Consider the following 55714-nt stretch of genomic DNA (forward strand, 5'->3'; position numbering starts at 1 on the left):
CCATACGGGCGTCACGCTGAACGTCGACATGCTCACGCTCGACAACGAGCACGAGTCCGACTACGGTGACGCGAAGGACTGGGCGAAGCAGACCAGCGGCCGCCGCGACGACCGCACGCTGCGCGCACTGTTCTCCGAAGAGCTGGGCGCCGTGGTTCAGGTGCCGGCGCAGCAGCGCGACGCTGTGTTTGCAGTGCTGCGTCAACACGGTCTCTCGGCGTGCTCGCACGTGATCGGCTCGCTGAACAACCGCGACTCGATCGAAATCTATCGCGACGCCAAGCGCATCTACGAAGCGCCGCGTTCGGAACTCCAACGCGTGTGGGGCGAAGTGAGCTGGCGCATCGCGCGCCTGCGCGACAACCCCGCGTGCGCCGACGCCGAATACGACGCGCTGCTCGACGCCGCCGATCCGGGCATGCAGCCGCATCTCACGTTCGATCCGGCTGAGGACGTGGCCGCGCCGTTCATCGGCAAGGGCGTGCGTCCGCGCGTGGCGGTCCTGCGCGAGCAGGGCGTGAATTCGCACCTCGAAACGGCTTATGCGTTCGACCGCGCGGGCTTCGATGCACACGACGTGCATATGAGCGACCTGCTCGAAGGCCGCGCCACGCTCGCCGACTTCGCGGGCGCGGTGGCCTGCGGCGGCTTCTCGTATGGCGACGTGCTGGGTGCGGGCGAAGGCTGGGCCAAGACGATCCGCTTCAACGCGAAGCTCGCGGACATGTTCGCGGCGTTCTTCGCTCGCGAGGATACCTTCGCGCTTGGTATCTGCAACGGCTGCCAGATGCTGTCGAGCCTCGCTTCGATGATCCCGGGCGCGCAAGCCTGGCCGAAGTTCACGCGCAACAAGTCGGAGCAGTTCGAAGCGCGCTTCTCGCTCGTGGAAGTGCAGAGCTCGCCGTCGATCTTCTTCAACGGCATGGAAGGCTCGCGCATTCCGGTCGCGGTCGCGCATGGCGAAGGGTTCGCGGACTTCTCGCAGCAGGGCGACCTCTCGAAGGTGGCCGTGGCGATGCGCTACGTCGACCATCACGGTCAGGCAACCGAAGGCTATCCGTTCAACCCGAACGGCTCGCCGCAGGGCATCACCTCGGTCACGACGCCCGATGGCCGCTTCACCGTGCTGATGCCGCATACCGAGCGCGTGCAGCGCACGGTGACGATGAGCTGGCACCCCGAAGGTTGGGGCGAAGCGAGCCCGTGGCTGCGTGCGTTCCAGAACGCGCGCAAGTGGCTGGGTTAAGCCGAAGCCGCGCTGCCGGTCGGCTGAAGCGCTGACGGCACGGTCGAGGTCCAGAGGCCCCGGCCACGCTCAGAAGTTGAGTGTGGCCGGGGCCTTTGTGTTTGGGTTGCCTCAGGTGTTGGCTTGCAGCGAATAGCGCAAACGTGCCGCGAGCACCGGCAACAAAAAAACCCGCGCCTTCGCAGGTCGCGGGGTTTTTCTTTTTCGCAGCAAGAAAGCCGCGCAACGGCCCTTACTGAATCTTCGCCTTGTCGCGCAGTTGCTTCTCGAACGCGAGCAGCTTTTGCTGCTGCAATTGCTGCACGATTTGCGGGCGCACCTGCTCGAGCGGCGGCGGGGCGATGTCGCGAATGTCGTCCACGCGGATGATGTGCCAGCCGAACTGCGTGTGCACCGGCGTATCGGTGATCTGGCCTTTCTGCAGATGCGTTGCGGCATCGGCGAATTCCGGCACGTAGGCCTTCGGGTCCGACCAGTCGAGATCGCCGCCGTTCTTTGCCGAACCCGGGTCCTTCGAGTACTGCTTCGCGAGGTCTTCGAAGCTCGCGCCGCCCTTGATCTTCGCGATCAGGTCCTTCGCCTGCTGCTCGTTGTCCACGAGGATGTGATGCAGGTGATACTCCTTGCCGGCCGCGGCTTGCGTGAGCTTGTCGTACATGGCCTTGACTTCGGCGTCGCTGGGCGGGTTGCTCTTGAGGAAGTCCTCGATCCACGCATGCAGGACGACCTGCTGCTGAGCCATCGCCAGTTGGGCCTTCACGGCCGGGCGGTTCGGAATCCCGACGCGCGCCGCTTCCTGCATCAGCACCTGGCGATTGATGAGTTCCTCACGCACGGCCTTGTCCAGGTCCGGCGTGTCTTGCTGGCCCTGGGCCACGACCTGGGCGATCAGCGCATCGGCCTGCGACTTCGGAATCGGCGTGCCATTCACCACGGCAACGTTCTGCGCAAAGGCGGGAGCCGCCGCGAACGCAGCCAGCAACACCCAGAGGCGGGTTTTCTTCAAGGTCATCGAAAAGTCCTGATGGGGCGAACTAAAAAGAGTGGGGGTTAGCGGGGTGCGCCTAGCGGGGCTGCGCTGCGGCCTCTTCGGGCGTGAGCGCGGTGATTGCGAGCGCGTGAATGCCGCGCTGCATGGCTTCGGCCAGCGCATCATACACCATGCGATGCCTTGCCACGCGGGCTTTCCCGGCGAATGCGGCCGCCACGATCGTGACGTGATAGTGGCCGCCCGCCGATGCGCCGGCATGGCCGGCATGCTGTGCGCTGTCGTCGCGCACGGCGATCGATTCGATGGGGGCTAGCGCGGCCGAAAGGCGCGTTTCGATCAGCGCCATGCGCTCCGCAGGGCTGGCATGGAGAAAAACGTCGCTCATTCTTCTTCCTTCATGTAACGCGAGAGCCACAGGCTCTGGCCAACGATGAACACGACAAGAATGCCGGTCGCGCCAAAGAGCTTGAAGTCGACCCACGCATCGGTGGAGAAGTGGTACGCGACGAACAGGTTCAGGATGCCGAGCAGCGCGAAGAAGATCGACCAGATGAAGTTCAGTTGCGTCCAGATGCGCGGGGGCAGGGTGATCTGCTTGCCCATCATCGCTTCGATGAGGTTCTTGCCGAACACGACCTGCGAGACCAGCAGCACGACCGAGAACGCCCAGTAGAGGACCGTGGGTTTCCACTTGATGAAGGTCTCGTCGTGCAGCATGAGCGTGGCGCCGCCGAAGACGACGACGATGCCCAGACTCAGCCACAGCATGGGGTCGACCTTGCGATGGCGGAAGGCGACCCACGCGATCTGCGCGAGCGTTGCGACGATCGCAACGGCTGTGGCCGTGAAGATGCCCCACATCTTGAAAGCGACAAAGAACAGGATGATCGGGAACAGATCAAACAGAAATTTCATATCGGCCTGGAAGTTGACGAAATGAGCCGCAAAAAGAGGGCGCGACGCACTCGATCGTGCGTCACACCCCACGCGAGCGTGCCTCGCTCGCGTTCACTTGGGCTCGAATTGTAGCGCAGCCGAATTGATGCAATACCGAAGGCCGGTCGGGGCCGGGCCGTCCTCGAACACATGCCCGAGATGCGCGCCGCAGTTCTTGCAGCGCACTTCGATGCGCAGCATGCCGTGCGCGCGGTCGGTGCGCTCCTCGATCACTTCGCCGTCGATCGGGCGGAAGTAGCTGGGCCAGCCGCAGCCCGCGTCGAATTTCGTGTCCGACTCGAAGAGCGGCGTGCCGCAGCACACGCAGTCGTACACGCCGCGCTCGGTGTGGTCCCAGTACTTGCCCGTGAAGGGGCGTTCGGTGGCCGCGTGGCGCGTAACCTGGTATTGCGTGTCCGAGAGCTGCTTGCGCCATTCGGCGTCGCTCTTGTGACCGGGGTACGCGTCGGAGTTGTGATCGTCCTGGCTCATGTCGGTTTCCTGTGAGAGCAAATGCGCGGGGTATGCAATGTGCGGGCCATATATGAGGGCTCGCTCACGAAGAGCAACTGACTTCGAGCGAGCTCGCCCAATCGGGCGGCAATGCGGCGTAGGCTTCATGCTCAGGCTGCTCGTCGAACGGGCGCTTGAGCACGTTCGCAAGCCGTTCGACTTCGCTGAAGTCTTTCTGCGCGGCGCGCTCGATCGCGGTTTGCGCGAGGTGGTTGCGCAGTACGTATTTCGGGTTCACGCGATTCATCGCCGTGGCGCGCGCGGCGTCGTCGCGCGCTTCGTGTGCGAGGCGCGCGCGATAGTCGAGCGCCCACGCATCGAAGGCGGCGCGATCGAGGAACAGATCGCGCACCGACGTGTCGCCTTGCGCATCGTGCTTCGAAACGCGCGCAAGGTGGCGGAACGTCTGCGTGAAGTCGGCGCGGTTCGCATGCATGATTTCGAAGAGGCGGTCCGCGAGTGCGTCGTCGCCTTCGTGCGCGTGTTCGAGGCCGAGCTTCGCGCGCATGCGCGCCTCGAACGCGGGTGCGAAATGCCCCTTGAAGCGCTCGAGCACCGCTTGCGCATCAGCTACGCAGCGCTCGCCGCGCGCCTTTTCGTCGGCGATGTCGTAGTGCGCGCCAAACAGCGGCAGCAGCGCTTGCGCGAGGCAGAACAGATTCCAGTACCCGATCTGCGGCTGCATGCGGTAGGCGTAGCGGCCCTGCGAGTCGGAGTGGTTGCAGATGTGATTCGCGTTAAAGCCGTCGATGAAGCCGAACGGGCCGTAGTCGATCGTGAGGCCGAGAATCGACATGTTGTCGGTGTTCATTACGCCATGGCAGAAGCCCACGGCCTGCCACTCGACCATCAGCGCCGCCGTGCTGCGCACCGCTTCGTCGAGCAGCGCGAGATACGGATCATCGGCTTCGCGCAGATGCGGATAGAAGCGACCGATCACGTGGTCCGCGAGCGCGCGCAGCGCCTCGACATTGTCGTTCGAATAGAAATGCTCGAAGTGGCCGAAGCGCACGAAACTTGGCGACACGCGCGTGACAACGGCCGCGGTTTCAAGTTCTTCGCGCCGCACCGGCTGATCGGAGCCGGTCACGGTCAGCGCGCGCGTGGTGGGAATGCCGAGGTGGTGCATGGCCTCGGAGCACAGGAATTCGCGGATCGACGAGCGCAGCACCGCGCGGCCGTCGCCCATGCGCGAATAGGGCGTGCGTCCCGCGCCCTTGAGCTGCACTTCGAGGCGCTTGCCCGCGTGCTCGATCTCGCCGAGCATGAGCGCGCGGCCGTCGCCTAGCTGGCCGGCCCAGACGCCGAACTGGTGTCCCGAGTAGACGCTCGCATACGACATCGTCGAAGGCGTGCGCTCGCGCGTGAAGTTGCCGCTGAAATACTCGGCGAATGCCGGATCGGCAACCACCGATGCATCGAGTCCGAGCAGCGCCGCCGTTTCTGTCGAGAAACCGACTACGTAAGGCGCAGGCAGCGGCGCACCGGGCAGCCGTGTATGGAAGGTCGCGCCGAGGGCCGCGAACGTGTCGTCGCGCGGCACGCCGAGCGCGCGTTCGAAGTCGGCGAGCGGGCCAGTGGCCGGCGCGCGCGGGGCGGTCGAGCCGCCGTTTGAGTCAGTTTGGCCTGGTGAAAACGACATGTTGAGCGCCTGTTGAATAGCCGATATTGTAAGTCCGCGCCGGCAGGCGTGCAGGAGGCAGCGCCGAAGCCGCCGGGCACCGCGCCATCCCATACAAGAAAGATGCTGGCATTCGAGTCGAGGAGACCGCTGACCATGACCGCGACGACCGCGCCGCTGTTGGGACAAATGATGGACGTGCCGCTCCTCGTGTCGTCGTTGATCGCGCACGCGGCGCGCCATCACGGCAGCACGCAGATCGTGTCGCGGCGCATCGAAGGCGACGTGCATCGCTATACGTACCGCGAATGCGAGGTGCGTTCGAAGCAGCTCGCGCAGGCGCTCATCGCGCTGGATGTCGAGCCCGGCGAGCGCGTCGGCACGCTGGCGTGGAACGGCTATCGGCACCTCGAAGCCTACTACGGCGTGGCCGGTTTTGGCGCGGTGTGCCACACCATCAACCCGCGCCTCTTTCCCGAACAGATCGCCTGGATCGTCAATCACGCGGACGATCGCTACGTGCTGTTCGACATTACCTTCGCCGCGCTCGTCGACACGCTCGCGACGCAATGCCCACAGGTGCGCGGCTGGATCGCGCTATGCGACGAGGCGCACTTGCCGACGATGCAAACGCCGGTGCTCAGCTACGAAACGCTGCTCGCGGCGCAGGATGGCCGCTTCGAATGGCCCTTGCTCGACGAGCGCAGCGCGTCGAATCTCTGCTACACCTCGGGCACCACCGGCAACCCGAAGGGGGCGCTCTATACGCATCGCTCGGCCGTGCTGCATGCCTATGGCGCGTCGATGCCCGATGCGATGGGTTTTTCCGCGCGCGACGCCATGCTGCCCGTCGTGCCGATGTTCCATGTGAACGCGTGGGGCGTTCCACACGCGGCGCCGCTCGCCGGCACGAAACTCGTGCTGCCCGGCAAGGATCTCGACGGCAAGTCGCTCTACGAACTCATGGAAGCCGAGGGCGTGACATGCTCGGCTGGCGTGCCGACGGTATGGCTCGGCCTGCTCGCGTACATGCGCGAGGCGGGCGTGAAATTCTCCACGCTCAATCGCACGGTGATCGGCGGATCGGCGTGCCCGCCGGCCATGCTGCGCAGCTTCGAGGACGACTACGGCGTGCAGGTGATCCACGCGTGGGGCATGACCGAGATGTCGCCGCTCGGCACGCTTTCGAAGCTGAACTGGGAGCAGTCGCAGCGTCCGCTCGAGGCGCGGCGCGCGCTGCTCGAAAAGCAGGGACGCGTGATTTTCGGCGTCGACATGAAAATCGTCGGAGACGATGGACGCGAGCTGCCCTGGGACGGCGTGGCGTTCGGTGATCTGTATGTGCGCGGGCCCTGGGTCATCGACCGGTATTTCAAGCAGGAAAACGGCACGCCGCTCGTGGACGGCTGGTTCCCGACCGGCGATGTCGCGACCATCGACCCCGATGGCTTCCTGCAAATCACCGACCGCAGCAAGGACGTGATCAAGTCGGGCGGCGAGTGGATCAGCTCGATCGAGCTCGAGAACATCGCGGTCGCGCACCCGGCCATCGCGGAGGCCGCCTGTATTGCCTGCGCGCACCCGCGCTGGACCGAGCGGCCGTTGATCGTCGCGGTGAAGAAGCCGGGCGCCGAAGTCACGCGCGAGCAATTGCTGGCGTTCTTCGAAGGCAAGGTGGTGAAGTGGTGGCTGCCCGATGACGCGGTATTCGTCGACGAGCTGCCGCACACGGCCACTGGCAAGCTGCAGAAGCTCAAGCTGCGCGAGCGGTTTCGCGATCACGTGCTGCCGAGTGCGCTGGAGGCGGGCGATCAGTGCCCGCTCTAGCCAATCTGGCGCGGCAGGATGCATTTGAACGAAGCGCAGCCCCCGGGCTGCGTTTTTTTTGGGGGCTGGCTGGCTTTCGCGCTTGGGCAGGGGGATCGGTACAAACCCCGATGCCTTGTGCGCAGCAAAAAAATTGAACGAACGTTCTTTTTTCGGTATTCTGCGTGTGAACCGGGAATGCCGGACAATGAAGCGGCCGGCGCGTGTCCGCGCGAGTCAGGCGACTCCCGCGAGGCACAACGCGGTCCGCAAGCACGGAGGCAGGCAAATGGCAGTGGATTACACGACTCGCGACGGCGTCGCCGTCATTACGCTCAACAATCCGCCCGTCAACGGGTTGGGGCATTCGACCCGGGCCGGCATCGTCGAGGGACTGGCGCGCGCCAACAGCGATCCGGCCGTCTCGGCCATCGTGATCACGGGCGCCGGCAAGGCCTTCTCGGGCGGCGCAGACATCACCGAGTTCAACACCCCCAAGGCGACTCAGGAACCCACGCTCCACACCGTCATCAAGGAAGTCGAGAAGAGCGCGAAGCCCATCATCGCCGCGATCCATGGCGTTGCGATGGGCGGCGGGCTCGAGCTCGCGCTCGGCGCGCACTATCGCATCGCGGCACCCGGCGCGCAGATCGCGCTGCCCGAGGTGAAGCTTGGCATTCTGCCCGGCGCGGGCGGCACGCAGCGCCTGCCGCGCGCGATCGGCCTTGAAGCCGCGCTCAACATGATCGTGACCGGTACGCCCGTGCTCTCCGAAAAGCTCGCGAATGCAGGCCTTTTCGATGCCATGGCGCAAGGCGATCTGCTCGACGAGGCCATCGCGTTCGCGCGCCAGGCCGCCGGCAAGCCAGGCCCGCATCCGCTCGTGCGCAACCGCAAGATCGAGCACGCGAATGCCGAAGGCTTCCTGCAGTTCTCGCGCAATACCGTTGCGGCGATGTCGAAGAACTATCCGGCGCCGCTGAAGTGCGTGGACGCCATTGCCGCTGGCGTGAAGCAGGGTTTCGATAAAGGCCTCGCGTTCGAACGCGAATGCTTCGTCGAACTCGTGCAGACGCCCGAGAGCCAGGCGCTGCGCCACGCGTTCTTTGGCGAGCGCGCCGCAAGCAAGATCCCTGACGTGCCGTCGAGCACGCCCACGCGTGCGATCCAGCAAGTGGCGGTGATCGGCGCGGGCACGATGGGCGGCGGCATCACCATGAATTTCCTCAACGCGGGCGTGCCGGTCACGCTGCTCGAAACGAAGCAGGAAGCGCTCGATCGCGGCCTGGCAACGATTCGCAAGAACTACGAAGCGCAGGTCAAGAAGGGCAAGCTCACGGCGGAAAAGCTCGAAGCGCGCATGGCGCTGATTCGCCCGACGCTGACCTATGACGACCTCAAGCAAGCCGACCTCATCATTGAAGCCGTGTTCGAAGAACTCGGCGTGAAGGAGCAGGTGTTCACGCGCCTCGATGAAGTCGCTAAGGCGGGCGCCATTCTCGCGTCGAACACCTCGACGCTCGACGTGGACAAGATCGCGGCGTTCACGAAGCGTCCGCAGGACGTAGTAGGTCTGCACTTCTTTAGTCCTGCCAACGTCATGAAGCTGCTCGAAGTCGTGCGCGGCAAGGAAACGGCCAAGGACGTGCTGGCCACGGTCATGCAGGTCGCGAAGAAGATTCGCAAGACGGCCGTGGTGTCGGGCGTGTGCGACGGCTTCATCGGCAACCGCATGATCGAGCAATACATCCGCCAGGCGCTCTACATGCTCGAAGAAGGCGCGCTGCCCGCGCAGGTCGATCGTGCGATAGAAAAGTTCGGCTTCGCGATGGGTCCGTTCCGCATGAGCGATCTCGCGGGCAACGACATCGGCTGGGCGATCCGCAAGCGCCGCTATCAGGAAACGCCGGAAATCAAGTATTCGAAGGTCGCTGACCGCCTGTGCGAACAGGGCCGCTTCGGCCAGAAGACCGGCGCGGGCTGGTACGACTACAAGGCGGGCGAGCGCAACGCGCTGCCTTCGAAGCTCGTGGACGAGATGATCGTCGCGTACTCGAAGGAAGTGGGCGTCCAGCGCCGCAAGATCAGTGACGAGGAAATCGTCGAACGCCTCGTGTACGCGCTGGTGAACGAAGGCGCGATGATCCTCGAAGAGGGCATTGCGTCGAAGGCGTCGGACATCGACATGGTCTATCTCACGGGCTACGGCTTCCCGCTGTGGCGCGGCGGCCCGATGCTCTACGCAGACGCGGCCGGCCTCTACAACGTGGCGCGCGCGATCCGCCGCTATGCGCAGCAGCCGAACGGCGACGCATGGCAGATCGCCTCGTCGGTTGCCGAACTGGCGGAAAGCGGCGGTACGTTCAACTAAGCACTTTCGGACGAACATCATGAGAAGCGCTGAAGACGTGCTCCTGCTGATCGACCTGCAAAACGACTTCATGCCGGGCGGGGCGCTTGCCGTCGCGCACGGCGACGAAGTCGTGCCGCTTGCGAACCGGCTCGCGCAAGACTTTCAGCATGTGGTGCTCACGCAGGACTGGCACCCGGCGCAGCACGTGTCGTTCGCGGCCGGCCACTCGGGGCGCGAGCCCTTCGAGACAATCGCGCTGCCTTATGGCGAGCAAGTGCTGTGGCCGACGCATTGCGTGCAGGGCACCGAAGGCGCCGCGCTGCATCGCGATCTCGCGGTGCCGCACGCACGCGCGGTCATCCGCAAGGGGCATCACGCAAACGTCGACAGCTATTCGGCGTTTCTCGAAGCCGATCGCACGACGCCAACCGGGCTCGCGGGCTATCTGCGCGATACGGGCGTGAAGCGCGTCTACTGCTGCGGCCTTGCGACCGATTATTGCGTCGCGTGGTCCGCGCTCGATGCGCGTGCGGCTGGCTTCGAGACCGTGCTGATCGAAGACGCCTCGCGCGCCATCGACCTGAACGGCTCGCTCGCCGCCGCATGGCAGCAGTTGAGTTCGGCAGGCGTGAAGCGCGCGCAAATGGCCGACGTGCTGAACGGCGCGGTCTGATGAACGTTCGAAATTAACCTGATTCGCAGGATCAACACATTCGCAAGGGATCGGACCAAGTCGCTCCGATCAACTGGAGACATCCATGACTGATGCCGTAATCGTTTCTACCGCCCGCACGGGCCTCGCCAAATCGTGGAAGGGCGCGTTCAACATGACCCACGGCGCCACGCTTGGCGGCCACGTCACGCAGGCCGCCGTCGAGCGCGCGAAGATCGACCCCGCACGCGTCGAAGACGTGATCATGGGCTGCGCGAACCCCGAGGGCGCCACGGGCACCAACATCGCGCGCCAGATCGCGCTGCGCGCGGGCCTGCCGGTCTCGGTGCCGGGCATGACCGTGAACCGTTTCTGTTCGTCTGGACTCCAGACGATTGCGCTTGCCGCGCAGCGCGTGATCGCGGGCGAGGGCGAGGTGTTCGTCGCCGGCGGCGTGGAATCCATTTCGTGCGTACAGAACGAGATGAACCGCCACATGGTGGTCGAAGGCTGGCTCGGCCAGCACAAGCCCGAAATCTACTGGAGCATGCTGCAGACGGCCGAAAACGTCGCAAAGCGCTATGAGATTTCGCGGGAGCGCCAGGACGAGTACGGCGTGCAGTCGCAACTGCGCGCGGCAGCGGCTCAGGCCGCGGGCCTCTTCAACGACGAAATCGTGCCGATGACGGTGCTCGCCGGCGTGGCCGACAAGGCCTCGGGCCAGCTCGTCACGAAGGAAGTGACGATTGCCGCCGACGAAGGCATCCGCGCCGACACCACGCTCGAAGGCGTGTCGAAGATCCGCACGGCGATGCCGGGCGGCGTGATCACGGCGGGCAACGCGAGTCAGTTCTCGGACGGCGCGAGCGCCTGCGTGGTGATGAACGCGAAAGTTGCCGAACGCGAAGGGCTGCAGCCGCTCGGCATTTTCCGCGGCTTCGCCGTGGCCGGCTGCGAGCCGGACGAGATGGGCATCGGCCCCGTGTTCGCCGTGCCCAAGCTGCTCAAGCAAGCCGGCCTCAAGGTCGAGGATATCGGCCTGTGGGAACTGAACGAAGCGTTCGCGGTGCAGGTGCTCTACTGCCGCGACAAGCTCGGCATTCCTGCCGACCGCCTGAACGTGAACGGCGGCGCGATCGCGGTCGGCCATCCGTACGGCGTCTCGGGCGCGCGCCTCACGGGCCATGCGCTCATCGAAGGCAAGCGTCGCGGTGCGAAGTTCGTGGTGGTGACGATGTGTATCGGCGGCGGGCAGGGCGCGGCGGGGTTGTTCGAAATCGCCTGATCGCGCTGTGGACGCCGGTCCGGGCAGGTATCATGACGGCTGGATTGCGCCCGCGTGGCGCGTCCGCCGTTCAAGACTGACTGAAAAGGTGAACACGTGATTCGTCATATCGTGATGTGGAAGTTCAAGGACTCAGCGGAGGGCGCGACGCGCGCCGAAAATCTCGCCAAGTTCAAGACGATGCTCGAAGGCTGCCGCAATCTCGTGCCGGGCACTCTGCATCTCGAAGCGGGTCTCGCCGAGCCTGGTCTCGCTTCGACGTTCGATATCGCGCTGGTCTCCGACTTCGTCGACCAGGTCGCGCTTGACGCCTACCAGGATCACCCCGACCACCAGATCGTGAAGGACTTCGCCAAGCGCGTGGTCGAGGCGCGCCAGTGCGTCGATTACGTGCTCTGAAGACCGTGGAGAATTCGAGCGCAACCATGACCGGCACCACAGACACAACGCAGGGCGATGCATCGAGCCAGCAGCCCATCATCGAAAGCCCGTTCGTCGATCATCTCGGCGCGCAGCTCGTGAGCGCGCGCGACGGCGCGAGCGAAGTGCTGCTTGCGCTGGCCGAACGCCATATGAATACGTGGGACGTCGCGCACGGCGGCGTGACCATGACGCTCGCCGACATCGCGCTCGCGATGGCCGCGCGCAGCGTCGCCGCCGACGGTGTGGGCGTCGTCACCGTCGAAATGAAAGTGAATTTCATGCAGCCCGGCCGCGGCGAGTTGCGCGCGTATGGCCGCGTGCTGCACCGCTCGACCACGATGGCCTATTGCGAGGGCGAGATTCGCGACAGCGAAGGGCACTTCGTGGCGAAGGCGCTCGGCACCTTCAAATACATGCGCCGCCTCGCGGTGGGCCGCGACGTGACGCGTCAACGCCTGCGCAGCGATCCCAACGCAAAACCCGGTCCGAGCGACGGCTGAACGCCGCGCCCAATGTATTCCGGGCACGCAAGCCGCATGCGTGTTGTCTTTTCATGTGCGTGTGCGATTCCGTTTTAAACCCGCGCGGCGCAAGCCGCGTTTCAAGACGACACACCCGAACGCCATGACTCAATCCAATCGTCAGATCTTGCTCGTCTCGCGCCCGGAAGGCGCGGCCAGCGTCGATAACTTCCGCCTCGTCGAAACGCCGCTCGCGCCACTCGCTGAGGGGCAGGTGCGCGTGCGCAATCACTGGCTTTCGCTCGATCCGTATATGCGCGGCCGCATGAACGACAGCAAGTCGTATGCGGCGCCACAGCCGCTCGATGCGGTGATGATCGGCGGCACGGCGGGCGAAGTGGTCGAATCGCTCAACCGCAAGTTCAAGGTCGGCGACAGGGTGGTCGGCATGGCCGGGTGGCAGGAATACGGCACCTCGGATGGCAGCGACCTCCATGTCGTCGAGACGAAGCACGTGCCGCTGGCCGCGTATCTCGGGCCTGTGGGCATGCCGGGCGCGACCGCCTGGTACGGACTGAACCGCATCATCGCGCCGCAGGCTGGCCAGACCGTGGTGGTGAGCGCGGCAAGCGGCGCGGTGGGCAGCGTCGTGGGCCAGCTCGCGAAACGGGCGGGCTGCCACGCGGTGGGTATCGCGGGCGGCGCGGAAAAGTGCCGCTATGTCGTGGAGACGCTCGGCTTCGACGCATGTGTCGATTACAAGGCAGGCGATCTCTATCAGCAGCTTAAGGCCGCAACCCCGCAAGGCGTGGACGGCTACTTCGAGAACGTGGGCGGCGACGTGCTCAACGCCACGCTCGCGCGCATGAATGCCGGCGGGCGCATCGCGGTGTGCGGCATGATCGCGGGCTATGACGGCGAGCCGATCCCGCTCAAGCACCCGCAATTGTTGCTCACGCAACGTCTGCTGGTGCAGGGCTTCATCGTGACCGAGCATCTGGACGTCTGGCCGAAAGCGCTTTCCGAACTCGGCGCGCTGGTCGCCAAGAAACAACTGGTCTATCGCGAAAGCATTGCAGAAGGCCTCGAAAACGCGCCCACGGCGTTCCTTGGCATGCTCAAGGGGCAAAACTTCGGCAAACAGCTCGTCAAGCTCGCTTGACGCCTTTGCAGTACTAACGACCAGGTGGGGGAGCGCAATGTCTGAACCGTTTCAGTTCGAAGGCCGAGTGGCCGTCATTACCGGCGCGGCGAGTGGCTTCGGCCGTGCGTTCGCGCAGCAGGCCGCATCGCTCGGCATGAAGCTCGTGCTGGCAGACGTGGACGCGCTCGCGCTCGACGAAACCGTTCAGGCGCTGCGCGCCCAGGGTGCACAGGCGATCGGCTTGCGCACCGACGTGCGCGACCCGGCGCAGGTGGACGCGCTCGCGCAGGCGGCGCTCGACGCCTATGGCAAGGTCCATCTGCTCTTCAACAATGCCGGCGTGGGCAGCGGCGGCTTCGTGTGGGAAAGCAGCGCGCGGGACTGGGACTGGGTGTTCGGCGTGAACGTGATGGGCGTCGCGAACGGCTTGCGCAGCTTCACACCCATCATGCTCAAGCAGGGCGAGCGCGCGCATATCGTCAACACGGCGTCGGTGGCGGGGCTGCTCGCGCCGCCCGCGATGGCCGTCTACAACGCATCCAAGCATGCGGTGGTCGCGCTTACCGAGACGCTTTACCACGACCTCCGAAATGTGAGCACTCAGTCGGGTGCGCAGGTGGGCTGCTCGCTCCTGTGCCCCGCGTTTGTGCCGACGGGCATCGCCAACGCGGAGCGCAACCGCCCCGACGATATGCGCAACGAGGTCCCCCCCACGCGCTCGCAGCAGGCCGCCGATCTGCAATTGCAGCGCGCGGTGCGCTCGGGCCGACTCACGGCTGACGATGTCGCGAAAGTCACTTTCGACGCGGTGCGCGAAGGGCGCTTCTACATCCTCACGCATCCGGGCATACTCCCTTCCGTGAAGCTGCGTCACGAAGACATCGAGACGTTGCGCAATCCCACCGATCCGCTCTCGCTCAAACCCGAAGTAAAGAACGCGCAGGCCTGACCGGCGCGTGCTGACCGGCGTTCGAGCGGAACCTAATTCGACAGACTCATGCCGCTCAACGCGAAGATCGCTTTAGTGCTCGACATGGTGGCCCGCGCGGGCCGCGCGCCTTACCACGAGATGACGCCGCAGCAAGCGCGCGCGTCGTATGAAAAGAGCGCTTCGGTGCTGGAGATCGCGGCCGCGCCAATGCACTCGGTCGAAGACTTGCAAGTGCCCACGCGTGACGGCGCGACGATCCGCGCGCGGCTCTATCTGCCTGTCGAGCCGCAATGGTCCGAACCATTGCCCGCGCTCGTTTATTTCCACGGTGGCGGCTTCACCGTGGGCAGCGTCGACACGCACGACGCCTTGTGCCGCATGTTCGCGCGCGACGCGCGTTGCGCGGTACTCTCGGTCGATTACCGGCTTGCGCCCGAGCACAAATTCCCGACCGCCGTGAACGACGCGTTCGACGCCTATGCATGGCTGCACGCGCACGCGGCCGAATTCGCGATCGACGCGGCGCGGCTCGCCGTGGGCGGCGACAGCGCGGGCGGCACGCTCGCGACAGTATGCGCGGTGCTCGCGCGAGACGCGGGCATACCCGCAGTGCTGCAAATGCTGATTTATCCGGGTACGGGCTCGCATCAGCAAACGGCGTCGCACAAGCGCCTCGCCAACGGCTACCTGCTCACGGAGCCCACCGTGCAATGGTTCTTCAATCACTACGTGCGTGATGCGTCCGATCGCGACGACTGGCGTTTCGCGCCGCTCGACGGCGCGCATGGCGCGCCCGATTTTCACGGCGTGGCGCCGGCGTGGATTGCGGTGGCGGAGTTCGATCCGCTCGTCGACGAGGGCGAGGCCTATGCGGAGAAACTGCTCGCTGCGGGCAACGAAGTCACGCTCGTGCGCTTTCCCGGCATGATCCACGAGTTCTTCAAGATGGGCGGTTTCGTGGACGATGCGCGGCGCGCGCAGGCGCAAGCCGCACAGGCGTTGCGCGCGGCGTTCGGTATCGAAGATTGATGAGGCGGGTGGGGCGGCAAGGCAGAAGGCCGCCCGGCCCGCCAAGCGTTAGCGCGCCGCGCCTGCCGTGAAGCGTTCGTGGCGCTCGAATGCGCCAGGTCGCGCGATGCGGTGCGAGCCGTCGTCGTCGCTGCGCTCGCGCGCTTCCACGCTCAACTGGCCGCCATCCACGCGCACGCGCAGCGCTGTCGTGCCACGCGTGCCGTACTCGGGCGTCTCGATGAACGCCGCCGAAAGCGCGCGCTCGCGCTCCAGCGGGATGCCGGTCGCGGGCAACTCGCCATCGAGCGCGACGCGCGGGTCGCGCATCAACTCGATCAGGCGTTCGAGCGGCACGTCGGGGCCGTCCGCCGCGAGTTCGGCAAGCCCCGCGCGCTTGCGTACGAGCTTTGGCCACGGCGTGTCGAGCACCGCGTTGGAGATGCCGTGGGTGCCCTCCGGCAACAGTGCCGGCATGCGATCGCCACGGTTGCAGTACCACGCAAGCTCGCGCCGGTTCCAGTCGCCGATGACCAGATTGAAGCCGTTATACATTTCGCCGTCGCGCGCGACTTCGGCGAGATAGGCCAGCGGCGTATCGGGGACATCAGTCCCGGCGCCTTTGGAACCAGCCATCAGCCAGCGGGACACGAGCGTGCCGCGTGTGGGCGCATCAGGACGCATCTCGTGCGGCGCGCGGTAGTTGGTGAGCGCCGCGAAACGGCCGCCGCGCGTCATGCCAAGCCAGGTGCCGCCGCCCACCAGATCGCGGCCTGCGAGCACGTCCGGCGCGTCTTGCCACCAGTGCATGGGATCGGCGGTGCGGCGCAGGAATTCGTCGCGGTTCGCGGCGAGCGTGAAGAGCGCGCCATCTACAGCATGCGGCCGCCAGTCGAAGACGATCAGGCACATCGCGCGCGGCCTCCGCTACGAATAGCAGAAGCCAGCCTCGGCACGGAGTGTGTCACACAGCGTGTCGCCACCGGACTTGTCACCAAGGCTTCAGCCCTCGGTGGGCAGCGCGTAAGGCAGCGGCAGGGTGCGCAGCGCGGGGCCGTCGGCGGCGCCCAGATGCACGCTGCCCGATTCGAGCGCCGCAAGCTTGATCTCCGCGAGCAGATCGACGCCGCCTTCGGGCGCCGGCGCTGCGTTCACGATCATGCCGCACGGCTGGCTCGGGTCGTCGGAGTGAAAGAGTTCTGCGCCGGCGCGTGCGGCGTCGGTCCCGGCCGCGACGCTCGCGAGCGCGGTGCGGCGCTTGATCGTGCCGCGATACTGGCTGCGCGCCACGATTTCCTGGCCCGGATAGCAGCCCTTCTTGAAGTTCACGCCGCCGAGCACGTCGTAGTTGACCATCTGCGGGACGAATTGCTCGCTCACGGCCTGGGTGATGCGCGGCTCGCCCGCGCGAATGTCGAGCCAGTCCCAAACCGCGGGCGAGACCGGCTTGAGCAGATCCTGGAGCGAGGCGAGCTTAGCCTCCACGGCGTCCTTCGGCCCAACCCACAGATAGCGCAGGCGCCCGAGCGCATCGGGCACGCGAATCAGCGTCCCGGCGGGATCGTCCACCTTCACGTGCACGCCGTCGGGCAGCGCGTCGAATACTCGGGAGAGCGCGCCGCGCACGTCGCCCGCGAGGCCCACCACGAGCAGCTTGTCGCTGTCGTCGGTGAGCTTGGCCTTGGCGCGCAGCACGAACATCGACAGGCGTTTTTGCACGCTCGCCTGAACGTCCTTCGACAGCAGCAGGCGGATGGTGTCGCCCGTCTTCCACGTGAGGAACGAGGCGAGCAGGCGGCCTTTGGGCGAGCAATATCCCGCGAGGCGCGCGCCGGTCACATCCAGATGCTGGATGTCGTTCGTGAGCTGGCTGTGCAGGAAGCTGGCAGCGTCGTCGCCATTGGCGTCGATCACGCCGAATTGCGGCAGGATCGCCCAGGCGCCGCCCTTGAGGACGGCGTCGAACTCATCGGCGGCAGGCGCTGCGGCGGATTGCGTGTCGGGGGAAGGCGTGGCGTTGGAAGCGAGCGGAGCGTTCATGGATTCGGGGAACAGTCAATCCTGACTTTGGCGAGGGCAAGCAGTTATTATATGAGGTCCGCCTGAGTCACGTTACGCATGTCCCTCCTCAAGAAATGCCTTGTTGCCGGCGCCGGCCTCGTCGTGCTTGGCGCCGTCGCAGTGGGTGGCGTCTGGCGCTGGGCGAACTCGCCCGTGGCGCTCGCCGTCCCGCAACTCGATGTCACCATCAAACCGCACAGTTCCGTGCGCAGTGTTACCGCCCAGTTGCGCCGTGGCGGCGTGCCTGTCCAGACCGATTTGTTTGTGTTGATGACGCGCGTGCTCGGCCTGCAAAGCCAGCTCAAGTCCGGCAACTACGAGTTCAAGGCCGGCGTCACGCCCTACGAGGTGCTGCAGAAAATGGCGCTCGGCGACGTCAACGAGTCCGTCGCGACCATCATCGAAGGCTGGACCTTCAAGCGCATGCGCGACGAACTCGACGCCAATCCGGCGCTGCGCCACGACACCGCCGGCATGAGCGACGCTCAACTGCTCGCCGCGATCGGCGCGCCGGCCGCGCCGCAGGGCAGCGGCGAAGGGCTGTTCTTCCCGGACACCTATCTGTTCGACAAGGGTTCGAGCGATCTGGACGTCTATCGCCGCGCCTACAAACTCATGCAGACGCATCTGAACGAGGCATGGGCCGCGCGCGCGCAGGGCTTGCCGCTGAAGTCGCCCTACGAGGCGCTCACGCTTGCCTCGCTGGTCGAGAAGGAGACCGGCAAGGCCGGCGACCGTCCGCTCGTGGCGGCCGTGTTCGCGAACCGGCTCAAGGCGGGCATGCCATTGCAGACCGATCCGACGGTGATCTACGGGCTCGGAGCGAACTACACGGGACGGCTGCACAAGAGCGATTTGCAGACCAACACTATCTACAATACCTACCTGCGTTCCGGGTTGCCGCCGACGCCAATTGCACTGCCGGGCGTTGCCGCCCTGCAAGCGGCGCTCAATCCCGCCTCGACCACCGCGCTGTATTTCGTGGCGCGTGGCGACGGCAGCAGCGTTTTTTCTGACAATCTCGTCGACCATAACAAGGCCGTCGACAAGTACATCCGGGGTAACTAAATGGCGCGGGGCCGATTCATCACGTTCGAGGGTATCGACGGCGCGGGCAAGACCACGCATCTGGCGTGGTTTCGCGAGCAACTCGAACAGAAACTGGGCGCCTCGGGCCGCTCGGTGGTCATGACGCGCGAGCCCGGCGGCACGCCGCTGGGGGAAAAGCTGCGCGAGATCCTGCTGCACGAGTCGATGGATCTCGAAACCGAGGCGTTGCTGATGTTCGCCGCCCGCCGCGAGCACCTCGCACGCGTGATCGAGCCGGCGCTCGTGCGCGGCGACTGGGTGCTCTCGGACCGCTTCACCGATGCCACATTCGCCTACCAGGGCGGCGGCCGGGGCCTGCCGCGCGACAAGCTTGAAGCGCTCGAGCGCTGGGTCCAGGGCGGCTTCCAGCCCGATTTGACCGTGCTGTTCGACATCGCACCCGATACCGCGAGCGAGCGCCGGGGCGCCGCGCGCGAGCCGGACCGCTTCGAAAGCGAAACCGATGCCTTCTTCACGCGCACCCGCGCCGAATATCTGCGCCGCGCGGAAGAGGCGCCGTATCGCTTCGCGATCGTCGATTCGTCGCAGGGCATCGACGAGATTCGCGGAAAACTCGAGAAAATCGTTGCAACACTTTGATTAAAAAGCGTTATTTGCTGCGTTAATGATGCTCGATAAAATTCGCGCAAATCCTCAGAAGTGCCGCTTAAGAGATTGATTTAAAACATGATTTATCCTTGGCAATCGGGCGACTGGGAGCGCCTTCAGCAGTTGCGCAGCCATTGGCCGCATGCGCTGCTGCTGCATGGCCAGGCGGGCATCGGCAAGCTCCAGTTCGCGCAGCATCTGGCGAAGGGACTGTTGTGCGAGTCGCCGCAGGCCGACGGCCAGCCGTGCGGCGCATGCCCCGCATGCAACTGGTTCGCGCAGGGCAATCATCCCGACTACCGTATCGTGCTGCCCGAGGCGCTGGCCGGTCTCGCAGGCCAGACGGGCGCCGAGGACAAGGACGACGCGAAGGCCGATAAAGGCGACGCGGACGAGGGCAAGAAGACTCGCGCGCCCAGCAAGGAAATCCGTATCGAGCAGGTGCGCGCGCTGCTCGATTTCACCGGCGTCGGTTCGCATCGCGGCGGCCTGCGCGTGGTCGTGCTGTATCCGGCCGAGGCGCTCAATGTCGCTGCCGCGAATGCGCTGCTGAAAACGCTCGAAGAGCCACCCGCGGGCGTCGTGTTCCTGCTGGTTTCGGCGCGCATCGACCGGTTGCTGCCCACCATCATCAGCCGTTGCCGCCAGTGGCCGATGAGCACGCCCGCACCGGACGAGGCACAGGCATGGCTTGCGAAGCAGGGCGTGGCCGACCCGGCCGGTCTGCTCGCCGAAGCGGGAGGCGCGCCGCTTGCGGCGCTCGCGCTCTCGCAGGACGACAATCGCGCGCTGCGCGACTGGACACTCGGGCAGCTCGCGGCCGGCGCGGCATGCGACGCCTTCGCCTGCGGCGAGACCCTGCAGAAGCTGCCGGTGCCGCTCGTGCTCGGCTGGCTGCAGCGTTGGGTCTACGACCTGCTGGCCGAGCGCACGGCGGGCCGGCCGCGCTACTACCCGCAGTCGGCGGCGGCGCTCACGCGCTGCGCGGCGAAGCTGGATGCACCGGCGCTCGCACGCTATCTGAAGTCGGTGACGCGCCAGCGTGCCGTGGAAAACCATCCGCTGAATGCGCGACTCGTGTTCGAGGAGCTGTTTCTCGGCTATCGTGAAATGTTTGCCTGAGACGTGTTCTTGAGCGCGCCCGGCCGCCACGCGCCGCTCCCGCCTTATCCGAAAACTCGCCGCTGATCCGCACCATGAGCGTTATTTACCGGGATGCCACCCTCGACGATCTGCCCGCGATCGTCGCCATTTACAACTCGACCGTGCCGTCACGGCAGGTCACCGCCGATCTCGAGCCCGTGAGCGTAGAAAGCCGGCTGCCGTGGTTTCACGCGCACGGCCCGGCACGGCGGCCGCTGTGGGTTGTCGAAGAGGGCGGCCGGGTGATTGCCTGGCTGAGCTTTTCGGACTTCTATGGGCGGCCGGCCTACGGCCACACCTCGGAAGTCAGCATCTACCTGGACGAAGCCGCGCGCGGCAAAGGGCTCGGGCGCCAGCTGCTGGCTGCCGCGCTCGATGCCGCGCCGGGGCTGGACGTCCACACGGTGCTCGGCTTCGTGTTCGGCCACAATGAGCCAAGCGTGCGGCTCTTTCACGGCTTTGGCTTCGAGGCGTGGGGAACGTTGCCGCGCGTGGCCGTGCTCGACGGCGTCGAGCGCGATCTCGTGATCCTCGGCAAGCGGCTTGCAGCCTGAGTTGCAGGCCTGAATTTTTCGTTGCGCATTTTCGTAGATCTCGCGCAGTCAGCCTGACCCGTAACCCCATCGCAGGACCGCCATGTTTGTCGATTCACATTGCCACATCAACTTCGAAGGTCTCGCCGACCGGCTGCCCGAGGTGCTCGAAAACATGCGCGCGCAGGCCGTCACGCATGCGCTGTGCGTCTCGGTCGACCTGGAGACGCTGCCCTCGGTGCTCGACATCGCGAGCCGCTACGAGAACGTCTACGCTTCGGTGGGTGTGCATCCCGATCACGAAGACGTCCAGGAGCCCAGCGTCGCGGACCTCGTCGAATTGGCGCAGCACCCGAAGGTCGTGGCGATCGGTGAAACGGGGCTCGATTACTACCGCCTCGGCGAGCGCACGATCGAAGACATGGAGTGGCAGCGCGAGCGTTTTCGCGTCCATATCCGCGCGGCGCACGCCACGGGCAAGCCGCTCATCGTCCATACGCGCGCGGCGTCGGACGACACGCTGCGCATCATGGAAGAAGAGCGTGCCGGCGAGCCCGGCGGCGTAATGCATTGCTTCACGGAGCCCTGGGCGATCGCCGAGCGTGCCCTCGCGCAGAACTTCTACATCTCGCTTTCGGGCATCGTGACGTTCAAGAGCGCAACCGATGTTCAGGAGGTGGCGCGCCGCGTGCCGCTCGAGCGTTTGCTGATCGAAACGGATTCGCCCTATCTTGCGCCAGTGCCATATCGCGGCAAACCTAATGAACCTGCGTACGTTAGTCATGTCGGAAGATTCATCGCGCAGCAACGCGGATTGCCGGACGCCGAACTCGGCGCTGCCACCACGCAGAATTTTTTCCAGCTCTTCAAGATTCCGGCCTCGGCCTGAATCGTGATCCGCTAGCAGTCGATTTGGATTTATCGTTTTTTATCAATTAGATATCGAATAACATTAAGGTCTGACATGAACTCGAATCTGCTTACGCCCACCGTCCAAGCCACGCGCGCCACCGGGATGCGTCGCATTGCCGCTGCGCTCGCCATCGGCATGAGCGCCGCCTTCCTCGCGAGCGCGCCGGTCCAGGCCGCGTCGATCGATTCGCTCGTGAAGGACGTGAAATTCGACGACGCCAAGGGCGTCGCCAAGGACCTCGCCGACGGCATGGACCCGAACGCCACGGATAGCCAGGGCATGCCGCTGCTCGTGCTGGCCGCGCGCGAGAAGTCGGACAAGGTCGCGGCATTGCTGCTCGACAATCCGAAGACCAACATCGCCGCCGAAGACAAGTCGGGCGAGAACGCGCTGATGCTGGCCTCGCTCAACGGCGACATGGATCTCGTGAAGCTGCTCATCACCAAGGGCGCCGAGGTGAACAAGCAGGGCTGGACGCCGCTGCACTATGCCGCCGCGAACGGCCACGACGACGTGGTGAAGCTGCTGGTCGGCTATTCGGCCGACGTCAACGCGCAGTCGCCCAATGGCACGACGCCGCTCATGATGGCCGCGCGCGGCGACCATATGAGCACCGCGAAGCTGCTTCTCGACCACGGCGCCAATCTCAATGCGAAGAACCAGATCGGCATGACCGCACTCGATTTCGCCAAGCAGTACAAGGCGCCTGACGCGATCAAGGATCTCTCGGCGCGCATGGGCCAGGCGGCGCAGTAACGCCGCTGCGGGCGCGGGCGGGCCGTCGGTGCGTCCTGGCCGGCTGTTTCGCTGAAGAGCCGCACGACGCGCCCCGAAAACAGTGCACAATACCGGGATTGCCGCGGGCCGCCGCCGAGCGGCCCGCGGCGCGGCGAACACCGCCCCCGACGACGAACCAAGCGACGAATCAAGGAGAATCATGCTGCGGGCTCTGATCTGCGCCGGCGCGCTCGCTGTGCCGATTTCGGCTTTTGCCTTCACTGCCTCCGATCTGAACCGGTTGTGTTCGAAGACCGACGTGGCGTCGCGCAGCGCATGCGCGGCCTATATCGAAGGGGCTGCCGATGGCATTTTCAACACCATCGACGCCATTGGCGGCACGACCGGCCCGCGAGTCGGCCAGTATTTCTGCCTGCCGCAGGAAGCCCGCTCGGCGCAACTCACCGACGCCGTGCGCAAGTACATCGCCGACAATCCCAACGTCGCCGGCTACAACGCCAGTACGGCTATCTCGCTTGGGCTCGGCAAGGCGTTTCCTTGCAAGACCAGTAATTGACGGGGCTGGGCACACTGAGCCCGCACTGAACCGGCGGCCAAGTCGGCATCGAGCCCGCCCAGCCCTTCGCCCGAAAGCCTTTCCAGCGCGGCCGCGCGGGCGGCAAATTGCGCAGCCTGATCCGGCCGCCCGCATTCTTTAGCGCATTTTTACGCGCATTCACGTAGCGTGACGTCAGGCGCCATTGCATTGGGCCGAGCCGCGCTCACGACCTTCCCGAACGCTAGCCAGATCGGCGAGCCCGCAGGCCTCGGCCAATACCGTGGCACGCCCCTTGCTGGGGATCCGCTTGCCGGAGCAAAACGGAGGAGGAAATATCTCGATGGCCAGACTGATAGTCGTCTCGAACCGGGTGGCGACGCCCACGGAGACCAAAGGGTCCGCAGGGGGACTCGCCGTCGGCGTGTTTGGGGCGCTCAAAGACGCAGGCGGAGTGTGGTTTGGCTGGAGTGGCGACGTCGTGAGCGAGACGGTGGCGAACGCAGGGCCGACGCTAGCGGAGGAGGGCCATGTCACGTTCGCGACAGCCGGGCTCACGAGGAAGGACTACGACCAGTATTACCGCGGTTTCTCGAACGCCACGCTGTGGCCGGTGTTCCACTATCGCAACGATCTCGCGCGCTACGAGCGCGACGAATACGCCGGCTACCGGCGCGTGAACGCGTGGCTCGCGCACAAGCTCATCAAGCTGATCCAGCCCGACGACATGATCTGGGTTCACGACTACCATCTGATTCCGTTCGCCGAGGCGCTGCGCTCCGAGGGCGTGCGCAATCGCATCGGCTTTTTCCTCCATATCCCGTTTCCTTCGCCCCAGGTGCTGCAGACGATTCCGCCGCACGATGAGCTCGTGAGATCGCTGTGCTGCTACGACTTGCTCGGCTTCCAGACGCGCAACGACCAGCAGGCGTTTCACGATTACATCGTGCGCACCGCCCACGGCATGGTGCGCGAGCATGGCGAAAACAAGGAAGCGGGCGAGGTCGAGGCCTACGGGCGCACGCTGCGCACGGGCGTCTATCGCATCGGCGTGTTTCCCGACGAGATCGCGGCGCTGGCAGCGGGCTATGAAAGCCGCCAGCACGTGCTCGACCTCAAGCAGAGCCTCGAAGGGCGCAAGCTCGTGATGAGCGTGGACCGGCTCGATTACTCGAAAGGGCTCGTCGAACGCTTTCACGCATTCGAGCAATTGCTCGAGCATTCGCCCGAATGGCGCGGCAAGGTTACGCTCGTGCAGATCGCGCCGCCTACGCGCTCCGACGTGGCGAGCTACAAGGTCATCCGCGAAGAGCTGGAGCGCGAGGCTGGCCGCATCAACGGGCGCTATTCGGGCCTCGACTACACGCCGATCCGCTACCTGAGCCAGCAATACGACCGCTGGAAGCTGATGTCGCTGTTTCGCGAGTCGCAGGTGGGCTATGTCACGCCGCTGCACGATGGCATGAACCTCGTCGCGAAGGAGTACGTGGCCGCGCAGAATCCCGAGGATCCCGGCGTACTCGTGCTCTCGATTTTCGCGGGCGCGGCCGCCGAACTCACGGGCGCGCTGCTCGTGAATCCACACGATGCGGCAGGCATGTCGGAGGCGCTCGGGCGCGCGCTGTCTATGCCGCTCGAAGAGCGCAAGACGCGTTATCTGACCAATATGGAAGCGCTGCGCCGCAACGATCTGGGCGTCTGGCGTGATCGCTTTCTCTCCGATCTCGCAGCCGTGCCGCAGCCGCGCTGAGTGGCTAAGTGTGGACGAGTGGGGAGATAGCGCGAGCCAGCGCCCGATTGCGTATCATCGGGCGCTCGCTCAATCTGCGCACACGCGCTTGCTACGGCTCATGCTCTCGACCCTCGCCATCGCCAACTATCGCTCGCTGCGCGAACTCATCGTGCCGCTCGGGCCGCTGAACGTCATCACCGGACCGAACGGCAGCGGCAAGTCCAATCTCTACCGGGCGCTGCGCCTGCTCGCGTTGACCGCGCGCGGCGGCGTGATTCCCTCGCTCGCGCGCGAGGGCGGCTTGCAATCGACGCTATGGGCCGGCCCCGAACGTTTTTCGCGCGCGGTCGCCAAGGGCGATTACGCTGTGCAGGGCACGGTGCGCAAAGACCCCGTGAGCCTCAAGCTCGGCTTCGCGGGCGAGACCTTCGGTTATGCGATCGACCTGGGCTTGCCGCCGCCCGCTTCGACCTCGCAGTTCTCGCTCGACCCGGTCATCAAGCGCGAATGCATCTGGGGCGGACCGTTGCTGCGTCCATCGACTTTGCTTGTGGACCGCCAGGGGCCGATGATCCGCATTCGCGACGAAGAAGCGGAGGGCGGATGGGCGACGCTCGCGCAACCCGTGGCGAGCTTCGACAGCATGATGACGGAGTTCGCCGACCCGCGCAGCGCGCCGGAGATGATCGCGGTGCGCGAGCAAATCCGCTCGTGGCGCTTTTACGATCATTTCCGCACCGACGAGCACGCCCCCGCGCGCCAGGTGCAGATCGGCACGCATTCGCCGGTGCTGTCCGACGATGGCGCCAATCTGGCCGCCGCGCTGCAGACGATTCGCGAGATTGGCGACGCGAGTGCGCTCGATACGGCAATTGGCGATGCGTTTCCGGGCGCGCGCGTCGAGATCGTCAATCACGAAGGGCGCTTCGAAGTCGGGCTGCGTCAGGAGGGGCTGCTGCGGCCGTTGCGTGGCGCCGAGCTTTCGGACGGCACGCTGCGCTATCTATTGCTCGCCGCCGCGCTGCTGAGCCCGCGGCCGCCCGCGCTGCTCGTGCTCGACGAGCCGGAGACCAGCCTGCACCCGGACTTGCTGCCGTCGCTTGCGCGGCTTATCGCGCGCGCCTCGACGCATTCGCAGGTACTGGTGGTCTCGCACGCGGCGCGGTTGGTCGCCGCGCTCGAGCGCGAGGCCGGCAGCCAGTCGATCGTGCTGGAGCGGCGCCTCGGTGCGACTGCGCTCGCCGATGCCGATTCGCTCGATGTTCCGGGGTGGAAATGGCCGTCGCGCTGAACCGCATCGGACGCTCCGCCCAAGGCGCCCCCATGATGTTTCGACGTGTAAGTCCATATAGCAATTGAAAGACTCGCAGCGCAGGCGCCGCGCAAGGCGAATAATCGAGGAATGCGCCGTGCTGCGAGCGGCCTGATCGCGTCTGCCACGAGTCTGTCCCTTCGATATTTGAGGGGCGCGATGGCGATATTGGGCTTCCTTTAAAATGGCTCGAACCGCCTGGTGGATTTTCCCGCGTGTGCGCGGAACATGAAGGAGACACACAATGAGAATTGCGCAGATCGCCCCGCTGACCGAATCGGTGCCGCCCAAGCTTTACGGCGGCACCGAGCGCGCCGTGTCGTACATCACCGAGGCGCTGGTCGAACTCGGGCACGACGTGACGCTGTTTGCAAGCGGCGATTCGCAAACGCGTGCGAAGCTCGAACCCGTGTGGCCGCGCGCGCTGCGACTCGACCCCGGGATTCGCGACCGCATCGCGCCGCACATGCTGCTCATGGAAATGGTGCGCCGACAGGCCGACCAGTTCGACGTGCTGCACTTCCATATGGATTACTACTCGTTTTCGGTGTTCAAGCGCCAGGAAACGCCATTCGTGACCACGCTGCACGGCCGCCTCGACTTGCCCGAGCAGCAGCCGGTGTTCGACACGTTCAACACGGCTCCGGTCATCTCGATCTCGAACGCGCAGCGCCAGCCGATACCGCAGGCCAAATGGCTCCGCACGGTCTATCACGGCCTGCCGGAGGCGCTCTATACGCCGCAACCCGTCGAACAGCGCTATCTTGCGTTTCTCGGCCGCATCTCACCCGAGAAGCGCGTGGACACTGCGATCCGCATTGCCCAGCGCTGCGGCTTGCCGATCCGCATCGCCGCGAAAGTCGACGAGGCCGACCGCGAGTATTTCGAACGCGAGATCAAGCCATTGTTCGCACTCCCGAATGTGGAATTCGTCGGCGAGATCAATGACAGCCAGAAGGCCGAGTTTCTCTCCGGTGCGCATGCGCTGCTGTTCCCGATCGACTGGCCCGAGCCGTTCGGGCTCGTGATGATCGAGGCGATGGCGTGCGGCACGCCCGTGATCGCGTTCAATCGCGGCTCGGTGCCGGAAGTGGTGGATGAGGGTGTTTCGGGATTTATCGTCGAGGACGAGATTGGCGCCGTTGCGGCCGTGAACCGGCTTTCACGCGTGCCGCGTGCCGGTGTGCGGCGACGCTTCGAAGAGCGCTTCACGTCGCACCGCATGGCGGAGCAATATATCGAGGCGTATCAGGCGGTGATACGCGCGAACCGGCGTTCGCGCTTCAAGGTGATCGACACGTCCGCGAGCTGAGCGGCGAGATGTGACGCTAGCCGCCCGGGCCGACAGGGCCCGGGCGCCCAACCTGCTCGCGAACGCGTGAAACTTACAGCTTCAGCGGGGAGATCTTGGTCGTGCCGAGCGAGAGGTCGCCGATCAGGCCGCTGTTGGTGAGCACGAAGACTTCCACGGGCTTGGTGGCCGTGGTGGTGTCGATCGTACCGTTCGCGCCGACCTTCGCGATTGCGACCGAAGCGTCGCCGCCTGCCGACCAACCGCTCGAATTGCGGAATTTGTCGAGTGCTTCCTGCGTCATGAACAGGTAGACGACCGACTTCGACTGCATGCCGAGCGTTGCACCCACCGATGCGCCCGTGGTGCTGTAGTAGCCAACCGTGCTGCCGCCGACGCGCAACGCGCCGTCGCCGTGCTCGCCACCAATGCCGATGCCTGCCTGGGTCACTTGCGGGAACACCAGCACGCCGCGCGCCTTGCCTACGAGCTCGCGCGAACCGGGCACGGTCTGGAAGAGGCGCGACATCGTGCCGTCGACGCTCGCGTCGATCGACTGGCGCTTCGCGTCATTGGTTTGTGCCGTCGGGGGCGTGTTGCCGGTGGTCGAGCAGCCTGCGAGCGCCGCGCTGGCAAGCGCGATGGCAACCGAAGCCTTAAGGATGAAACGGCGTCCTTGCATGTTGTTCTCCGTTCTGTGTTCCGGGTATCCGAAATTGCCTGAAGCCGTGCCGTCATGGCGTTTTGCCAATGATGGGATCAGCTTTCGCTCTTATAACACAGGGTCCGGATTTGCCCGTTCGAGACGGTGCATCGGAAAGGGCACGTCAGTGTTCCGGCACGGGCTTCGCAGCGGGAGGGCGTCGCAGCGCGCGGCGCACGGCGCCAAGGACAATGCCAATGGCGAGCAAGGTTGCAGCCGGCACGATCCAGTAGCCGACGAATGCGTGCCACAGATAGCTCACGAGCGTGGCGCGCCGCGTGGCGTATTCGTCGAGCGCCGCCTGGTGAGCCGCGGCGTTTTCCGCGAGCACGGCGGCAGGGCAGCCCAGCGCGCGTGCCCGTTCAGGCGTCCCCTGGCAATGCAGCGGCGCTCCGGCAGCCCGCTCGGCGTCGGTGAAAGTCCAGTTGGCGAGAGCGCGCTGCAAATCCGCGTGGTTATAGGCCATCTCGTCCTGGGCCTCGCGCACCGCAATGATCATCACCGGCACGAGCCAGAAAACGATCACCACCAGCCAGCGGCGAAACCAGCGGTTCTTGTGCTTCCATGCCATCCGCGCCTCCGTACGATGCGACAGGCATCACTCCGGCTTCAACCTTCGTTCGGCAGCCCGATGGGGCCTGTGCGATTGCGTATCAGGGAAAGGGCGCCGCTGCCGCCATCATAGAAGAAAAATCGCGCTCAGGCGCAACGCCGAAGAGGCGCGGGCACGCGCGCGGGATGCCGGTGAACAGCCTGCCAGGCAAGGTGCGCCGCACCATGAAAAACGACGCGCCGCAGCATGAGCTACGGCGCGTCGCGAAAGGGGTAGTGCGAGGTCGAAGCGCAGGCCGGGATAAACCCGGTGCTTCGATGCATTTCGATCAAGACTCGGCCGTGTGGCCAATCAGCTCTTGGTCGTGAGGCACTGCTTCATGAAGGCCTTGCGGTCGTCGCCCTTCTTGTCGCCGGCCTGCGTGTTGCACGCCTTCATGCGCTCCTGCTGCGACATCGTGGGGGTCACGCCGGCTGCGGAGAGGCACTGTTTCATGAAGGCCTTGCGCTCGTCGCCTTTCTTGTCTCCGGCCTGCGTGTTGCACGCTTTCATCTTGTTCTGCTGGCTATTCGGGCTCGTGGCCGCGGAAGCCGCTGCCGCGGGCGCCGCGGTCTGTGCGAACGCCGGTGAGGCCAGTGCGCCGCCCAACACGATTGCAGCAATGAGGGATTGCATCTTCATCGTTCACTCCCATGGGGTATCGACGTTGTCGTTAGTCGTGCGAGCAGGCGGCCCATCCGGTCCTTCGTTGCCTGTCGCCGCAACCATTATGGCAAAGCCAACCTGAAAACGAGCCGTGAGTGGGTTCGGTTGACGCACGCTCAGGCACAATGATCGGCATGCACACCGCATGAGACTGGAGATAGACCATGCATTACCTCTTGATGTACGAACTCGTCGACGATTATCTCGGGCGGCGCGCCGAACATCGCGATGCACACCTGGCGCTTGCATGGGCGGCGGCGGAGCGTGGCGAACTGCTGCTCGCGGGGGCGATTGCGGAACCCGTGGACGAAGCATTGCTGCTCTTCCAGGGCGAGAGCCCAGCGGCAGCCGAAGCGTTCGCGCGCGCCGATCCCTATGTGAAGGCCGGCCTCGTCAAGGCGTGGCGCGTGCGCCCGTGGCAGACGGTGGTGGGGGAACAAGCAGCCAATCCAGTGCGCTGAACGCGGGCATGCTGGATGCTTCGATCGCTACGGCCCAGTTGCGCGGTCGAGCAAGTCGCGCACGGTGTCGTCGTCGACCTGCTCGAAGTCGAAATAGAACTGGCCGACGCTCATGAACGACAAGGGCGTCTGCACGCAGACGAAATCATCGACGGCGCCCGCGAGCCGTGCGCGCGCGCCGGCCGGCGCAACCGGCAACGCCGCGATGATGCGCGCCGGCCCGAGCGAGGCGAGCGCCCGCGCGGCGGCCTTGAGCGAGGCGCCGGTGGCCATGCCGTCGTCGACCAGTAGCACCACGCGTCCCGCCACCGGCACAGCCGTGCGCGCACCGCGGTAACGCGTCTCGCGCCGGCCCAGTTCAATACGGGCGAGCGCGAGCACGCCCTGCAATTGCGCCTCGCTCACGCCGGCCTCGCGGATCAACGCTTCGTTGACGTATTGCGCTCCGTTCGAGGAGATCGCGCCCATGGCGAGCTCCGGCTGCCACGGCGTGCCGAGCTTGCACACGGGCAGCACGTCGAGCGGCGCGCGCAGCGCCTCGGCCACTTCGAACGCGACCGGCACGCCCCCGCGCGGCAGCGCGAGCACGACGATGTCGCGGCGCCCTGCGTAGGGCGCGAGTTGCGCGGCGAGCATTTGCCCGGCCTCGCGGCGATCGGTGAAGGGACGTTCCATGAGCGACTCCTGTGCGAGGCAAAGTTGAAGCGGAACGGTTCGTTCAGTGTGCCACGCGCAGTCGTCGCGCGTGTGTCTGCACATGTGTCTGCGCGTGTGTCCGTTTTGCGGCCCCGCCGCGTTCGGGGCCGGCGCGGCACAAAGCGTGGCAATGCCCGCCAAAGCGTGCCTCGCGAAATCGTCTCCCGCCGCCGGGTCATTTGCATACGCCGATTTGTCGTTTGGCGCGGCGCATCGGCATGGATACGATGACCCCGAACCTTTCACCAACGAGGTCCGTGCCATGTCCGAATCCGCTTGTCTTTCATCCCGCTCTTCAACAGTTTTCCCGGCCAGTTTCGCGCCACGGGTTGTCGAGCCTGCCCAAGCCGATGCGCCCGACGGCTTCGGGCTCGCGCTGGAGCTTGCGCTCGCACGGCCCATCGACGGCATCGCGGGTCGCACGCTGCGGATTCATTTGCTGCGCGGCGCGCGCATGGAGCAGGCGGAGACGCTGCGCGACCTGCTGCACGAGGTGGGGGCGGACATCGTCGTGTCCTGATGGTGTTTTGACCGCGCAGCCGCTCAATCGAGCGGCGTGGCAAAGAGCGCGTCGAGCAAATTCGACGACGAAGGCTCGGCGAGCCGCACCAGCGTCTCCACCATGCGCACCTGGCAATCCACGAGAGCAATCGCGCGAATCCGCCGCGATTCGCCGAACTCCGCGCCCGCGATGACCCCCGCGCCCACGCCCTGGGCAATCGCGGTCTGGAGGGCCTCGCGGCCATCCACGTAAAGCACGGGCTCCGCTTGGAGCCCCTTGCGCACCAGCTCCGCTTCGAGCAACTGCTGCGTGACCGAATGCGCCTCGCGAAAGATCATCGGCTCGCGCACCAGTTCTTCATAAGTGATGCGACGCTTCTTCGCTGCCGGGCTCTCGGCGGGCACGACCGCGACCAGCGGATCCTCGCGCAGCACGCGCGATTGCAGACGGCTGTGCACCTGGGGCGCCGCCGTGATGGCGGCGTCCACTTCGCTCGACAGCACGCGCCGCATGCACTCGGTGGCGTTCGCGATGGCGAGCTTCACCACCACACCCGGATAGCGGCGGCGGAACGCGCCGATTAGCTTGACGGCGAGGTCCGGCGCGTCGGCGACCAGCGCGAGCTCGCCCGACTCCAGCGCACCGGCCGCTTCCAGCAGGCGCCGCGCGTCGCGCTCGCAGCCCACCATCTGACGCGTCACCGCGTAGAGCCGCCGCCCGAGATCGGTGAGCTCGACGCCGCGCGGCGCGCGCTCGAAAAGCTTCACGCCGTAATCGGTTTCGAGCCGGCGCACGTGGTCGGAAATGGCCGGCTGGGTGAGTGAGAGCGCTTGTGCGGCACGCGAGAAGCCACCGTGCTCGGCAACGGCGTGAAAGGCTCGCAACTGGGCGTACTGCATGATCGTGGGTTCCGGAGGGGGTGTTCGGCAAATGCGGCCGATGGGATCGATTGCGTGGATCCGCAGACACATAAGTTTTATCGATATCAACATCGATTATATCGATTTTACCTATGTGCTGCACTGCAGTAATGTATGTGCCTACTTGCTGAACATTGCTGAATACCGACTGGAGCAGCCGCATGACCACCGCCGCAGACCCGTACCTGCTGACCCCCGGCCCGTTGACCACGGCCGCAACGACTAAAGCCGCGATGCTGCGCGACTGGGGTTCGTGGGACGCCGACTTCCGCGCCATGACGGCGCACCTGCGCCGCGCGCTGCTGGAGATCGCCGGCTGCGACGGCGACGACGCAAACGGCGAATACGATTGCGTACCGCTGCAGGGCAGCGGCAGCTACTGCGTCGAAGCGATGCTCGGCAGCTTCGTGCCGCGCGACGGCCACGCGCTCGTGCTCGCCAACGGCGCCTACGGCAAGCGCATTGCCACCACGCTGCGCTATCTGGGCCGCCGCCACACCGTTCACGACACGGGCGATTATCTGCCAGCGCGCGCCGCCGACGTCGAGCGCCTGCTCGTCGAGCGCGCCGACATCACGCACGTCGTCGTTGTGCACTGCGAAACGAGCTCCGGCATTCTCAATCCGGTCGAGGAAATCGCCGCGGTCACGGCGCGCCATGGCCGGCGTCTGCTGATCGACTCGATGAGCGCTTTCGGCGCCGTGCCGCTCGATGTGCGCACGCTGCCGTGCGAGGCGTTCGTCTCGTCGGCGAACAAGTGCATCGAGGGCGTGCCGGGCTTTGGCTTCGTCGTCGCGAAGAAAGCCGCGCTCGCGGCCGCGAAGGGCAACAGCCATTCGCTCGCGCTCGATCTGCACGACCAGTGGGACGCCATGAACCGCACCGGCCAGTGGCGCTTCACGCCGCCCACCCACGCCGTGGCCGCGTTTATCGAAGCGCTGCGCCTTTACAAGGCCGAGGGCGGTCAGCCTGGGCGTCTTGCGCGCTATACGCGCAACCGCGACGTGATGGTCGACGGCATGCGCGCGCTCGGTTTCGAGCCGCTGCTGACCGAAGCATGGCGCTCGCCCATCATCGTCACGTTCTTTTCGCCCGATCATCCAGGCTTCAGCTTCGAGCGCTTTTACGAACTGATGAAGGAGCAGGGTTTCATCATCTATCCGGGCAAGCTCACGAGCGTCGAGAGTTTTCGCATCGGCTGTATCGGCGCGCTCGACGAGGCGGTCATGCGGCGTGTCGTACAGGCATGCGGCGCGGCCTTGAGCACGCTCGGCGTGCCGAGCGGTGCGCCCGCGCATGTCGCGCTCGAGGCCCGCGAGGCGCTCGCGGCCTGAAGCTCGTATCGGGAGCAAATCGAGCCAATCAAGCATTCAGAAACACGAAGTTATTTGCAGTACATCATCAGCGCATTATCAGGATTTACGGAAATGAAATACGTCAAGGCAGTGATCTTCGACTGGGCCGGCACTGTGGTCGACTATGGCTCGCGTGCGCCGATGGGCGCGTTCGTCGAAACGTTCGAGGAGTTCGGCGTGCCGATCACGATCGAAGAAGCGCGCGGCCCGATGGGCATGGCCAAGCGTCCGCACATCGCGGCGCTGATGGCGTTGCCGCGCGTCGCCAAGGCATGGGAAGCCCGCCACGGCCACGCGCCCGGCGACGCCGATATCGACGCGGTTTATGACGTGTTCGTGCCGAAGAACGTGGCCGTGGCCGCGCAATACAGCGACGTGATTCCGGGCGTGGCGGCAGTAACCGCGCAACTGCGCGCGGACGGCGTGCGCATTGGCTCGACCACGGGCTACACGCGCGAGATCATCGACCAGATCGTGCCTGGCGCCGCCGAGCAGGGCTTTGCCGCGGACAGCATCGTGTGCACCGGCGACACGCCCGAAGGCCGTCCCTCGCCGTACATGATTTACCGCACGCTGCCGCAGCTCGGCGTGTGGCGCGCGCGCGAAGCGATCAAGGTCGACGACACCGAGGTGGGCATCGAAGAGGGTATCAACGGCGGCACGTGGACCGTAGGCGTGGCCGTCAGCGGAAACGCGTTCGGCCTCACCGAAGACGAGGTTCGCGCGCTTGCGCCCGAAGAATTCGCGCAGCGCCGCGATGCCGCCACGAAACGCCTGCGCGATGCCGGTGCGCATTACGTGATCGACAGCGTGGCCGATCTGCTGCCCGTGGTCACCGAAATCGAAACGCGCCTCGCGCGCGGCGAGCGCCCCTGAGTTGTCTTGAGGTTCAGGCGCGGGCGGCTTGCAGCCGCCCGTTCGCGTCATCGAAGCGGATCATGCCCGATCAAACCGCGCCGCTCACCACGTCGCTGCGAACGCTTTCTGCACCTGCGCGGGCGAAGTAATCCCGTTGGCGATCAGCAATTGCGTGAGTACGCGCGCCTTCTGCGGATTCAAGTCGAGCGAGACGACGAAGCCGCTCGTGTCGTCGTTCACTTCGACATTGCGGTTCACGAATCCCGACCCTACGCGCGATGCGCGTACCACCACGATTCCTTGCTTCGCGGCGCGCTGGAGCGCCTCGATCGCCGGCTTCGAGGTGTTGCCGTCGCCCACGCCCGCCAGCACGATGCCCTTTGCCTTGTTGGCGATGGCGTTGTCGATCTGCACGCTATCCATGTTCGCGTGCGCGTAGACGATCTCGACACGCGGCAGTTGCTCGCCCGAGGGCAGCGCGTATTTGTGGCTGTCGAACTGAACCGCGGGCGCGAGAAAGCGCACGCTTGCGGGATCGACGTAGCCGATCGGCCCGCTGTTCGGCGAAACGAAGGTTTGCACGCTCGTGGTGTTGGTCTTGGTGGTTGCGCGCGCCGACTGGATCGTGTCGTTGAGCACTACCATCACGCCGCGCCCGCGCGCTGCGGGGCTGGCCGCCACTTCGACGGCTTCGTACAGATTGCTCGGGCCGTCGGCGCTGGTGGCCGTGGAGGGGCGCATGGAGCCCACCAGCACGACGGGCTTGTCGGTGCGCAGCACGTTGTCGAGGAAGAAGGCCGTTTCTTCGAGCGTGTCCGTGCCGTGCGTGATGACGACGGCGTCGGCTTCGTTGCGGTCGAAGATTTCCTGGATGCGGCGCGCGAGCGTGAACCAGACCTTGTCGTTCATGTCCTGCGAACCGATGGACGCCACCTGCTCGGTGCTCAGGTGGGCGAGCTTCTCAATGCCGGGCACGGCCTGCACGAGCTGCTGCGCGCCCACCGCTCCCGCGTTGTAGGCGTTGGCCGCGCGTGTGTCCGCCTGGCCCGCGATCGTGCCGCCGGTGGCGAGCACGGCCACGCGCGGCAACGCAGCCGACGCGGTGGTGGACGTAGCGGGAGTGACGGTTTCGCCAGCGGCTAGAGCGATACTCGCGGGCAGGGCAGTGGCGGCAAGCACGAGTGCGACGGCAAGGCATTTTGCATGGATGGCGGTTTTCATGTTTTCCTTGGCGGTTAATAATCATTTTTAAACGGCGCTTCGGAAAATAATTATTCACCAATTGCAGATAAACTCAATCCTGCATTGCGGATTAATTGATTAGCGCCGCATATATGATGCACGCTGCATGTATATGCTAATTTATCCAATCGCGATTGCATCGGGTTTTGGCACAATTGTTTGCAGTATTTTTAGCAATGAATCAATGAATTCAAAAACCGCGAGTCCGTGGTGACAATGCCCGTGTCACACGTTCAATAATTTAAAACGAAGATAATTGCCGGGCGCGGACCGGTATTCGCTGCTTTTACGGCTTATTGCCCGCGTGCGCTACCATGAGCCCCCTCGATCCCCCCGCAGCATTTGTGCCATCCATGAAGACGTTTCTGCTGTTCGTTGCCACCGCGCTTGCCGAAATCGTCGGCTGCTATCTGCCGTATCGCTGGCTGCGCGAGGGCGCGAGCGCCTGGCTGCTCGTGCCGGCCGCCGTATCGCTTGCGCTGTTTGCGTGGCTGCTCACGCTGCATCCGAGCGCGGCGGGACGCACCTACGCCGCCTACGGCGGCGTGTACGTGTGCGTGGCGATGTTGTGGCTGTGGGGCGTGCAAGCCATCCGGCCGAGCGCGTGGGATTGCGCCGGGATGGCGCTTGCGCTGGCCGGCATGGCGCTCATTGCGTTTCAGCCGCGCTGAATCGGTATTCAGCTCGCAATCCGTTCACACCGGGCCCGGAGTCGCTTCAGGTGAGCGAGTTGACGCCCGGGAATTTCGCGCGGAATGCCGCTGGCATCGGCACGACTTTCTTCGCCTCGTAGTCAAAGAAAACAAACCCCGACTTGGCCATTGCGATCAGTGCGCCGTCCGAGGGCCGCGTGATGCGGAAAATGATATCGCCGCCGTAGCGGTTGAAATCCATGATGCCGACCTCGAAGCACAACTGGTCGCGCGCATAGGCTTCGGCGCGATACATGGTGGCGAGGTCGGTGACGATGATGCTGATGTGGGCGTCCTTCATGTCCTCGATGCCGGCATCGAAGAGAAAGCGCGCACGCGCCTCGGAAATCATCGAGATCATCGAGTCGTTCGCGAGGTGGTTGGCCGAATTGATGTCGGTGACGCGCACCGTGAGGTGGGTGGAGTAGTAAAACTGGTCTTCGGGGAAATGGAGCTCGATGCGGGCCATGGCGCAATGCGTTGAATAGGGGAGTGGAGAGCACGGCGCCTGGCCGTCGGCCATGCGCAGCTTGTGCGCCGGCAAGCGCACTCCGCTATTTTATCGGTTCGCCAGGACGCGCATGCGCGCCAGCCTAGACGCGCGGCAGATCGTCCATCGATTTCTCGACGCTGCCGTCCGGGACTTCCATATCGATTCCGTCGATGCCGTTGGGGTGAGGAACCGCCTTGATCTTCGGCCCGAGGAACTTCATGCCGCCCAGCGTGAACACGGAATACACCACGGCGCCCGAGCGGAGGCCGTTCGCGACGTCGGCTACCTCGGAGATTTTGGGCGGCGAGAGCCAGTCATGGGAATGAGGGTCGATTGGCGCCCAGCGCACGTGCGTCACGCGGTCCGTTGAAGCGCTAATGCGCACGCCATCGACAGCATACGTAGCCATGGTTGTCTCCTTCGCCAGCGGGATTCTTTATGCTAGTCCGTTCGGCAGTGGCTGGAAAGCGGCGCGAGAGCGAGGGCGTAAAACGCGAGCCAGACTCAGGCGACGCGCGCCGCGTGAGTCTGTCTCGCGTGCAGGCAAACCCCGGATTTACTGCAGATTGCCGGCCACGGCGACGGTCTGCCCCGTGATGTAGTTCGACTCGGGCGAGCAGAACAGATACACGCCACCCGCGGCTTCCTCGGGCGTGCCGCCACGGCCCAGCGGGTTGCGCTGCGCGTGCGTTTTCAGCATTTCGGGGTTCAGGCCCACGCGGATGTCGCGCCCCTCGATCTTCACCGTCGCACCCGCCTTCGCGTCGGCGGAGGTCATGCGCGTATGGATCAGGCCGAACGCCACCGCGTTGACGTTGACATTGAAGCGGCCCCATTCGCGCGCGAGCGCGCGCGTCATGCCGATCACGCCGGCCTTCGCGGACGAGTAGTTCATCTGGCCCGCGTTACCGTTGAGCGCCGAAGTCGACGAGATATTGACGATCTTGCGATAGACTTCGCGGCCTTGCGCGACGTCCGCGGCGTGCAGCGCTTTGATGTGCGGATAGGCGGCGCGCAGGATGCGGAACGGCGCGGTCATATGGCAGTCGAGGATCGCATACCACTGCTCGTCGGTCATCTTCTGGATCACGTCGTCCCACGTGTAGCCCGCGTTGTTGACGAGGATGTCGATGCTCTTGAAGTTGCTCATCGCGGTGCCGATGAAACGCTCGGCGAAGTCGGGCGCGGACACGTTGCCCACGCAGGCCACCGCTTCGGCGCCCATCTTCTTGAGTGCTTCGACCGTTTCGTGCGCGGGATCGGCGTCGAGATCGTTCACGACGATGCGCGCGCCTTCGCTCGCGAGTTTTTCCACGATTGCGCGGCCGATGCCACGACCCGAACCGGTGACGAGCGCCACCTTGCCGTCGAGTTTGCCCATGTCTGTTCTCCTGATGATGCTGACGTAATGCGATTATTGAAGGGCGATCACGGCGTCGCCGACGACGCGCGGTTCGCCATACTGGTTGGCGGTCTGGATTTCGACGCGCAGGCGTTTCTCACCGGCGGCTTCGAACTTCTCGACCACCCGTCCCGTGCAGGCAATGCGGTGACCCAGGTGAGTAATACCGACGAAGCGCACGCCGAACTGGCGCAACTGGCGCTGATCGACCCACTGTGTGAGCAGGCGGCCGAGCCAGGCCATCGAGAGCATGCCGTGCGCGAACACGTCGGGCATACCGGCGCGGCGTGCGTAGTCGATGTCGATATGCACGGCGTTGTGGTCGCCCGATGCGCCCGCGAACAGCGCCAGCATTTTGCGGTCGACCGGCGGCAGTTCGAGCGGCGGCAGCGCGTCGCCTACCTGGATTGCGTCATAGTTGAGGTTGCTCATGCGTTGGCTTCCTTTAACCGTTGCGTTGCACGATCACGCTGCGCAGATCGGCCACGTGCTCGCCGCTCTGGTTCGTCACGCGCGTCTCGCGCGCCACGAACTCCAGCAGGCCGCCTTTCTTGTCATAGATGTCCGCAATGCGCGACTCGAACAGCAGCACGTCACCGGCGTAGGCAAGCCGGTGATATGTGAAGTTCTGCTCGCCGTGCAGAATGCGCGGCAGCTCGATGCCGATCTCGTCGCGCCATGACGCGTCTGGCTGCTCGAATTCGAGCGAGAACAGGAACGTGGGCGGCAGCGGCAGGCCGGGGTGGCCGGCGTCGCGCGCGGCCGATTCGTCGAAGTAGACCGGATTCGTTTCGCCAATCGCCTTGGCGAAGAAGCGCAGGCGGCCCGCTTCGGCCACCGCGCGAAACGCCGGCAACTGCTTGCCGATGAACTGCTTGTCGATCATGTCGGTTGCTCCATGGTTTCTCAGTGAGCGGCCCGTTCAGGCCGACTTGTAAACCGTCACCACGCAGGCGCCGCCGAGACCGACGTTGTGCGCGAGCGCGACCTTCGCGCCTTCCACCTGGCGATCCTGCGCCGCGCCGCGTAGTTGCTGCGTGAGCTCGTAGCACTGCGCGAGACCAGTCGCGCCGAGCGGGTGGCCCTTCGAAAGCAGGCCGCCCGAGGGGTTCACGACCCACTTGCCGCCGTAGGTGTTGTCGCCGTCGTTGACGAGCTTTTCGGCTTCGCCTTCGGCGCACAGCCCCAGCGCTTCATAGGTGAGCAGTTCGTTCTGCGCGAAGCAGTCATGCAGTTCGATCACGTCGATGTCCTGAGGGCCTACGCCGGCTTGCTCATACGCGCTCTTCGCGGCAGCCTGGGCCATATCGAAGCCCACCACCCGGATCATGTCCTTCGCGTCATAGGTGCTCGGCAGGTCGGTGGTGAGCGCCTGGCCGGCGATCACAACGTCGGTGCGCAGGCCACGTTTTTTCGCGAATTCTTCGGAGACGATCAGCGCCGCCGCCGCGCCGCAGGTGGGCGGGCAGGCCATCAGGCGCGTGAGGACGCCTTCCCACAGCATCGGCGCGGCCATCACGTCTTCGGTCGTGACGACGTTGCGGAACACGGCGAGCGGGTTGCGCGCGGCATGACGGCTCGCCTTCGCGCGGATGCTGGCGAAGGTCTCGAGCTTCGTGCCGTACTTCTTCATGTGAGCCATGCCGGCCCCGGCGAACTGCCGAATCGCGTTGCTGAGGCCTTCGGGGCGGCCGACGAGTTCGTCGGTCATGTCGAGCGCGCGTTCGAGCGCGCTGGCGCGGTCCGACCACACCGACTTCAGCGCGCCCGGTCCCATGTACTCGAAGCCCACGGCGAGGGCGCACTCCACCGCGCCGCTCGCGACGGCCTGGCGTGCGAGGAACAGCGCCGACGAACCGGTCGCGCAGTTGTTGTTCACGTTGATGACGGGGATGCCGGTCATGCCCACGTGATAGAGCGCCTTCTGGCCGCTGGTCGAATCGCCGTAGACGTAGCCCGCGTAGGCCTGCTGGACGTCGTCGTAGTTCAGTCCCGCGTCGGCCAGCGCCTGGCGGATCGCCGTGGCGCCCATCACGTCATAGGTATCGCTCGTGCCCGGTTTCTTGAACGGAATCATGCCGACGCCGGCGACGAATGCATTGCGTGTCATTTCAGTACTCCTGAATCAATGGATGTTTTTTTAAAGCTTGCGGGAGATGAGATCGCGCATCACTTCACTCGTGCCGCCGTAAATGCGCGTGACGCGCGAGTCGGCAAAGGCGCGGGCCACCGGATATTCGAGCATGTAGCCATAGCCGCCGTGGAGCTGAACCATCTCGTCGAGCGCGCGGCCGAGCGACTCGGTGGCGAAGAGCTTGACCACGGCCGCTTCTTCGAGCGTGAGGCGGCGGCTCACGTGCTCGGACAGATAGTGATCCACCATCAGGCGCACGGCGATCGTCTGGGCCTTGATGTCGGCAAGTTTGAACTTGGTGTTCTGAAAGTCCCACACGGTCTGGTTGAATGCCTTGCGGTCCTTCACGTAGTTCAGCGTGTGCTCGAGGCAAGCCTCCAGCTTGGCTGCCGCGCCCACCGCGATCGACAGGCGTTCTTGCGGCAATTCGGCCATCAGGTAAGCGAAACCCTTGCCTTCCTCGCCCAGGCGGTTGGCAACCGGCACGCGCACGTCGTCGAAGAAGAGTTCGGCGGTGTCGCCGGCGTGCTGGCCCACTTTGTCGAGCTTGCGGCCACGGCGGAAGCCCGCGCGATCGGCTTCGACCACGACGAGGCTCACGCCTTTCGAGCCGGCGGCCGGATCGGTCTTGCAGATCACGATGATGAGGTCGGCGTTCAGGCCGTTGCTGATGAAGGTCTTGCTGCCGTTGATGACGTACTCGTCGCCGTCGCGGATCGCAGTGGTGCGCACAGCCTTCAGGTCGCTGCCCGTGCCGGGCTCGGTCATCGCGATCGCGAGGATGTACTCGCCCGAGCAGACCTTCGGCAGCCAGCGCTGCTTCTGCTCTTCCGAACCGATGCGGGCGATGTAGGGGGCGATGATGTCCGAGTGAACCGAGAAGCCGAGGCCGCTCACGCCCGAGCGATTGACCTCTTCGTTGAACACGGCTGCGTGACCGAAATCCCCGCCGCCGCCGCCGTATTCGGTGGGCAGCGTGAGGCACAGCAGACCTTCGCGGCCCGCCTTCAGCCAGGTTTCGCGGTCCACCTTGCCGGCTTTGTCCCATTCGGCCTGTTTCGGCAGGCACTCCTTTTCCAGGAAGCGGCGCGCGGTGGTGCGCAGCATTTCGTGGTCGTCGCGGAAGAAGGTGCGATTGATTTGCATTTTGGTTGTCCTAATCTTTAGCGTTGGATTCGAAGCGCTGATTCAACGTGCTCGCGCGATGTGTTCCGCGGGTTCGGGGACGTAGAGCTCGTCGATCAGATGGGCGCGGCGCGCGCGCGTGACAGCCTGGTTGACGTAGCCTTTCTCGGCAATCTCGTTGGCGTCCATCGAGGGTGGCTCGGCCATCAGCATGAGGCGCTCGACGGCAAGGCTCGCGCCTTGCGCGCCCTGGCGGCGCAACCGCTCGCCCAATTCCGCGACAACGCGCGGATGTTGCACGAGCGCCTCGGCGTCCAGCCCCTCGAGCTCCGGCGCGAGACGCCTGCAGGCCGCCACGTTGGGCCACGCGAGGGCCGCCAGGTAGTCGTGGTCGTGACCGCAAATCACGGCGTCGGTGAGCAGCGGGGCGCAACGATCGAGCAACGCGAGCCGTACGGCGCCCGTGCGGACCCACGTGCCGTTGGTGAGCTTGAAATCTTCCACCACGCGGCCCGCGAACAGCAGGCCCTTCGAAGGATCCTCGGGGTCGGCAAGCCGCACGGCATCGCCAATCCGGAAGAAGCCTTCTTCGTCGAATGCGGCTGCAGTTAGTTCGGGCTGCTTGATATAGCCGCCAAAAACGTTGGCGCCGCGCATGCGGATCTCGTAGCGGCCGTCGCCGCCTTCAAGGGGCAATAGCTTCACCTCCGAGCCTGGCGCTGGCGTGCCGATGTTGCCGACCGTCTCGGCGGGCCAGCCGCAGTACGTCCCCATGCCGGACGTTTCCGTGCAGGCGAGGCCGGTGGTAAAGGTAATGCGCTCCCCGGTGGTTTTCTGGGCTACGCGCTGGATGCGCTGCCAGACATCGGTGGGCAGGCTCGCGCCGCCGTAGCCGAAGAAGTGGACTTTCGAGAACAGATTGGCCGCGAGCGCGTCGTCACGTTCGAGCTCGTTCGCGAGCACAGTCCACGCGGACGGCACAGTCGTGAAGATGGTGGGCGCCACCTCGCGCAGATTGCGCACGGTCCTCTCAACGAGGCCGGGCAGCGGGCGTCCGTCGTCGATGAAATGGGTCGCGCCGAACTGGATCGAGCGGCCGAAATTGAGCACGCCGCCAAGGCCGTGGTGCCACGGCAGCCAGTCGAGAAACACGGGTTCGAGTTCGCGCAGGAAGGCGAGGTTGTCGGCAAAGTAAGCGGCGACAGCCTTGAAGTTGCCATAGGTGAGGTTCACACCCTTCGGCATGCCGGTGGAGCCGGATGTGAAGAGCACACGCGCCGTTGCGTCGCGCGAGATGGCCGCATGCGCGGCGGCGACGGCGGCCGCGCGCGCGGGCGTCAGTTCGGTTGCGGCGAGCGTGGCCCAATCGGTCTGTCCCGCACGCACGTTGCGCACGGCGATCACTGCGGCGCCGGTGTGCTCGAGGGCGGCGAGCGCGCGTTCGAGGGTGGTGCCGTCCTGCACGAAGAGCGCGGCCGGCGGCACCATGTCGATCACGCCGTTCAGGCGCGCAAAGTCCTTGCTGAGCGTCGAGTAGGCCGGCGAAACCGGCGCTGTCGGGATGCCAACGTACTCGGCCGCGAGCAGCACCACGGCCTGCTCGATCGAGTTGCCCGACAGCAGCGTCAGCGGGCGCGCCTGGCCGAGGCCCATTTCGAGCAGCGCGGCGCCGACGGCGCGCACCTGCTGCCACAAGTCGCGCCAACTGAGGCGGCGCCACTCGCCGGTGCTGTCGCGCTCAGCGAAGGCTGTCGTGTCGCCGCGCACGGCGGCCCAGTCTTCGATGAAGTCGGCAAAGCTGGTCTGGGTAATGGCGGGCGGCGGGTTGGCCGAACGGAGGATCAGACTGCCGTCGCTGCGACGTTCGACGAGGATTTGCCGCGAGGGTAGCCGGACCGGGCGGAATGCAGCCGCCGGGGCAGAACTGGGCGTGAGCGTAGTCATTACGCCGTGTCTCCTGTGACGTTTTTTTGGCTGTCCCGGGTTTGTGCCGCCAAGGCGATGCGCAAACCCCTGATACAGAGAATATCGGCCCCGGCACCGGGTCGAACCACCCGCGACGGGTAGCGAGGAGGGGACAGGGGGAGACTACTGGTCGAGATCGAGACCGAGATCGCGCACACGCGCGACGGCTTCGTCGCGGCTCGAAACGCCGAGCTTGCCGTAGATGTTCTTGAGGTGCCACTTGACCGTTTCCGGCGAGATGCCGAGGGTTCGGGCGATCTTCTTGTTCGGCAAGGTCTGCGCGAGCAGGCCGATGACCTTGGCCTCGCGCTCGCTGAGCGCCTCAGCAACGCCCGGCAGCGCGCCGCGTGCGCTGCGCACCGGGGCGGGCGGGGCGGCGAGCACGCTCGCGGCCGCCTCGGCGCGGCGCAGCCGGTCGACATAGAACGCCAGCACCGCATCGTCGGGTTCCGCGCGCACGACCTGCTCCGCGAACGAGACCACGTCGGGTGCGACGTCGAGAATGCTGCGCACCAGCCCGAGCCGGTGGCCAAGCCGCAGGCTGGCGAGCGCGCTCTGGTGCGCCGCTTCGGTGCGTCCGCGCTTCAGGTCGACAAGTGCCGACTGCAGGCGCAGGCGGGCGACATGATGTTGCCGGCCCCGCTCGCCGCACAGCGCGATGAGCGCCGGCAGGCGCATGGCGGCGCTTTCGAAGTCTTCGTGTGCGATGTTCCAGTTGACGTGCGCCTGCTCCGCGAGCGCGAGCACGTCGCGGTGGGTGAGCGGGCGCGTGGGTGCGAGGCGGGCCGCGATCATGTCGAGCCGCGCGAGATCGGCTTCGGCGGCGTCGAACCGGCCGCTTTGCAGGTGATACTGGACCTGGGCCGCGAGGCTGTGAGCCTGGAGCCGCGGCAAGCCTTGCCGCGTGGCGTATTCATCGAGCCGCTCGAGGTAGGCGAATGCGTCGAGGTGATGGCCTTCCGCCCAGTGCGCCGCCGCAAGCACGCTCAAGACGCGCACGACCGAATCGGGGATGGACACGCGCTCGAGCACATCGACGCGGTCTTCGACGAGACGTCGCGCGCCGGCGATGTCGTTGAACTCGTAGAGCGCCTCGCCGAGCAGCGCGGCCGCGAAGCAGGCCGGCTCCGCCGCACCGCTGCCGCGCTGCTCGGCTTCGGCCAGCACGTCGCGGCTGATGCGCTCGACCTGGGTGAATTGCCCTTCGAGCGCATGGCTGAAGCCGGTCATGCAGCGACTGTTGAGCACGCCGGCCGAGGTGCCGAGCAGCGGTGCGCCGTCGACCAGCACGCGCATCGGTTCGAGCTGCACGGCGCGCGCCTCGTCGTATTCGCCCGAGTGCATGTAGAACCACGACAGCAGGATGGCGCGCGCGCCAACCGAGAAGCCGTCGGCATCCGGGGGCGCATTCAGGATCAGGGGCAGTTGCTCCATCGCCCGGTCGGGATCGTCGCGCTGCACCTCGACCGTGGCGCGCAACAGCGCCAGCCGGTAGCGCGTGCGGGCGTCCCCGGCGGGGATGTCGGCTTCGAGCCGCGCGATGCTGGCCGCGCAGGCTTCGAAATCGCGGGCATACAACTGCAGTTGCAGGCGCCACATGCGCAAGCCGATGCGCGCTTCGACCTCCGCATGCGGCAGCAGGTGCATGAGCGAGACCAGCTTGCGCAGATCGCCGGCCACCTGCAGGCCGCGCGCCACTTCCAGAACCAGGTTCGCAGCGGCCGTTGATTCGCCGGCCTGCAGCGCGTGCCGCACGGCCTCGTCGGGCAGATCGTGGTCGCGGAACCAGCACCATGCCGCATGGTGCACCGCGCGCTGCACCGCCTCGCTACGGGCCCGGAAGCGGTTGAGCAGGGTCTCGCGAAAAAGCGGGTTGAGGCGATACCAGGTTTCGTTGCCCACGCGTTCGATCTGCGCGATGAACAAATTGTCGGTCTCGAGGCGTTCGAGCAGCGCGAGTACTTCGCGGGGCGACTGCTCCGCGCCGACCAGCGCCACGCACAGCGACGAGCACAGCCGCGCACACACCGAGGTGCGCACCAGTAGCTCCACCTCGTTCGCCGTGAGGCGGGACAGCACTTCGCGCTCGAAGTAGTCGCCGAGTGCGTGTGCGTCGAGCAAATGGGTATGGGTGAGCGACTCCGTTACGTTGCGCGCGCCGGAGGGCGCGCGGTGCCGCTTCAGATGCATGGCGAACAGCTGCAGACCCGCCACCCAGCCATCGGCGAGTTCGTGCATTTCGCGGGCGTCGCGTTCGCTGACTTCGCCCAGTTGCGCGCGCAGGTACTGCGCGGATTCCTCGAACGTGAAGCGCAAGTCCCGCATGTTGAGTTCGAGCACGAGATCCTGGTCGCGCAGGCGGCCGACCGAAACCGGAAAGGTGCCCCGCGAGACCAGCACGAGGTGCAGGTTGGGCGGCGCGTAGTCGAGCAGCCATTGCAGCGCCTTGTGGCTGCGCGGATTGGCGATGTGCTGCAGATCGTCGACGACGAGGGCGAGGTCGCCGGAGCGCTCCGCGATGCCGCGCACCAGCGCGATCACGGTGCGCTCGACCGCTTCGTCGTCCACGCCGCGCCCGCCGAGAAGGGCGGCCTCGCGGCAGATGGCCGGGTCGATCTGCGCGAGGCTGGCGACGAGGTAGTCGATGAAGCTCGCGAGATCGTCGTCTTCGGGCGCGAGCGTGAGCCACGCGAGTTCGAAGCCGAGCGGCAGGAGCGACTCGCGCCAGGCGACCAGCGTGCTGGTCTTGCCGCAGCCGGCCGGGCCTTGCAGCATGATGCAGCGCTTGCGCCGCGCCTCGATCAGCTGGGCGACAAGACGCTCGCGCGCGACAACGCGGGTTCGGTGACGCGGGGCCATGACACGGGATGCGGTGCTGGTGGGGAGGGTGGGGGCCTTGTCGGAGCGGCCCTCATCGGACGGAACTGAGGATTGCGGCATGTTCGCGTGCGCCTTTCTGTCGAGGCGCGGCTACGGCTGCACGCGCCCAATGACGAAATGGATATCCGGTCATTGTAGCGCGCGAGAACGCACACGAAACGCTCTGCCAGCGGTGCGGCTGCGGTCGTGGCGCGGCTAAGCCGGGCGTGCCCCGGCCTCGGCGAACTCGTCGGCGCCGGTGGAGTCCGGCGCGGCTTGCTGGCCCCGGTTGCGGCGCACGAGTTGCACGACTTCGCCGTCCGCGCGCCAGGCGTGGCAGGTGTCGATCATGGGCAGCGGCGGCGCGTGTTCGCCCACCAGCATGTTCGCGGGCGAGCCGTCGCGCAGCCCCATGATGGTCTGGAATGCCGTGGTGGCCATCGGGCCGAGCAGTTCGGTCAGGTGCGTGCAGCCCGCGCCGCCGCCAACCCGCGCCTTGACCTCCTTCATGAAGCCATTGCCGATGCGCACGCCGACCAGCTTTCCGTAGGCGGCGTTGATATGGGTGCAATACGGCGTGGGCGCGGCATGGGTGAGCGCGCGGGCATCGTGAATCACGAGGTCGCCGTCGACGGTGATCCTGAGCCACATGTCGTGAATCGGCTCGCCGGGCGGCACTTCCTTGAACAGCATGGTCGCAGGGTGCCCCTTGGTGTCCCGCATGGTGGCCTCGATGTCGTAGAGGCCGTCCTCGCGCGCGTATCCGGTGCAGACGATCTGGCGCGTATGCGCCAGCCGTCGCGCGGCGGTGGGGGTGGGGTTCTCTGGCATCGCTGCTGGCTCCTGGCGAGCGCCCTGACGGGCGCGATATCACGATGATGGCCGCAGGCCCTGGGTGTTGTCCCTACCCGTGCCGGGTAGTCGCGCTCAGGCCCCGCGCAGGCGCAGTGTCGCATCGCTTGGGGTATTCCCACACCCACTCCGTTCGGGTAGTTGCCCTGCACAGATGCCCTGCAACACTGCGCCGCGTGACGAGTTCCACCATCACCGCATCCGGGCGATGCGGCAAACACAAAGAGGAGACGTGCATGCGAATTGTCGGCAAGAGTATCTGTGGGGCCACCCTGGCGCTGCTCGCGGGGACAGCGGCGGCGCAGTCCAGCGTTACGCTGTATGGCGTAGCCGATGTATTCCTTCAGTACATGGACAACGGCGGCCAGCACGCGTATTCGGAGCGCAGCGGCGGCAACACGGGTTCGATGTTCGGCCTCAAGGGCAGCGAGGAACTCGGCAACGGCCTGAAGGCGATCTTCGACGTCGAGACCGGCTTCAACGTCAATAACGGCACCTTGTTCGCCAACACCAGCTCGATCTTCTATCGGCAGGCCTGGGTCGGTCTGACGAATGACCGGTACGGCACCCTCACGTTCGGCCGCGTCTATCAGCCGACCTTCTGGATCGTCTATCCGACCGATCCGTTCCGCGGCAACGAAATTCTCTCGCCGCTCTCGGCGGGCGTGCTGGCTGTCGACCGTAATACGCTCGCCACGCAGTACGTCACGGGCCGCACCAGCAACGCGATTCTCTACAAATCGCCGAATATTTCGGGGTTCCAGGCTTATGCGATGTACGGCTTCGCGGCCACGGTGACTCAGCCGGTGCCGCAAACCTCGGGCAACACGCTCGACCTCGCCGCGTCGTACTCGGGCTATGGACTGTACGCGGGTATCGCGTATCAGTATCAGCACCCGGGCACCGAGACGCTTCCGGGTCTGCCGGCCGCGCTCAACCTGCTGGGCACCGAGCATTACACGGGCGCGATCGGCTATCGCTTCGGCATCGTCAATCTGACGTTCAACTACGCCTATAACAAGCCGCACGACGCGTCGTCACGCTCGCTCGCGGCGCTGCTCGGCGCGGACCACTCGAACAGCCTCATGGAATTGGGCGCGACGATTCAGGCGACTGCGGCCGATGCCATCGAAATCGCGGGCGTTGAACGCAACGTGCGCGGCGCGCATGACAACACGGTGGGCGTGGAAGTGGGCGTCGATCACAACCTGTCAAAGCGCACCGCGCTCTACATGCGCGCTGGCTACATGAAGAACAACGGTTCCGCGACGATGACCTGGCCGGGCGTCACGGCGAACGGCGCTAATGCGACTCAGGTGCTGGTCGCGCTGGGCATGACGCATCGCTTCTGATTCGACAGCAATCCGGGATACAGCGCGGGCAGGATTGCCGCGCGCCCCCGTCCACAACGCACTTAAACTTAAACAAGAGGGATCAGGATGAAGAACATTCGAGCTGGTCAGGCGCTTGCTCTGGCGACGCTTCTCGCTTGCGCACTGCAAGCGCATGCGCAGGATGGTGCGTCTACGTCATCGGTACCCGCGGTGGTACCCGCAATGGCGCCGGCAGCGGCAAGCATGCCCGCCGCCACACCGGCGAATTCGAAGGCCGAGAAGGCGGCCGACCGGGCATTGCGCCGCCGCGTGCTGAACGCGCTCGGGAAGGCGAAGGGCTTGCGCGCGGCCGGCATCACCGTGCGCGCGCACGACGGCGCCGTGGCGCTGCAGGGCTGGGTGCCCGAGCAGTCGCAGATCGAACAGGCCACGCATGTGGCCGAAGGCGTGGCGGGCGTAACGTCGGTGACCAATACGTTGACGCTGTCGACGTTCTGATTTCGACAGCCTTCCCGGGGACTGCACCGCAGCTCCCCGGGCGCAACCCGCTTCAGGTTCCCGCCTCCGGCGCGCGCTCCATCTCCTGTTCCTGCAACTCCCGCCATGCGATCTTGCCGGTTGCCGAACGAGGCAGCTTCGCCACGATCTGCACGATGCGCGGCGCCTTGTACGTCGCCATGTTCGCGCGGCACCACGCTAGCAGCGCAGTCTCGGTGACGTTCTGCGCATCTGCCTTCAGCACGATGACGGCCTTGACCGTTTCTCCGCGATGCGCATCGCGCGCCCCGATCACGCAAGCCTCCAGAATCGCCGGATGCGTGTACAGGGTCGCTTCGACTTCCGCCGGCCAGACCTTGTATCCCGAGGCGTTCACCATGCGCTTGAGCCGGTCGCGCATGCGGAAGTAGCCGTTCGCCTCGATGCTGGCGAGGTCTCCGGTGCGCAAGAACCGCTTGCCGTCCATGACGAAGAAACTTTCCTCATTGGCCTCGGGCTTGTTCCAGTACTCGAGCATGATCTGCGCGCCGTGCACCACGATCTCACCCATCTCGCCCTCGGCTACGAGCGTGCGCGTGACGGGATCGACCACGCGGGCGTCCACGCCATAGGTCGGCACGCCCAGATGCCCGGGCTGCGAGGCGTGCAGCGGATTCGAGATCAGGAACGACGCCGTTTCGGTCATCCCGTAGCCCTCCACGAACTGCAGGCCGTAGCGCTCGAGCATGAGCTTCGCGATGTGTTCCGGTACGGCCGCGCCGCCGCCGACCACCACGCTCAGGCTGCGCAAATCGAAGTCCTCCAGGCCCGGCTGAGAGAAGAACTCCACCAGCATCGGTGGCGGCGCGGCCCAGAACGTCACGCGGTGGCGAGCGATCAGATCGGCCGCGGCACGCGCGTCCCAACGCGGCAGCAGCACGATCGTGCCGCCCATGTAGATGGGGCAATTGAGGCCGTTCTGCAGGCCGAGCAGATGGAACATCGGCGCAACCGCGAGGAAGGCCGACTCGGCATGCGAGCGACGCCACAACTGCGATCCGGCGACCGAAACCATGATGGTGCGATGCGTGTGCATGCAGGCTTTGGGCTTGCCCGTCGTGCCGGATGTGTAGGGCAGCATGCAGAGATCGTCGGGTGCGCCGACGTGCGGCGCCGGCGTATGCGCGTGATCCAGCGTTTGCGACCACCGCACGACGCCGGGCGGCAGCGCGCCGTTGCCCGAGCGCTGCTTGACCCAGTCGGGAATGGTGAAGCCGGCATCGTCGTCGGGCAGGACGTCGCCGTAGGCGTGCACGATCACATTGCGCAGCGAGGTCGTGCCCACCAGCGGCAGGATGTTGCCGAGCAGCTCGCTTGCCACAAACACGGCGACCGTGCCGCTATCCGTGACGATATGGCGGAGCTCGTCTTCGAGCAGCATCGCGTTCACTGGAACCACCACGGCATTGACTCTTAGTATGGCGAAATAAGCGGCAATGCATTGCGGGCTGTTCTGGCTGAGCAGCGCAACGCGATCGCCGCGCGCGACGCCGCAAACGTGCTGCAAATAGCCGGCCATGCGCTCGACCTGCTCCAGCAAGGCGCGATAGGTGACGGCGCATCCATAAAAGTGGATGGCGACCTTGTCGGGAAAGCGGCGGGCGGAGAGTTCGAGATTTTCGTAGAGCGTCGTCTCCGGCGGATGAAAGCGATCCGGCACGCCGGGCTGCAAGAAGCGGCGGTCGGCCATGAGCGGACCGCAAGGGTGTTGCACGACGTCGCCTGGCACGTTGCCCCGAGGTACATTGCCTTGAGCCATGTCTGTCTCCTGATGATTCGATTGAATGAACGTCGCGCTCAGAACGCCGTGTCGCCGTCGAGCAGCCGGCGCGCGATCGTGCGCCGCTGGATTTCCGAGGTGCCGTCTGGAATGCGCATCGTGCGGGCCCAGCGAAATCCGGCTTCGAGCCGCAATTCATTGGTCAGCCCCATGCCGCCGTGGATCTGAATGGCGCGATCCATCACGCGGCCAACCATCTCCGTTGCGCTCGCCTTCACGATCGACACTTCCTTGGTCGCGGGGCGGCCTTCGTCGACGAGCCAGGCGCAATGGCGGATCATCGATTTCGCTGCATAGATGTCCATCGCGCATTCGGCCAGCATGAATTGCACGGCCTGGTGGTCGGCGATCGGCTGGCCGAAGGTCTTGCGCACCATGCCCGGCAGATACTCGGCCTTCTGCTCGGGCGAAAGCGCCTTGAGCGCGCCGATCAGCCCCTTGCACCGTGCGATCAGGCTGCCCACGCTCATCCAGGCGCGCGAGAGCTGTTCGGCCACCAGGCAGTACTCGTAGGCGCCCAGCCCGAGCCCGCCATACGCCTCGGGAATGAGGATGGCGAAATAACCGAGTTCGGCCATTTCGTCGATCAGCTCGCGCGGGATCTTGCCTTTCTCAGGATCGAGCCGTTTCGCGAGCGGCATGACGTGCTCCATCGCGAACTGGCGCGCCGTTTCCTGAATCATGCGGCGGTCATCGGACAGTATGTGCACCGGACGCTCCTTGGCGGTCATCGAGATTGGGCGATATGTTCGTACATAGTAGCTGCCTGACACCCACTCGGCGCAAGCGTTTTCTGTCCGCCCACCCGAGATGGGTGGGTCTGTAATTCGCGCGGATTGAGTGCCTCCTGGCGGTTGACAGTATTCTCAGTGGGCGCAAATATGTACGTACATTTTGGCGACGTCGGCGAGTGCGCCGGCATATCGGAATCAGGGAAGAGATGAAGCAGGTGATCGAGTACGTCGATCAGGCAGCCCACCGGGCCGGCCTGAAAAAGCGCGTGCCGGTGCATGTGCTGATCGAAACACACGGTGCGCTGCGCGACGTGTTCCGGATCGCCGAACTGCCGCATATCGAAGTGCTGGACTTTGGCCTGATGGACTTCGTAAGCGGCCATCACGGTGCGATTCCCGCAGCGGCGATGCGCAGCCCCGGGCAGTTCGAGCACGCGCTGCTCAGGCGCGCCAAGGCGGATGTGGTGGCGGCCGCGCTCGCGAACGGCATCGTGCCGTCGCACAACGTCTGCCTGAACCTCAAGGACGCCGTGGTCATCGGCACCGATGCGGCGCGCGCGCACAACGAGTACGGTTTTCTACGCATGTGGAACATCTATCCCGCGCAGATCCTGCCTATCGTCGAAGCCATGCGGCTTGGGCGGGACCCGCGCAAGCGTACAATCGCCCCCACCCGGCCACCACTCAGCCCCTGCCTTTCTATCCTCGACACCGTTACCTCATGCGTAGTCCGAGCCAAACCGAACCGTCCGCCGCCTCAGCAGCAGGCGCATCAACACGCTATGCGGAACTGGCGAGCATGCTCGTCAAGGAAATCGCGAGCGGCCGACGCGTGGTGGGCAGCCTGCTGCCCACCGAGCACGAACTGGCCGGTCTGCACGGCGTGAGCCGTCATACGGTGCGTGCCTCGCTCAAGCTGCTTCAGGATCTGGGCTACATCTCGCGCAGGAAGTCGGTCGGGACCATGGTGACGAGCGCCAATCCACGTGCCGCGTATAGCCAGTCGTTTTCGACCATCGACGATCTCGTGCGGGTTGCGGCAACCGAAGTACGCTCGATCCGGGACAGGCGTGACGTCACGCTTGACCGTGCAACCGCCCGGCGGCTCGATGCCCCGTTCGGGAGCGACTGGCTGCTGCTCGCGGGCACGCGCGTCGATGCAAGGAAGGGCGGGGAGCCGCTCGCCTGGGCCGACATCTACATCGACGCCACGCTGTCGCGTCTCGCCGACGAGATCGTCGGCCATCCCGAGGTTCTGGTCAGCTTTCTGATCGAACGGGAAACCGGTAGGGCCATCGCCGAGATTCACCAGGTTGTGACCGCAACGCTGATTGAAGCGCCGCTCGCCGAAGTGCTAGGCGTGCCGGCCGGGTCGGCTGGCATGCGGCTGCTGCGCCACTACAAGGACGCCGCCGGGAAGATCCTCGAAATCACCGACACGATCTATCCGGCCAGCCGCATCGCCATCGCACATCAACTCAAACGCGACTCAACGCCGCTCGCGCCCTGAGTGTGCTTGGGTGCACCCAGGGCGCGGCGGCTTTACATCGTCGTCACCGACTTGCACTCCAGGAACTCCGCCAGCCCTTCGGCGCCGTACTCGCGCCCGTTGCCCGAGGTCTTGTAGCCGCCGAACGGCACCGTGATGTCGAGCATCGCGCCGTTAATGCGCACCGAGCCCACGCGCAGCCGCGCCGCCACCTTGCGCGCGCGCTCGGGATCGCCCGAGGCGATATACCCCGCCAGACCGTAGATGCTGTCGTTGGCGATGCGGATGGCTTCCTCCTCGTCGTCATAGGGAATCATGACGAGCACGGGGCCGAAGATTTCCTCGCGCGCAATCGTCATGTCGTTGCGCACGTCGGCAAAAATCGTCGGCCGCGCGTAGAAGCCGCGCGTGAGCCCATCGGGCCGGCCAGGTCCGCCCGCCACCACGCGCGCGCCTTCCTCGATGCCAACGGCGATCATGTGCTGAACCTTTTCGTATTGCCCACGATTGGAGATGGGTCCCATGCGCGTGGCCGGATCTGCAGGGTCGCCCACCGTCACCGCGTTCGCGGCCGCAGCCGCGATGGCGAGCGCCTCCTCGTAGCGCGAGCGCTGAACCAGCATGCGGGTGGGGGCGACGCAGGTCTGCCCGGAGTTCGCCATGCATTGCGCGACGCCGCTCGCGACCGCGGCTTTCAGGTCTGCGTCGTCGAGTATCAGCAAGGCCGACTTGCCGCCCAGTTCCTGGGTCACGCGCTTCACGGTGGGCGCCGCGCTGATCGCCACTTCGACGCCGGCCCGTGTTGAACCCGTGATGGACACCATGTCCACGTCGGGATGCGAAGACAGGCGCGCGCCCACGACGCGGCCCTCGCCGAACACGAGGTTGAACACGCCCGCCGGTGTGCCGGCCTCGTGCATGATCTCGGCGAAGATCATCGCGTCGAGCGGCGTGATCTCCGAGGGCTTGAGCACGACAGTGCACCCAGCCGCCAGTGCGGGCGCGACCTTCGCCACGATCTGGTTCATTGGCCAGTTCCACGGCGTGACGAGCGCCGCGACGCCGATCGCTTCACGGCGCACGTAGCTCTTGGCGTGGGTGGTTTCGAACTCGAAATGGCGCAGCGTCTCGATGGACGCCTGCAGTTGCATGAGGCCGATCGGCGCCTGCAAGGCGTTGCACAGGAATACCGGCGCACCCATTTCCTTGCGCACGGCCTCGGCGATCTCGGGCATGCGGCGCTGATAAATTTCGGCGATGCGCTCGAGCAGGGCAATTCGCTCTTCACGGCTCGATTCGGACCACGAAGCAAAGGCCTGGCGCGCGGCAGCAATAGCGCGATCGGCGTCCTGCCCGGTGCCCATCGCGAGCTTGCCGGTGCGCTCTTCGCTGGCCGGGTCGACGATGTCGAAGAAGGTGGCGCCGGGCGAGGGCTCGACCCACTCGCCGCCGATATAGAAACGGTTCAAGGTTGTCATGGTGTGCTGGTTGTCGAAAGATTGGCTCGATGTCGATACGGTGCTCAGAACGGCCGGTCGCCGATCACGGTCGCGCGCATCATCTGGCGCACGGCGGGGAAGTAGTCCTGGATCGCGTAGTGCTGGCACGACCGGTTGTCCCAGAAGGCGATCGTGTTCGGCTGCCACTTCAGGCGCACCTGATACTCGGGCGACTGCGCCTGGCGGAACAGGTATTGCAGCAGCTCCATCTCGGCAAGCTTGAAATCGAAGCCCACGCGGTAGCGCTCGACCGTCTTGTGGCCGTAGTTGGCGAGATGGGTCGTGAAAGCCTCGTTGACGTACAGAATCTTTTCGCCGGTTTCCGGGTGCGTGCGCACGACCGGATGCGTTGCCGGCGGAAAGCGCTTTTTCATCGTCTCGTGCTGGTCCTCGGGCACCACGATGCCGAACAGCGGCAGGAAATCGTGCACCGCCTTCAGGTCGGCGATCAGCGTCTTGACTTCCTCGGGCAGGTTTTCATACGCCGCGACCATGTTGATCCACATGGTGTCGCCGCCGACTTCGGGGCATTGCACGCAGCGCAGCATCGAGCCCATCGACGGAATCTCGCGCCACGAGACGTCCGTGTGGTAGAGATTTTCGCGCCCGCGCTTGGCGTCGCCGCGGCCCAGGATCACGAGCTCGGGGTGGTCGGGGTGGTGCGGGAACGTCGGGTGCACCTCGAGTTCGCCAAAGCGGCGCGCCACCGCGACGTGCTGGGCCGGCGTGATGTCCTGATCGCGGAAAAACAGCACCTTGTACTTGAGGAGCGCACGGCGCAGGGCGAGGTAGGTCGCGTCGTCGAGCGGCTCGCGCAAGTCGATGTCGCTGATCTCGGCGCCGATGGTCGGGGTTTGACGGGTGACGGTGAACGGCCAGCTTTCGCTGGACGCCCCGGTGGCCGCTGCGCTAACGGTTGCTTGCATATCGAGTCTCCAGATTGAATGTTTGTGTTCGGCCGCTTGATGACTTGATGATCGGTCGGGCATCACGCGGCGAGCGGCGCCGATTCGCGGTTGAGCGTGCGCATCGAGCGCTCCGGATGCAGCCAGCGTAGCGCGACGAGCGCGGCCACGATCAGCAGAACCGCGGTCACGAGGATGCCAAGTTCATAGGCATGACTGCCCGCGTTTGTGTGCGACTGGATGATGCGGCCCGCCACGGCTGGCCCCACGGCGGCGCCGAGACTCGATACGGCCGTATTGATGGCGATGACCGAGCCGCGCTGGGCCAGCGGCACCATCTCGGCAAGCATGGCGGGTGCGAGCGTGAGGCACAGCATGGGCAGCGCGCCGGCCATGGCATAGCAGAGGACCTTCTGAAGCGGTGTCAGCTCGACGGTCGCGAGCGCGATGAACAGCAAGGCGCCGGCGATCATCGTGACGCACGACAGCCGGGCGCGGGCTTCGCGCGTGGTTGCGCCGTGCTTCATCATCGACTGCGACAGCATGCTCAGCCCCACGACGACGGGCGCCGCAAAAGCGATGACAAGCGCGAA

The 55714-nt window shown here is 65.5% G+C and carries 56 protein-coding genes and 1 pseudogene (2 of these 57 only partly in view); 29 read left to right on the plus strand and 28 right to left on the minus strand.

Going from position 1 to position 55714, the window contains the following annotated elements:
- Window positions 1-1246: the end of a phosphoribosylformylglycinamidine synthase gene (gene purL / locus HV773_RS20505; RefSeq protein WP_175196546.1), read on the plus strand. 2831 nt of this gene lie to the left of the window's left edge; the window shows 1246 of its 4077 coding nt (coding positions 2832-4077); its start codon lies off the left edge, out of view; the stop codon is at window positions 1244-1246.
- A 232-nt stretch (window positions 1247-1478) separates the two neighbouring features.
- Here the strand turns inward: purL and HV773_RS20510 are convergent, their stop codons facing one another.
- From HV773_RS20510 to HV773_RS20530, 5 genes are all read right to left on the minus strand, one after another.
- Window positions 1479-2258: a peptidylprolyl isomerase gene (locus HV773_RS20510; protein WP_129562062.1), complete on the minus strand. Its 780-nt coding sequence runs from the start codon at window positions 2256-2258 to the stop codon at window positions 1479-1481.
- A 52-nt stretch (window positions 2259-2310) separates the two neighbouring features.
- Entirely contained in the window at window positions 2311-2622 is a 312-nt protein-coding gene (locus HV773_RS20515) for a BolA family protein (RefSeq protein ID WP_129562061.1), read from the minus strand.
- On the minus strand, window positions 2619-3152 hold the full coding sequence (locus tag HV773_RS20520; RefSeq protein WP_129562060.1) for a septation protein A: 534 nt from the start codon (window positions 3150-3152) through the stop codon (window positions 2619-2621). Before HV773_RS20520 ends, HV773_RS20515 begins: the two co-directional genes overlap by 4 nt.
- A gap of 93 nt (window positions 3153-3245) precedes the next feature.
- The gene (gene msrB, locus HV773_RS20525) at window positions 3246-3665 is read right to left on the minus strand and encodes a peptide-methionine (R)-S-oxide reductase MsrB (protein WP_129562059.1); all 420 of its coding nucleotides are present in this window, start codon (window positions 3663-3665) and stop codon (window positions 3246-3248) included.
- A gap of 64 nt (window positions 3666-3729) precedes the next feature.
- Complete coding sequence (locus HV773_RS20530) at window positions 3730-5328, minus strand: protein adenylyltransferase SelO (RefSeq protein WP_129562058.1); 1599 nt, start codon at window positions 5326-5328, stop codon at window positions 3730-3732.
- A gap of 135 nt (window positions 5329-5463) precedes the next feature.
- Here HV773_RS20530 and HV773_RS20535 point away from each other — a divergent pair, with 135 nt between their 5' ends.
- From HV773_RS20535 to HV773_RS20575, 9 genes are all read left to right on the plus strand, one after another.
- On the plus strand, window positions 5464-7134 hold the full coding sequence (locus tag HV773_RS20535) for a 3-(methylthio)propionyl-CoA ligase (RefSeq protein ID WP_129562057.1): 1671 nt from the start codon (window positions 5464-5466) through the stop codon (window positions 7132-7134).
- Window positions 7135-7402: 268 nt separating this feature from the next.
- Window positions 7403-9484 carry a 3-hydroxyacyl-CoA dehydrogenase NAD-binding domain-containing protein gene (locus tag HV773_RS20540; protein WP_129562056.1) on the plus strand — a complete coding sequence of 694 codons (2082 nt, stop codon included), beginning with the start codon at window positions 7403-7405 and terminating at the stop codon, window positions 9482-9484.
- A gap of 19 nt (window positions 9485-9503) precedes the next feature.
- Window positions 9504-10139, plus strand: a complete 636-nt coding sequence (gene pncA, locus HV773_RS20545) for a bifunctional nicotinamidase/pyrazinamidase (protein WP_129562055.1) — start codon at window positions 9504-9506, stop codon at window positions 10137-10139.
- An 85-nt stretch (window positions 10140-10224) separates the two neighbouring features.
- Window positions 10225-11403 carry an acetyl-CoA C-acyltransferase gene (locus HV773_RS20550; RefSeq protein WP_129562054.1) on the plus strand — a complete coding sequence of 393 codons (1179 nt, stop codon included), beginning with the start codon at window positions 10225-10227 and terminating at the stop codon, window positions 11401-11403.
- A 96-nt stretch (window positions 11404-11499) separates the two neighbouring features.
- The gene (locus tag HV773_RS20555; protein ID WP_129562053.1) at window positions 11500-11802 is read left to right on the plus strand and encodes a Dabb family protein; all 303 of its coding nucleotides are present in this window, start codon (window positions 11500-11502) and stop codon (window positions 11800-11802) included.
- A 26-nt stretch (window positions 11803-11828) separates the two neighbouring features.
- Window positions 11829-12326 (plus strand): PaaI family thioesterase, encoded by a 498-nt coding sequence (locus tag HV773_RS20560; protein ID WP_129562052.1) that lies wholly within the window; start codon window positions 11829-11831, stop codon window positions 12324-12326.
- A 124-nt stretch (window positions 12327-12450) separates the two neighbouring features.
- Window positions 12451-13449, plus strand: a complete 999-nt coding sequence (locus HV773_RS20565) for an NADP-dependent oxidoreductase (protein ID WP_129562051.1) — start codon at window positions 12451-12453, stop codon at window positions 13447-13449.
- A gap of 37 nt (window positions 13450-13486) precedes the next feature.
- Entirely contained in the window at window positions 13487-14380 is an 894-nt protein-coding gene (locus HV773_RS20570) for an SDR family oxidoreductase (RefSeq protein ID WP_129562050.1), read from the plus strand.
- A gap of 48 nt (window positions 14381-14428) precedes the next feature.
- Window positions 14429-15391 (plus strand): alpha/beta hydrolase, encoded by a 963-nt coding sequence (locus HV773_RS20575; protein WP_129562049.1) that lies wholly within the window; start codon window positions 14429-14431, stop codon window positions 15389-15391.
- A gap of 48 nt (window positions 15392-15439) precedes the next feature.
- Here the strand turns inward: HV773_RS20575 and HV773_RS20580 are convergent, their stop codons facing one another.
- Window positions 15440-16282, minus strand: coding sequence for an NRDE family protein (locus HV773_RS20580; RefSeq protein WP_129562048.1), 843 nt, complete (start codon window positions 16280-16282; stop codon window positions 15440-15442).
- 90 nt (window positions 16283-16372) lie between these two features.
- Entirely contained in the window at window positions 16373-17410 is a 1038-nt protein-coding gene (gene ygfZ, locus HV773_RS20585; protein WP_129562047.1) for a CAF17-like 4Fe-4S cluster assembly/insertion protein YgfZ, read from the minus strand.
- Between the two features lie 78 nt (window positions 17411-17488).
- On the opposite strand from ygfZ, the gene mltG reads away from it, so the two are divergent.
- The 10 genes from mltG (at window position 17489) to HV773_RS20635 (ending at window position 27347) form a co-directional block, all read left to right on the plus strand.
- A complete protein-coding gene (gene mltG / locus HV773_RS20590; RefSeq protein WP_129562046.1) occupies window positions 17489-18499 on the plus strand; it encodes an endolytic transglycosylase MltG in 1011 nt (336 codons plus the stop codon).
- Window positions 18500-19120, plus strand: a complete 621-nt coding sequence (gene tmk, locus HV773_RS20595) for a dTMP kinase (RefSeq protein ID WP_129562045.1) — start codon at window positions 18500-18502, stop codon at window positions 19118-19120.
- 87 nt (window positions 19121-19207) lie between these two features.
- Entirely contained in the window at window positions 19208-20251 is a 1044-nt protein-coding gene (locus HV773_RS20600) for a DNA polymerase III subunit delta' (protein WP_129562044.1), read from the plus strand.
- Window positions 20252-20325: 74 nt separating this feature from the next.
- Window positions 20326-20826 carry a GNAT family N-acetyltransferase gene (locus HV773_RS20605; RefSeq protein WP_129562043.1) on the plus strand — a complete coding sequence of 167 codons (501 nt, stop codon included), beginning with the start codon at window positions 20326-20328 and terminating at the stop codon, window positions 20824-20826.
- Window positions 20827-20908: 82 nt separating this feature from the next.
- Window positions 20909-21694 (plus strand): TatD family hydrolase, encoded by a 786-nt coding sequence (locus tag HV773_RS20610; protein ID WP_129562042.1) that lies wholly within the window; start codon window positions 20909-20911, stop codon window positions 21692-21694.
- A 75-nt stretch (window positions 21695-21769) separates the two neighbouring features.
- Window positions 21770-22474, plus strand: coding sequence for an ankyrin repeat domain-containing protein (locus HV773_RS20615; RefSeq protein ID WP_129562041.1), 705 nt, complete (start codon window positions 21770-21772; stop codon window positions 22472-22474).
- 181 nt (window positions 22475-22655) lie between these two features.
- On the plus strand, window positions 22656-23012 hold the full coding sequence (locus tag HV773_RS20620; RefSeq protein WP_129563331.1) for a Rap1a/Tai family immunity protein: 357 nt from the start codon (window positions 22656-22658) through the stop codon (window positions 23010-23012).
- Window positions 23013-23334: 322 nt separating this feature from the next.
- Window positions 23335-24741, plus strand: coding sequence for an alpha,alpha-trehalose-phosphate synthase (UDP-forming) (gene otsA / locus HV773_RS20625; protein WP_129562040.1), 1407 nt, complete (start codon window positions 23335-23337; stop codon window positions 24739-24741).
- A gap of 100 nt (window positions 24742-24841) precedes the next feature.
- The gene (locus tag HV773_RS20630; RefSeq protein ID WP_129562039.1) at window positions 24842-26014 is read left to right on the plus strand and encodes an AAA family ATPase; all 1173 of its coding nucleotides are present in this window, start codon (window positions 24842-24844) and stop codon (window positions 26012-26014) included.
- 265 nt (window positions 26015-26279) lie between these two features.
- Entirely contained in the window at window positions 26280-27347 is a 1068-nt protein-coding gene (locus HV773_RS20635; protein WP_129562038.1) for a glycosyltransferase family 4 protein, read from the plus strand.
- Window positions 27348-27420: 73 nt separating this feature from the next.
- On the opposite strand, the gene HV773_RS20640 is transcribed toward HV773_RS20635, so the two are convergent.
- The 3 genes from HV773_RS20640 to HV773_RS20650 all read right to left on the minus strand — a co-directional run bounded on the left by HV773_RS20640 (window position 27421) and on the right by HV773_RS20650 (window position 29263).
- On the minus strand, window positions 27421-28008 hold the full coding sequence (locus HV773_RS20640) for a BPSL1445 family SYLF domain-containing lipoprotein (RefSeq protein WP_129562037.1): 588 nt from the start codon (window positions 28006-28008) through the stop codon (window positions 27421-27423).
- Window positions 28009-28153: 145 nt separating this feature from the next.
- Window positions 28154-28600 carry a hypothetical protein gene (locus HV773_RS20645; RefSeq protein WP_129562036.1) on the minus strand — a complete coding sequence of 149 codons (447 nt, stop codon included), beginning with the start codon at window positions 28598-28600 and terminating at the stop codon, window positions 28154-28156.
- A gap of 333 nt (window positions 28601-28933) precedes the next feature.
- Window positions 28934-29263 carry a PsiF family protein gene (locus tag HV773_RS20650; RefSeq protein ID WP_129562035.1) on the minus strand — a complete coding sequence of 110 codons (330 nt, stop codon included), beginning with the start codon at window positions 29261-29263 and terminating at the stop codon, window positions 28934-28936.
- A gap of 188 nt (window positions 29264-29451) precedes the next feature.
- Between HV773_RS20650 and HV773_RS20655 the strand changes: the two genes are divergently transcribed.
- Window positions 29452-29748, plus strand: coding sequence for a YciI-like protein (locus HV773_RS20655; RefSeq protein WP_129562034.1), 297 nt, complete (start codon window positions 29452-29454; stop codon window positions 29746-29748).
- Between the two features lie 27 nt (window positions 29749-29775).
- Here the strand turns inward: HV773_RS20655 and HV773_RS20660 are convergent, their stop codons facing one another.
- Entirely contained in the window at window positions 29776-30423 is a 648-nt protein-coding gene (locus HV773_RS20660; protein ID WP_129562033.1) for a phosphoribosyltransferase, read from the minus strand.
- A gap of 283 nt (window positions 30424-30706) precedes the next feature.
- On the opposite strand from HV773_RS20660, the gene HV773_RS20665 reads away from it, so the two are divergent.
- Window positions 30707-30964: a hypothetical protein gene (locus HV773_RS20665; RefSeq protein ID WP_129562032.1), complete on the plus strand. Its 258-nt coding sequence runs from the start codon at window positions 30707-30709 to the stop codon at window positions 30962-30964.
- A 23-nt stretch (window positions 30965-30987) separates the two neighbouring features.
- On the opposite strand, the gene HV773_RS20670 is transcribed toward HV773_RS20665, so the two are convergent.
- The gene (locus tag HV773_RS20670; protein WP_129562031.1) at window positions 30988-31845 is read right to left on the minus strand and encodes a LysR substrate-binding domain-containing protein; all 858 of its coding nucleotides are present in this window, start codon (window positions 31843-31845) and stop codon (window positions 30988-30990) included.
- 182 nt (window positions 31846-32027) lie between these two features.
- On the opposite strand from HV773_RS20670, the gene HV773_RS20675 reads away from it, so the two are divergent.
- Together HV773_RS20675 and phnX are read left to right on the plus strand one after the other, a co-directional pair.
- On the plus strand, window positions 32028-33200 hold the full coding sequence (locus HV773_RS20675; protein WP_129562030.1) for a 2-aminoethylphosphonate--pyruvate transaminase: 1173 nt from the start codon (window positions 32028-32030) through the stop codon (window positions 33198-33200).
- 93 nt (window positions 33201-33293) lie between these two features.
- Complete coding sequence (gene phnX, locus HV773_RS20680; protein WP_129562029.1) at window positions 33294-34097, plus strand: phosphonoacetaldehyde hydrolase; 804 nt, start codon at window positions 33294-33296, stop codon at window positions 34095-34097.
- An 84-nt stretch (window positions 34098-34181) separates the two neighbouring features.
- Here the strand turns inward: phnX and HV773_RS20685 are convergent, their stop codons facing one another.
- A complete protein-coding gene (locus HV773_RS20685) occupies window positions 34182-35300 on the minus strand; it encodes an asparaginase (protein ID WP_129562028.1) in 1119 nt (372 codons plus the stop codon).
- Between the two features lie 374 nt (window positions 35301-35674).
- On the opposite strand from HV773_RS20685, the gene HV773_RS20690 reads away from it, so the two are divergent.
- On the plus strand, window positions 35675-35992 hold the full coding sequence (locus HV773_RS20690; protein WP_129562027.1) for a YnfA family protein: 318 nt from the start codon (window positions 35675-35677) through the stop codon (window positions 35990-35992).
- Between the two features lie 46 nt (window positions 35993-36038).
- On the opposite strand, the gene HV773_RS20695 is transcribed toward HV773_RS20690, so the two are convergent.
- The 10 genes from HV773_RS20695 to HV773_RS20740 all read right to left on the minus strand — a co-directional run bounded on the left by HV773_RS20695 (window position 36039) and on the right by HV773_RS20740 (window position 46822).
- Complete coding sequence (locus HV773_RS20695; RefSeq protein WP_129562026.1) at window positions 36039-36482, minus strand: thioesterase family protein; 444 nt, start codon at window positions 36480-36482, stop codon at window positions 36039-36041.
- 124 nt (window positions 36483-36606) lie between these two features.
- On the minus strand, window positions 36607-36915 hold the full coding sequence (locus HV773_RS20700) for a hypothetical protein (RefSeq protein ID WP_129562025.1): 309 nt from the start codon (window positions 36913-36915) through the stop codon (window positions 36607-36609).
- Between the two features lie 147 nt (window positions 36916-37062).
- The gene (locus HV773_RS20705; RefSeq protein ID WP_129562024.1) at window positions 37063-37887 is read right to left on the minus strand and encodes an SDR family NAD(P)-dependent oxidoreductase; all 825 of its coding nucleotides are present in this window, start codon (window positions 37885-37887) and stop codon (window positions 37063-37065) included.
- Between the two features lie 33 nt (window positions 37888-37920).
- Window positions 37921-38340 carry a MaoC family dehydratase gene (locus HV773_RS20710; protein WP_129562023.1) on the minus strand — a complete coding sequence of 140 codons (420 nt, stop codon included), beginning with the start codon at window positions 38338-38340 and terminating at the stop codon, window positions 37921-37923.
- 13 nt (window positions 38341-38353) lie between these two features.
- Window positions 38354-38794 carry a MaoC family dehydratase N-terminal domain-containing protein gene (locus HV773_RS20715; protein WP_129562022.1) on the minus strand — a complete coding sequence of 147 codons (441 nt, stop codon included), beginning with the start codon at window positions 38792-38794 and terminating at the stop codon, window positions 38354-38356.
- Between the two features lie 36 nt (window positions 38795-38830).
- Window positions 38831-40018, minus strand: a complete 1188-nt coding sequence (locus HV773_RS20720; RefSeq protein ID WP_129562021.1) for a lipid-transfer protein — start codon at window positions 40016-40018, stop codon at window positions 38831-38833.
- 30 nt (window positions 40019-40048) lie between these two features.
- Window positions 40049-41188, minus strand: a complete 1140-nt coding sequence (locus HV773_RS20725; RefSeq protein WP_129562020.1) for an acyl-CoA dehydrogenase family protein — start codon at window positions 41186-41188, stop codon at window positions 40049-40051.
- 42 nt (window positions 41189-41230) lie between these two features.
- Window positions 41231-43111 (minus strand): feruloyl-CoA synthase, encoded by a 1881-nt coding sequence (locus tag HV773_RS20730; RefSeq protein WP_129562019.1) that lies wholly within the window; start codon window positions 43109-43111, stop codon window positions 41231-41233.
- A gap of 144 nt (window positions 43112-43255) precedes the next feature.
- Window positions 43256-45991: a winged helix-turn-helix domain-containing protein gene (locus HV773_RS20735; RefSeq protein WP_246282347.1), complete on the minus strand. Its 2736-nt coding sequence runs from the start codon at window positions 45989-45991 to the stop codon at window positions 43256-43258.
- Window positions 45992-46207: 216 nt separating this feature from the next.
- Window positions 46208-46822 carry a DUF2889 domain-containing protein gene (locus tag HV773_RS20740; protein ID WP_129562018.1) on the minus strand — a complete coding sequence of 205 codons (615 nt, stop codon included), beginning with the start codon at window positions 46820-46822 and terminating at the stop codon, window positions 46208-46210.
- 257 nt (window positions 46823-47079) lie between these two features.
- Between HV773_RS20740 and HV773_RS20745 the strand changes: the two genes are divergently transcribed.
- Window positions 47080-48195: a porin gene (locus HV773_RS20745; protein ID WP_129562017.1), complete on the plus strand. Its 1116-nt coding sequence runs from the start codon at window positions 47080-47082 to the stop codon at window positions 48193-48195.
- A gap of 87 nt (window positions 48196-48282) precedes the next feature.
- The gene (locus tag HV773_RS20750) at window positions 48283-48675 is read left to right on the plus strand and encodes a BON domain-containing protein (RefSeq protein ID WP_129562016.1); all 393 of its coding nucleotides are present in this window, start codon (window positions 48283-48285) and stop codon (window positions 48673-48675) included.
- Window positions 48676-48727: 52 nt separating this feature from the next.
- Here HV773_RS20750 and HV773_RS20755 read toward each other — a convergent pair whose 3' ends face one another.
- Both HV773_RS20755 and HV773_RS20760 read right to left on the minus strand, forming a co-directional pair.
- On the minus strand, window positions 48728-50404 hold the full coding sequence (locus HV773_RS20755; protein WP_129563330.1) for a long-chain-fatty-acid--CoA ligase: 1677 nt from the start codon (window positions 50402-50404) through the stop codon (window positions 48728-48730).
- 107 nt (window positions 50405-50511) lie between these two features.
- Window positions 50512-51204, minus strand: a complete 693-nt coding sequence (locus tag HV773_RS20760; protein ID WP_227875388.1) for an acyl-CoA dehydrogenase family protein — start codon at window positions 51202-51204, stop codon at window positions 50512-50514.
- 263 nt (window positions 51205-51467) lie between these two features.
- Here HV773_RS20760 and HV773_RS20765 point away from each other — a divergent pair.
- Both HV773_RS20765 and HV773_RS20770 read left to right on the plus strand, forming a co-directional pair.
- Window positions 51468-51863 (plus strand): annotated as a pseudogene (locus HV773_RS20765) (CoA ester lyase); the annotation flags it as partial.
- A 164-nt stretch (window positions 51864-52027) separates the two neighbouring features.
- Window positions 52028-52738 carry a GntR family transcriptional regulator gene (locus HV773_RS20770; RefSeq protein WP_237164593.1) on the plus strand — a complete coding sequence of 237 codons (711 nt, stop codon included), beginning with the start codon at window positions 52028-52030 and terminating at the stop codon, window positions 52736-52738.
- Between the two features lie 32 nt (window positions 52739-52770).
- Here HV773_RS20770 and HV773_RS20775 read toward each other — a convergent pair whose 3' ends face one another.
- From HV773_RS20775 to HV773_RS20785, 3 genes are all read right to left on the minus strand, one after another.
- Window positions 52771-54195 (minus strand): aldehyde dehydrogenase family protein, encoded by a 1425-nt coding sequence (locus HV773_RS20775; protein ID WP_129562013.1) that lies wholly within the window; start codon window positions 54193-54195, stop codon window positions 52771-52773.
- 44 nt (window positions 54196-54239) lie between these two features.
- Window positions 54240-55142 carry a TauD/TfdA dioxygenase family protein gene (locus HV773_RS20780; RefSeq protein ID WP_129562012.1) on the minus strand — a complete coding sequence of 301 codons (903 nt, stop codon included), beginning with the start codon at window positions 55140-55142 and terminating at the stop codon, window positions 54240-54242.
- Between the two features lie 62 nt (window positions 55143-55204).
- Window positions 55205-55714, minus strand: partial view of an MFS transporter gene (locus HV773_RS20785; protein WP_129562011.1) — the 3' end only. 819 nt of this gene lie beyond the right edge of the window; the window shows 510 of its 1329 coding nt (coding positions 820-1329); its start codon lies off the right edge, out of view; it ends in the stop codon at window positions 55205-55207.

The organism is Paraburkholderia caffeinitolerans, assembly GCF_902859945.1.
In the GTDB taxonomy this organism is placed as follows: Bacteria; Pseudomonadota; Gammaproteobacteria; order Burkholderiales; family Burkholderiaceae; genus Paraburkholderia; species Paraburkholderia caffeinitolerans.

Bases quoted from the DNA above. Each gene is read 5' to 3' on its own strand.
- HV773_RS20510 (WP_129562062.1), bottom strand. From the start codon at position 2,258: ATGACCTTGAAGAAAACCCGCCTCTGGGTGTTGCTGGCTGCGTTCGCG.
- HV773_RS20515 (WP_129562061.1), bottom strand. From the start codon at position 2,622: ATGAGCGACGTTTTTCTCCATGCCAGCCCTGCGGAGCGCATGGCGCTG.
- HV773_RS20520 (WP_129562060.1), bottom strand. From the start codon at position 3,152: ATGAAATTTCTGTTTGATCTGTTCCCGATCATCCTGTTCTTTGTCGCT.
- msrB (WP_129562059.1), bottom strand. From the start codon at position 3,665: ATGAGCCAGGACGATCACAACTCCGACGCGTACCCCGGTCACAAGAGC.
- HV773_RS20530 (WP_129562058.1), bottom strand. From the start codon at position 5,328: ATGTCGTTTTCACCAGGCCAAACTGACTCAAACGGCGGCTCGACCGCC.
- HV773_RS20535 (WP_129562057.1), top strand. From the start codon at position 5,464: ATGACCGCGACGACCGCGCCGCTGTTGGGACAAATGATGGACGTGCCG.
- HV773_RS20540 (WP_129562056.1), top strand. From the start codon at position 7,403: ATGGCAGTGGATTACACGACTCGCGACGGCGTCGCCGTCATTACGCTC.
- pncA (WP_129562055.1), top strand. From the start codon at position 9,504: ATGAGAAGCGCTGAAGACGTGCTCCTGCTGATCGACCTGCAAAACGAC.
- HV773_RS20550 (WP_129562054.1), top strand. From the start codon at position 10,225: ATGACTGATGCCGTAATCGTTTCTACCGCCCGCACGGGCCTCGCCAAA.
- HV773_RS20560 (WP_129562052.1), top strand. From the start codon at position 11,829: ATGACCGGCACCACAGACACAACGCAGGGCGATGCATCGAGCCAGCAG.
- HV773_RS20565 (WP_129562051.1), top strand. From the start codon at position 12,451: ATGACTCAATCCAATCGTCAGATCTTGCTCGTCTCGCGCCCGGAAGGC.
- HV773_RS20570 (WP_129562050.1), top strand. From the start codon at position 13,487: ATGTCTGAACCGTTTCAGTTCGAAGGCCGAGTGGCCGTCATTACCGGC.
- HV773_RS20575 (WP_129562049.1), top strand. From the start codon at position 14,429: ATGCCGCTCAACGCGAAGATCGCTTTAGTGCTCGACATGGTGGCCCGC.
- HV773_RS20580 (WP_129562048.1), bottom strand. From the start codon at position 16,282: ATGTGCCTGATCGTCTTCGACTGGCGGCCGCATGCTGTAGATGGCGCG.
- ygfZ (WP_129562047.1), bottom strand. From the start codon at position 17,410: ATGAACGCTCCGCTCGCTTCCAACGCCACGCCTTCCCCCGACACGCAA.
- mltG (WP_129562046.1), top strand. From the start codon at position 17,489: ATGTCCCTCCTCAAGAAATGCCTTGTTGCCGGCGCCGGCCTCGTCGTG.
- tmk (WP_129562045.1), top strand. From the start codon at position 18,500: ATGGCGCGGGGCCGATTCATCACGTTCGAGGGTATCGACGGCGCGGGC.
- HV773_RS20600 (WP_129562044.1), top strand. From the start codon at position 19,208: ATGATTTATCCTTGGCAATCGGGCGACTGGGAGCGCCTTCAGCAGTTG.
- HV773_RS20605 (WP_129562043.1), top strand. From the start codon at position 20,326: ATGAGCGTTATTTACCGGGATGCCACCCTCGACGATCTGCCCGCGATC.
- HV773_RS20610 (WP_129562042.1), top strand. From the start codon at position 20,909: ATGTTTGTCGATTCACATTGCCACATCAACTTCGAAGGTCTCGCCGAC.
- HV773_RS20615 (WP_129562041.1), top strand. From the start codon at position 21,770: ATGAACTCGAATCTGCTTACGCCCACCGTCCAAGCCACGCGCGCCACC.
- HV773_RS20620 (WP_129563331.1), top strand. From the start codon at position 22,656: ATGCTGCGGGCTCTGATCTGCGCCGGCGCGCTCGCTGTGCCGATTTCG.
- otsA (WP_129562040.1), top strand. From the start codon at position 23,335: ATGGCCAGACTGATAGTCGTCTCGAACCGGGTGGCGACGCCCACGGAG.
- HV773_RS20630 (WP_129562039.1), top strand. From the start codon at position 24,842: ATGCTCTCGACCCTCGCCATCGCCAACTATCGCTCGCTGCGCGAACTC.
- HV773_RS20635 (WP_129562038.1), top strand. From the start codon at position 26,280: ATGAGAATTGCGCAGATCGCCCCGCTGACCGAATCGGTGCCGCCCAAG.
- HV773_RS20640 (WP_129562037.1), bottom strand. From the start codon at position 28,008: ATGCAAGGACGCCGTTTCATCCTTAAGGCTTCGGTTGCCATCGCGCTT.
- HV773_RS20645 (WP_129562036.1), bottom strand. From the start codon at position 28,600: ATGGCATGGAAGCACAAGAACCGCTGGTTTCGCCGCTGGCTGGTGGTG.
- HV773_RS20650 (WP_129562035.1), bottom strand. From the start codon at position 29,263: ATGAAGATGCAATCCCTCATTGCTGCAATCGTGTTGGGCGGCGCACTG.
- HV773_RS20655 (WP_129562034.1), top strand. From the start codon at position 29,452: ATGCATTACCTCTTGATGTACGAACTCGTCGACGATTATCTCGGGCGG.
- HV773_RS20660 (WP_129562033.1), bottom strand. From the start codon at position 30,423: ATGGAACGTCCCTTCACCGATCGCCGCGAGGCCGGGCAAATGCTCGCC.
- HV773_RS20665 (WP_129562032.1), top strand. From the start codon at position 30,707: ATGTCCGAATCCGCTTGTCTTTCATCCCGCTCTTCAACAGTTTTCCCG.
- HV773_RS20670 (WP_129562031.1), bottom strand. From the start codon at position 31,845: ATGCAGTACGCCCAGTTGCGAGCCTTTCACGCCGTTGCCGAGCACGGT.
- HV773_RS20675 (WP_129562030.1), top strand. From the start codon at position 32,028: ATGACCACCGCCGCAGACCCGTACCTGCTGACCCCCGGCCCGTTGACC.
- phnX (WP_129562029.1), top strand. From the start codon at position 33,294: ATGAAATACGTCAAGGCAGTGATCTTCGACTGGGCCGGCACTGTGGTC.
- HV773_RS20685 (WP_129562028.1), bottom strand. From the start codon at position 35,300: ATGAAAACCGCCATCCATGCAAAATGCCTTGCCGTCGCACTCGTGCTT.
- HV773_RS20690 (WP_129562027.1), top strand. From the start codon at position 35,675: ATGAAGACGTTTCTGCTGTTCGTTGCCACCGCGCTTGCCGAAATCGTC.
- HV773_RS20695 (WP_129562026.1), bottom strand. From the start codon at position 36,482: ATGGCCCGCATCGAGCTCCATTTCCCCGAAGACCAGTTTTACTACTCC.
- HV773_RS20700 (WP_129562025.1), bottom strand. From the start codon at position 36,915: ATGGCTACGTATGCTGTCGATGGCGTGCGCATTAGCGCTTCAACGGAC.
- HV773_RS20705 (WP_129562024.1), bottom strand. From the start codon at position 37,887: ATGGGCAAACTCGACGGCAAGGTGGCGCTCGTCACCGGTTCGGGTCGT.
- HV773_RS20710 (WP_129562023.1), bottom strand. From the start codon at position 38,340: ATGAGCAACCTCAACTATGACGCAATCCAGGTAGGCGACGCGCTGCCG.
- HV773_RS20715 (WP_129562022.1), bottom strand. From the start codon at position 38,794: ATGATCGACAAGCAGTTCATCGGCAAGCAGTTGCCGGCGTTTCGCGCG.
- HV773_RS20720 (WP_129562021.1), bottom strand. From the start codon at position 40,018: ATGACACGCAATGCATTCGTCGCCGGCGTCGGCATGATTCCGTTCAAG.
- HV773_RS20725 (WP_129562020.1), bottom strand. From the start codon at position 41,188: ATGCAAATCAATCGCACCTTCTTCCGCGACGACCACGAAATGCTGCGC.
- HV773_RS20730 (WP_129562019.1), bottom strand. From the start codon at position 43,111: ATGACTACGCTCACGCCCAGTTCTGCCCCGGCGGCTGCATTCCGCCCG.
- HV773_RS20735 (WP_246282347.1), bottom strand. From the start codon at position 45,991: ATGGCCCCGCGTCACCGAACCCGCGTTGTCGCGCGCGAGCGTCTTGTC.
- HV773_RS20740 (WP_129562018.1), bottom strand. From the start codon at position 46,822: ATGCCAGAGAACCCCACCCCCACCGCCGCGCGACGGCTGGCGCATACG.
- HV773_RS20745 (WP_129562017.1), top strand. From the start codon at position 47,080: ATGCGAATTGTCGGCAAGAGTATCTGTGGGGCCACCCTGGCGCTGCTC.
- HV773_RS20750 (WP_129562016.1), top strand. From the start codon at position 48,283: ATGAAGAACATTCGAGCTGGTCAGGCGCTTGCTCTGGCGACGCTTCTC.
- HV773_RS20755 (WP_129563330.1), bottom strand. From the start codon at position 50,404: ATGGCCGACCGCCGCTTCTTGCAGCCCGGCGTGCCGGATCGCTTTCAT.
- HV773_RS20770 (WP_237164593.1), top strand. From the start codon at position 52,028: ATGCTCGTCAAGGAAATCGCGAGCGGCCGACGCGTGGTGGGCAGCCTG.
- HV773_RS20775 (WP_129562013.1), bottom strand. From the start codon at position 54,195: ATGACAACCTTGAACCGTTTCTATATCGGCGGCGAGTGGGTCGAGCCC.
- HV773_RS20780 (WP_129562012.1), bottom strand. From the start codon at position 55,142: ATGCAAGCAACCGTTAGCGCAGCGGCCACCGGGGCGTCCAGCGAAAGC.